Here is a 57,671-nt window from a genome sequence, read left to right as displayed (position 1 = left end):
GGGAACTTGCCCGGGTGTCCGAACAAACCAACGAGGCATTGCACAACGCGCAGATCGATCTGGATGCAAAAGAGGCGTTGCGCCTCGATACCGACACGCGCTTCGCGGCTGATCAGGAGCGATACGACGCGGCAAACGTACGAGTTTCCGAGGTTGCGCCGGCTGTGAATCGCATTGCGACGGCGAACTATCAGGGCGCGCGGACCAATCGCCTCTTTGCGTTGATGGTCAGTGATTCTCCGCAGCAGTTGCTTGATCAGATGTCGGCGCTCGACGTCATCTCCAATGATGCGGCCGTCCAGGTCCGTCAGTTCAACGAAGCTACTGGCGATGCTCGCCGGGCAGCGGAATCCTCGAAGCAGTCAGCGGATGAAGCGCGGACGGCGGCTGACCAGGCGAAGGCGCTCAGTGATGATCTGCAGCGGAAACAAAGCGAGCTTCAGGCGCAGGTTGCCGAGGTTACCAAGGCCTTCGACAATCTGACTGAGTCCGAACGTGTGCAGTTGAGCGGGACAACCTTCCCACCCGGAGTTGATTCCAGCAAAATTTTGGCTAACTTGACGCCCGGGTCGGGCACAGCAGCACTCCAGGCCGGACTGACCCGAATCGGTGATCCCTATGTCTGGGGAGCTACCGGACCCGACGAGTTCGACTGCTCCGGTCTTGTCGTGTGGTCCTACAAGCAGGTCGGGAAGACCCTGCCGCGGTCGAGTCAGGCGCAGGCAGCGGGTGGCACACCTATTTCGCGTGATCAGCTACAGCCCGGCGATATCGTGACGTTCTACAGCGACAATTCGCATGTCGGAATCTATGCGGGCGACGGGAACATTCTCCATGCCTCGACATTCGGTGTTCCGGTAAAGGTGCAGTCGATGGCAGGCATGCCGTTCTCCACCGCGCGTCGCTATTGAGCGGCATTTCACTACGTGTGACCTGGGCATTGGAATAGGAGACCGTTGCGTCTCCTACACTCGGCAGCGTGTCGACTGACCACATGACCGCTCCGGTAGCAGAGTCGAAAAAGCAGCGTCGTTGGGAGTATCCGGCTCTCATCGCGCTCGGTTGTGCTGTTGTGGTGGTTTTGGCGCTCACCGTTTTCTTGACGGATTCCACGAGTTCGTCCGAACGTGCGATCAAGGAACAGGATGCGGTTCGTGTCGTCGCAGTTCAGGGCCTCCTAGATTCATGGGCGAAGGCTCAGATGTCCGAGGATCCGACGACTCTTGCTCGGTTCGTCGACAAAGCTGCTGCGCCGGGGGTTCTCGAAGCCGAGATAAGGCGTGCAACTTCAGCGCGGGCTTTGCGATTCTCGGACTGGAATTACCAGATCTCGCCGGGAACTCTCACCGAAGCCACTCGAACCGGTGCGCCGAGCGGCGACGTCACGCTCTGGACCGCGCCGGTCGTTTTCGGTTATGCGCTCGGCGATGTGGATGTGCTGCCCACGAACAAATCGGTGATGATGACCTTTGCCGAGCGCGATGGAGACTGGTTCGTGTTCGCCGACGGATCGATCATCGATTCCGTTGCTGCTGCAGGATCTGACCTGGCGGTCGGCTCCTGGCATGGGCCGTGGGACTTCGGTCCGCTGGCGGTGGCGACCAACTCCGATGAGGATTCAGTAGTCGTCGGGCACCCGGGTCAACAAACATTTGTCGACGCCCTGGCTGCGGATCTGGATGAGGCAGTTGCGAATACGACGCAATTGTGGGGCGACGGATGGTCCGAGCGGGCCGTCGTGATGGTGGCCGGTTCGCCGGAGGAGTTCACGGCGTTGGTCGGCTCGCATCACGACGGGTCGTCGATTGCAGCGGTTTCGGTTGCGGATGCAGTCAACGACGGCACAAGCGAGGTCAGTGGCCAGCGCATCGTGTTCTCACCTGCTGCAGCGTCACGTCTGACGCCGACTACCAGACGCGCGGTTCTGCGTCATGAAATGATGCATATCGCGGCACGGTCGCGCACACGCGACGGGTCGCCCATGTGGGTTCTCGAAGGCTATGCGGAGTACGCGGGGAATCGAAATTCCGGCCGGGCATTGAGGGAAATTGCACCGACCCTGGCGGCGGCAGTGCGTGCCGGTGAAACGCCCACACAGTTTCCCGATGATTCGCAATTCGGTGGAGTGCCGGTCGTGAGTTCCCTTGCCTACGAGTCGGCGTGGTCGATCAATACCTATATCGCCGAACGATTCGGCGAACCGGACCTGACGGAGCTTTTTCGCGTATTGGCCGTTGGACCTTCGACTCCGACGGAGATCGATCGTCGTATCCATGACGTAGTGGGCATCGGGATGGATGAACTGCGCGAGGGCTGGGTGGATTGGCTGCATCGTCGGTTGGGCTGAGTCCGAGCAGGGTGCGTGGCACTACGGTGCGTGCTTTACGGTGGACGGATGCGCCGGACCCTATTGGTGACCAATGATTTTCCGCCCAGGCCGGGCGGGATCCAGTCGTACCTCCACACTTTTGCGAAGCATCTTCCGGCAGACAAGCTGATTGTCTATGCGCCGCGGTGGCGAGGAGATTCGCACAAGAAGTTCGATGCCGCTCAACCTTTCGAGGTTGTCAGGCATCCCACGACGTTGATGATCCCGACACCGTTTGTCGCCAGACGCGCTGCGAAGCTGGTCGAGAAACGTGACTGCGAGTCGGTGTGGTTCGGTGCCGCTGCTCCACTTGCCTTGTTGGCGCCCGTTGTTCGCCGTGCCGGTGCGTCTCGGGTGATTGCGAGTACTCACGGGCACGAGGTCGGCTGGTCGATGATTCCCGGGGCGAGGCAGTCGTTGCGCGCGATCGGTGATCACACGGACGCGGTGACGTTTGTCAGCAAGTACACGCGCGGAAGATTTGCTTCGGCGTTCGGTGCTCAGGCGGCGTTGGAGCACTTGCCTTCCGGCGTGGATACGACTGTGTTTCATCCGGATTCGGCCGCGCGGTCCGAGTTGCGTGATCGCTACGGGTTGGGGGATCGGCCGACGATCCTGTGTCTGTCGAGGTTGGTTCCCCGCAAGGGGCAGGACATGTTGATCAAGGCGCTTCCGGCTATTCGCAAGCGCATCGACGGTGCGGTTCTCGTGATCGTGGGCGGCGGCCCCTACGAGGATCGTCTTCGTGAACTTGCCCGCAAGACGGGGATGGACGACCACGTCGTCTTCACCGGCACTGTTCCGGCAGCTGAGCTGGCGGCGCACCACACGATTGCCGATGTCTTTGCGATGCCGTGTCGTACCCGCGGCGCGGGACTCGACGTCGAAGGTTTGGGGATCGTGTATCTGGAGGCGTCGGCGTCCGGCGTACCGGTTATCGCGGGTCGTAGCGGTGGTGCTCCGGAAACGGTGCAGCAGAACAAGACCGGCCTCGTCGTTGACGGAACATCGGTTGCCGATATCGCAGCTTCGGTGATCGAGGTACTCTCCGATCGGGATCGAGCAGCCGCTATGGGTGCTGCCGGCCGAGACTGGGTTGGCGCTGAATGGAAGTGGGACACACTCGCTTTGAAATTGCAGAAGCTACTGGGCTGAGAAGGCCGAACAAATAACTGTGGCCGCCGCACCTGCGAACAGGTGCGGCGGCCACAGTTGTCTCGGGCGGTGTTCTACTTCGCGTAGATCATGTCGATTTCAGTGGCGAACGAAGCATGCACGACGTTGCGCTTGAGCTTCATCGTGGGCGTGAGTTCGCCTGTGTCCTCGGAGAAGTCGATCGGGAGGATCTTGAACTTCTTGATCGCTTCGGCGTGTGAGACGAGTTTGTTGGTTTCGTCGATCGCGTCCTGGATTTCGCCGACGAGGTCGCCGTCCGTGACGAGGTCGGCTGCCGTGGTGCCGACGGCCTTGTTGTTGCGCTCGTTCCAGGCGGGAAGCGCTTCGGCGTCGATGGTGATGAGTGCACCGATGAACGGCTTCTGGTCGCCGACAACGATTGCCTGGCTGATGAGAGGGTGTGCGCGAAGAGAATCTTCGAGCTGCGCGGGGGAGACGTTCTTTCCGCCGGCGGTCACGATGATTTCCTTCTTGCGACCGGTGATCGTGATGAAGCCTTCGTTGTCGACGGTGCCGAGGTCGCCGGTGTGGAACCAACCGTTTTCGATGGACTCGGCGGTAGCCTTCTCGTTGCGCCAGTATTCGGCGAAGACCACGGGGCCGGAGAGCAGGATTTCACCGTCGGCAGCAATGCGAACGGAGTTGCCGGCCAACGGCTTTCCGACGGATCCGACCTTCTGCGCACCGATCGTGTTGACCGCAAAGGCTGCCGTGGTTTCGGTGAGGCCGTAGCCTTCGTAGATGGTGATGCCGATGCCGCGGAAGAAGTGGCCGAGGCGGGCGCCCAGCGGAGCTCCGCCAGAGATGGCCAACTGGCACTGTCCGCCGAGTGCGGCGCGCAGCTTCGAGTAGACGAGCTTGTCGAACAAGGCGTGCTTGAGCTTGAGGACAATGCCGGGGCCGCCGTGGTCCTGTGCCTCGCTCCAGGCGATTGCCGTATCAGCTGCCGCATCGAAGATTTTGCCCTTGCCGTCACCGTGGGCTTTTGCGCGGGCGCTGTTGTAGACCTTCTCGAACACGCGGGGTACCGAGAGGATGAAGTCCGGCTTGAATTCGCCGAAGGTAGGTACGAGGTTCGGGATGTCGCTGGTGTGTCCCAGTGCTGCACCGGAGTCGAACGACGCGATGCTGACGGCGCGAGCGAGGACGTGCGCCAAGGGCAGGAACATCAGCGATCGGACGCCCGGGGTCCGGAGGAGTTCGCCGAGGTTGGACGCTTGGATGCCCTTCGATTCGGCGATGAGGTTGGAGTGCGTCAGCTGACAGCCCTTGGGGCGACCGGTGGTGCCGGACGTGTAGATCAGAGTGGCGGGATCGGAGGCCTTCAAGGCGTCGACACGAGCCTGTACTTCCTCGTCGGAAATATCGGCGCCCAAGGCCGTCAGTTCGTCGATGGCGCTGCGTCCGCCTGCCGGAGCGTCGATCTGATAGACCGTGCGCAGCGCCGGCGCTGCAGCGGCCACGTCCTTGACTGTGGCGGCGTGGGTGTCGTTTTCGACGATGAGATCGATCGCTTCGGAATCCTCGAGGATCCAGCGGACCTGCTCGGCAGCGGAGGTTTCGTAGATCGGGACTGTGACGCCGCCGGCTGCCCAGATGGCGTAGTCGATCAGCGGCCATTCGTAGCGAGTTGCGGACATCAGTCCGACGCGATCGCCCGGCTTGACTCCGATGGCGATGAAGCCCTTGGCGACTGCGGTCACCTGCGCGGCGAACTCGCCTGCAGTGACGTCGACCCAAGCGGATCCGACCTTGCGCTTGTAGACGATTGCCGCTGGCTTTGTCTTCGCGAAGGCGAACACCGAGTCGACCGCGGAGGCATCCTCGGGAATCGTGAACGTCTGGGGTGCGCTGTATTCAGGCACGAAATACCTCCGACACTGCGAAATACTGACGAGTAGGGTTTGACGCTCATTACTGTAGTCGCACGTCCGGCCCAGTTGTGGTCGGGTTAACATCATGACCGGTTGGTAACGGTCTGGTGCCACTCGCCGACGCGTCGGTGCAATATGTGAAGCTAGCTCCGTGAGCAGCATTCAGGTCGCAGACCAGACTTTTATCGCGGCACCGCCCGAGCGCGTCGCCGAACTGTTGTCTTCGCGCGAGCAATGGCGTCGTTGGTGGCGAGATCTCGAGCTCGAGGTCCGCGAGGATCGCGGACCCGCAGGCTTCCGTTGGGGTGTGTCGGGCCAGCTCGTGGGCACAATGGAGGTGTGGCTCGAACCGGTAATGGACGGAGCTATTGTCCATTACTTCCTTCATGCCGAACCTGTCGGTGTGTCGCCATCCGGTCTGGCGGGACTCGATCTGGCCGGGATGAACCGCAAGCGTCGTGTCGACGGCAAGGTGATGGCGTTTGCTATCAAGCGTGAATTGGAAGCCGGACGTCCGGCTGGCGTGTCGCCGGCCTGACGTCGGCCGATGCAGTCGAATCTCGAGGAAGGAAGAGTAGTCGTATGGCCGAGAAAACCAAGGGGTTGATCAGCATCGATGCTCCGGCCGACGCCGTGATGGGTGTGATCGCCGATTTCGAGGCGTATCCCGCGTGGGTTGCGGCGGCCAAATCCGTCGAGGTTACGGCCGCCGGTGCTGGTGGGCGTGCAGATCGGGTGCGCTTCGTTCTGGATGCGGGCATGGTCAAGGACACGTACGAATTGCAGTACAGCTGGGCGCCCGACGGAATGTCGGTGAGTTGGGAACTGCTGTCCGGCGAGATTCAGAAATCTCAGTCCGGTTCGTACACTTTGTTTTCCGAACCCGACGGTACGACGTCCGTGACGTACGAGCTGACCGTCGACCTGACCATTCCCATGATCGGGCTGTTCAAACGTAAGGCCGAGAAGATCATCACCGATACCGCGTTGAAAGAACTGAAGAAGCGAGTCGAGGGCTGAACGGCGCGCGAACCCGTATCCAACTCTTCACCGGTAAGGGAGGCAGCGGGGCCACGACGCTGGCGGCTGCGGCCGCGCTTGCGGCTGCGTCGGCGGGATCGAAGGTCCTGCTGATGTCGATCGATCGGGCGCATTCCCTGGCGGATGTGCTGGCGATCCGGGTTCCGCGCGAGGTGACCCCACTCGTCGACGGGCTGGATGTCTGGCAACTCGACATGTTGACTCTCGTCGAGGACAAATTCCGTGGTCTGTCGGTGTTGCTGGACGCCGCGGGCGCCCACGAACATGGTTCGACGTTCGACACTCTGGAACCCGAGGAGTTGACGGGTTCGCTCGGTATTGCCGACATCTTGGCAATCGCCGAAGTCGTTCGGATGGCATCGAGTGGTGAGTACGACGTCGTGATCGTGGATTGTCCGGCGGCGACTGAGGCGTTGCGTGTCTTGGGGGCCCCGGCGATGGTGTCCGAGTATCTGGAGCGTGTGTGGCCGCGCCATCGACGATTGTCGGCCGTCGCGGCGACCGACGTGCGTCTGATCCTGCTGGTATCGGTGATCGAGCGCGTCGTATCGACGGTCGACCAGATTTCGGGATATCTCGCGGATCGTTCCGCTACTACCGTTCACCTGGTGACGTCAGCCGAATCGAGTGCCGTCCTTTCGACGCGTCGCACGCTGTCGGGTCTGGCGCTCTCGGGTGTGCAGGTTCAGCGAATTATCGTCAATGGAATTGTGCCGCAATTTGATTCGATGTCGGACCGTAGTTCGACGTCCGATGGCGCAACTCGGTGGCTGGCCAACCGCCGTGATGCGCAACGCTCGTGTGTCGACTCGCTGCGTCAGGCAGTGGGGGCCATCCCGGTCGAGGTTGTCGATCAGGCCGAAACCGAACCGGTAGGGTTGGCGGCTCTGGGCGACATTGCGGCCGCACTCGAGGGTGCGGTGCCGGCAATCGACGAGGAGTCCGCTCCGGAACCGCAAAGCCACACCGAACTCGTGACGGTGACGCTGGAGTCGGGTACGGGAGTGGATTCGGTCTACGCGATGCGGATGCACCTTCCGCTCGTCGATCCGTCGTCGTTGTCGTTGGGCCGGGTGGAGGACGATGTGCTGGTGGGAGCGGACGGGGTGCGGCGGAGAGTGAGATTGGCGTCGGTATTGCGTCGTTGCGTCGTCAGTGGGGCTGAGCTGGACGGAACCGACCTGATTATTCGATTTGTACCGGATCCTGCGGTGTGGCCCGCATGAACGAAGATCACACTCGGCTCCTCGCAGAATTTCGCGTGTTGGCCGATTCCGTATTGGCGCGCGTGGAACCGATGCTGACGCAACTGGCCGAAGGCCGAGCGTCCGGGCCCGAAGACGGACAGAACCCGGCGGAGTTGCCCGCGTTCGGCGGGTGCAGTTGGTGTCCGGTCTGCGCGCTCGCGGCGCTGGTACGGGGTGAGCACCATGAACTTCTCGCCATTCTCGCCGGGCAGGCGGCAGTCCTCTTGGCGCTGCTCCGCGAGCTTCTCGACGAATTTCTGGGCGGACACAACGGGCCCGACAGCGGTCCGGACGGTGGAGCCTCGGCGGCCGATGATTCTGCCAAGGCCGAACCTCGCGCGTCTGCTTTCGTGCCGATCACGGTGACCGTCAAACCCTGAGTCGGTGCTGGTTCCGTCGGATCGCTGGTACTGACGGCTTTCTGTGGGCACAATCGTCAGAATGTGTATGGAGTGCGGAGAGTGGCTGCGATGAACGGGCGTCGTGGCTCGACTGCCGATTTCTTGACTATCGGAATCGATGTGGGCGGCACCAGCATCCGTGCTTCGGTGGTGGATGTGGACGGCCAAGTGCTCGACACGGCGCAAGCTCCGACGCCGCAGTCGGCCAGGTCACTCGAGAATGCCTTGGACCGGGTGGTTCGTGAACTGGTGGGCAGACATGACGTTGCCGCGGTCGGTTTGGCTGTTGCCGGGTTCATCACTTTGGATCGCACTGCCGTGCGTTTTGCTCCGCACCTGCCCTGGGTCGATGCGCCGGTAGGTAGTGACTTGAGTGCACGACTGGGCCTTCCCGTGGTCCTGGAGCACGACGCCAATGCCGCGGCGTATGCGGAACATCGGTTCGGTGCGGCTTCCGGCCACCGCAATGTCGTGATGGTGGCAATCGGTACGGGCATCGGTGCCGCGTTGCTCGTCAACGGCGAGCTGTACCGGGGGAGTCATGGCGTTGCGCCCGAACTCGGTCACATTCAGGTGGTGCCGGACGGGCGCCCGTGTGCCTGTGGGAAACGTGGTTGTTGGGAGCGGTACTGCAGCGGTACGGCGTTGGTGGACACCGCAATTGAACTACTCGCCGCAGATCCCGCCGCGTCGACTGTTCTTGCTCGGGAAGTCGGAATCGATGCGGGCGGACTGACCGGACGCCGAATCGCCAACGCCGCGTACGACGGAGATCCGATTGCGTTGGCGACGATGGCGGAGTTCACGAGGTGGCTGGCGGTGGGTCTGGCCATGGTCGGAGATGTCTACGATCCGGATCTTGTCGTGATTGCCGGCGGCGTTGCGAGTTCTGCGCCGCTGTTTCTCGACGAAGCCCGTGAGCAATATGCGAGTTTGCTGACCGGTGCCAAACATCGGCCACTTGCACGTATTCGGAGCGCGCAGTTGGGTGAAGCGGCGGGCATGGTGGGGGCTGCGACGTTGGCACGATCTGCGGTTTCAGACCCCGTTTCGCCTGGCGGTCGCTGAGTCACACCGGTTCGCGTGCCGGTGCTCCCGGGGCATGTGTAGCGAGGCTTACAGGTGCGCAGTAAGGTCGTGCACAGGGCAATTCGGGTTGTGAATGGGAGGGACGCCGTGTGGTATTGGCTCGTCAAATATGTGTTCGTGGGGCCGATTCTGTGGGTCCTCGGACGTCCGACGATCAAAGGCCACGAGAACATTCCCACTGAGGGTGCGGCGATTTTGGCTAGCAACCATCAGGCTGTCCTCGACTCGTTTTACCTGCCGTTGCGGTCGAACCGACGGATCACCTTCCTGGCCAAGAGTGAGTACTTCACCGGCACCGGACTCAAGGGTGCGTTCCAGCGATGGTTCTTCACTGCCGTCGGCCAGGTTCCGATCGACCGTACCGGCGCCGACGCGGCCCAGGACGCACTCAATGCCGGACTAAAGGTTCTCAATTCAGGGAGTCTTCTCGGGATCTATCCGGAGGGCACACGCTCTCCCGACGGTCGCCTGTACAAGGGAAAGACCGGAATGGCGCGCCTCGCACTGGAATCCGGTGTCAAGGTAATTCCGGTCGCCATGGTCGGCACCGACAAGATGAATCCCATCGGCTCTAAGATCTGGCGTCCGGCCAAGGTCACCATCATTGTCGGCGAGCCCATCGACTTCTCGCGTTTCGAGGGGATGGGCGGTAACCGTTTCGTGGAGCGGGCCGTCACCGACGAGGTGATGTACAAGCTGATGAAGCTATCCGGTCAGGAGTACGTCGACATCTATGCGGCGAGCCTGAAAAACAAGCAGCCGAGCAAGCCGGCTGAAACCTCCTCGGCGACTGAACCCGTCGTCGAACTGGTCGCCCTCTCTGATGCAGATGGTGCGACTCCCGATCAGGCGCCGGTTCCGGATACGCGGGCCAGCTAGAGATTCGCCACAACTGCCGCACGCGCATTAGCCCTCGAGGTAGCGCGTGCGGCATAGTTTTCGGACGTGCGCTACTTCTACGACTGTGAATTCATCGAAGACGGTCGAACCATCGATCTCGTGTCCATCGGCGTCGTCTGTGAGGACGGTCGTGAGTACTACGCCGTCTCCACCGAGTTCGATCCGGCGCGTGCCGGGAGTTGGGTGCGCAAGAACGTCTTGCCGAAACTGCCGCAGCCTTCGTCGCCGCTGTGGAAGTCACGAGACAAGATCCGCGACGATCTCCTGAAGTTCTTTGTTCCCCGGCCGATGGTCGTTCCGGAGCTGTGGGCCTGGGTCGCGGCCTACGACCACGTCGCGTTGTGCCAACTGTGGGGTGACATGACCGAGCTGCCGCAGTCATTGCCGCGCTACACCCGTGAACTCCGCCAGTTCTGGGAGGACAACGGCAGTCCGGCGCTCCCGTCCGCACCGGCCGACGCCCATGACGCGCTCGCGGACGCACGACACAACCTCGTGAAGTTCGACGCGATTGCTCGGGCCCGGTCACTTCGCTGACCAGCTGTGATGGGTGACACGTGCAGTCAAGTTCTCAGCTATCGAGAGCCTGTGTGACGCACGGTCGGGTAAGCGAATATCCTGTAGTCGTGAACTGGACCGTCGACGTGCCCATCGACCGCTTGCCCGAACTCCCGCCGCTGCCTGCCGGACTGCGTCAGCAGCTCGACGAGGCACTCGCAAAACCTGCTGCGCAGCAGCCTTCGTGGCCCGCTGATCAGGCGGCCGCGATGCGCACTGTGCTCGAGAGCGTGCCGCCGATCACGGTGGCAAGCGAAGTGGAGGCGCTGTCCGAGCGCCTTGCTCAGGTAGCGCGCGGCGAGGCCTTCCTGCTCCAGGGCGGTGACTGCGCCGAGACGTTTGCCGACAACACCGAACCTCACATCAAGGGCAACATCCGCACTTTGCTGCAGATGGCTGTTGTGCTCACTTACGGCTCGTCGATGCCGGTGGTCAAGGTCGCTCGCATCGCCGGCCAGTACGCCAAGCCGCGTTCGGCCGACATCGACGCCTTGGGCCTCAAGTCCTACCGCGGCGACATGGTCAACTCGATCGTCGCCGACGAAGCAGTGCGTGCCCACGATCCGTCACGGCTCGTGCGGGCATACGCCAACGCCAGCGCTGCGATGAACTTGGTTCGTGCGCTCACCGGCGCGGGAATGGCAGATCTGCACAAGGTTCACGACTGGAATCGTGAGTTCGTCGCTGCATCCCCCGCGGGCGCGCGTTACGAGCAGTTGGCTTCGGAAATCGATCGTGGTCTGCAGTTCATGAATGCCTGCGGTGTCACGGATCCGAGCCTGCACCAGGCGCAGATCTTCGCCAGCCACGAGGCGTTGGTCCTCGACTACGAGCGTGCAATGCTGCGTCTCGACAACGACAGCGAACACCCCAAGTTGTACGACTTGTCCGCTCACTTCCTGTGGATCGGTGACCGCACCCGTCAGCTCGACGGCGCGCACATCGCTTTCGCGGAACTGGTGTCCAACCCGATCGGGTTGAAGATCGGTCCCACGACCACCCCGGAAATGGCCGTCGAATATGTCGAGCGCCTCGACCCGACCAACAAGCCCGGCCGCTTGACCCTGATCTCGCGGATGGGTAACGGCAAGGTCCGTGACCTGCTTCCCGCCATCATCGAGAAGGTCCAGGCCACTGGTCACCAGGTCATCTGGCAGTGCGATCCCATGCATGGCAACACGCATGAGGCATCCACCGGATACAAGACCCGTCACTTCGATCGCATCGTCGACGAGGTTCAGGGATTCTTCGAGGTGCACAACGGACTCGGAACTCATCCGGGCGGAATCCACGTCGAACTGACCGGTGAGAACGTCACCGAGTGCCTCGGTGGTGCGCAGGATATTTCCGACGGTGACTTGTCGGGTCGTTACGAGACGGCGTGCGATCCCCGACTCAACACTCAGCAGTCGTTGGAGCTTGCGTTCCTCGTCGCCGAAATGTTGCGTGGCTGAATTTGATTCGTTTCGAACGCCCTCACTCGTATCTGCGAGTGGGGGCGTTTTCGGTTGCCACGTGTGTGTCTTTACGGAATCGCGACGACGGTGACGTTGGAGCCTTTGGCAACCAGATCGTTCTTGTCGCTCTGACTGACAATGAGGGAACTGTCGTTCTGAGTCAGTTGGCGCACAGTGAGTTCGAGGCCGATTCGGGTGAGTTCTTCGCGGGCCGAGGAGACGGTACGCCCGAGAAGATTGGGTACTTTCACGGAATTCGAGACGAGCAGTACAACGGAGGTTCCGGCGCTGACCGATGAACCCACCGCTGGATCGGTTCCGATGATCTTGCCGCCTTCGATTTTTTTGTCGAAGACGGTTCGGGTTTCGCTGACGGTGATGCCCACCTTGTCGAGGGCGGCGCGGGCGGCATTCTCCGACATGCCTTTCACGTCGGGAACATCAACGGGTGGTGACCCTTTGGACGTGACGACCTTGACGGAGGAGCCCACCGCCACTGCCGTTCCCGGCGCTGGCTCGAGTGCGGCGACACCGCCGATGGGGACCTTGGAACTGAATGTTTCACCGCCGTCGACGGGTACCAGGGTGCGCGCGGTGAGCTGACTCTTGGTGTCATTGACGCTGCCGCCGGCCGGCGGCACAGTGGGACGTCCGAGCGAGGTCACGAGTGCAACGCTCGAGCCGCGAGTGACCCGAGAACCTGCGGCCGGGTCGGTGCCGACGACGATGTCGACGGCCTGGGAGTCGGAGTATTCACCACGAATCTCCGGAGACAAGTGGGCGTCGTGGAGCGCGGTCAGTGCGGCGTCCTTGTTCAGGCCGCCGATCTGGGGGACTGCCGTGAATCGGCCCGATCCCATCCACCAGCCGCCGACGCCCAGCGCGAGCGCGAGTAGTGCGACGACAAGCAGCCAGACCACAGTGGTGCGGCGGGAGCGTCGTCGAGCGTCGGCGAAATGGGCTTGGGGGTCGTCAACCTGATCCGCGGGGTCTTCGTCGGCGACGGACGGACGCACTGTTTGCGCCGTGACAGCTCTGGTGTGCTGAATTCCGTCGTTCGCCGGTGGCGCACTGTGAGGCGTAACGGTGGTGGCAGCTGCCGCAGCGCCCGGTGCAAACGCCGCGGTAGTTGCGCCGGGGCCCTGGGTGGGGTGGGGCGTCGGTGTGGGCTGCGGCGCTGGGTTTACGCTCTGATGCTGTGCGGAACGCCGCGGAGCGGGAACCCGGTACGAGGGGAGTTCGAGCTGTTCGCACACGATGCGTAGGGCAGCCGCCATCTCACCGGCGTCGGCAAAACGATGTGCCGGTTCACGGTGGGTGGCCTGGGCGACGAGGCGATCGAACTGCGCCGGCACTCCGGCGATGCGTGAACTGGGCGGCGGGACGTCGTCGTGAATTCTCTGGTACGCGATGGACAGCGATGTGTCGCCGGTGAAAGGTGTTGTACCGGTGAGAAGTTCGAACATCAAGACGCCGGTCGAGTACACGTCGCTGCGCGGATCAGCTACGCCCGACGTGACCTGCTCGGGAGACAAGTACGCGGCCGTGCCGAGGATGACGCTGTTCGACGTCGTCGTTGCGGCGGCAGCTGCTCGGACCAGACCGAAATCGGCGATCTTCACTTCACCTGAATCCGAGATCAGGATGTTTTCCGGTTTGACGTCCCGGTGCACCAAGCCGCCGCGATGTGCCACCGCCAATGCATCGAGGACTGGGCCGACAACGGCGGCAACAGCGTGCGGAGGCATGGGGCCACGCTCACGGAGCAACTCGCGGAGAGTGCCGCCGTCGACCAATTCCATGACGAGGAACGCATGACCGCGATCGCTGCCCTGGTCGTAGACCGCAACCAGCGCTGGATGTTTGAGGCGTGCAACTGCCCGCGCCTCGAACTCGAAACGCGTCAGAAAGGCAGGATCGGCGGCGAACTGTGGATCCATGACTTTGATCGCGACGGGTCGATCCAACCGGGTATCGAGACCTCGATACACAGTTGACATTCCGCCGCGCGCGATTGGTGCGTCCACTCGATAGCGGCGTTCGAGCATTTCGCCGATCAACCCTTGACCTCCGTAGTGAAAATCTGTGTTTGTGTCGAAACTTCCGGATCAATGTCGGTCGCTTCTGTGTCGGTCGCTTCTGCAGTGGCCGATGTGTGTCGGACTCAGCGAATACTCCGCATCGTGTCCATCGTAGCCAGCGCCACCGACGCAAAGTTGCCACCACGTGCTGGGCGGTACGTTGTACGCTCACCGGACCCGATAAACTTCCGCGTGTGAGCGCCTTTCCTTATTGTGACGATGTCCTGGATTCTTCGGTTTCCCTGTTTCAGCTGGCAGATGTAGCGAAGAATCTCGGGTTGCCGTTGAGTAAGGTGCACCAGTTGCTTCGCGATCGCAAGATCATCGCAATCAAGCGCCGCAGTGTCCTGAGCGTCCCCGAGGTGTTCTTCGACGAAGACGGTCAGATCGTGAAGTGGCTCCCGGGCCTTCTGGCTGTTCTGCACGACGGCGGTTACACCGACAAGGAAACCTTGCGTTGGCTGTTCAAGGCCGACGAATCGCTGCCGGGCCGGCCGGTCGACGCTCTGCATGGCGACCTGGCTCGCGAGGTCATTCGTCGCGCGCAGGCAATGGCCTTCTGACGGCTGACCGCAACAACGCCGGAACGGCGACCCGCAAGCGGGTGCTGGTGGGAACGGTCACTCGACGATCAAGGATCTGAAAGTCGGCCGCTTCTACCTGGTCGAGAATCGCGCCGTAGAGCTCGAACGCGGTGCGGATCGACGGCTGTACCCGCGGATCCAGCATCTGGATACCGCATTCTGCCTGGCGATACTGCGCACGGGTCAGGGCGATGACATGCGCCAGCGCGCGTGCGACGCGGGCGTCGGTAACACCGGTTCTGCGTCCGTGCTCGAGAAGTTCGACGTCGACGCCGAATGGTGCCCACTCGTCGAGGGGGAGATAGAGACGTCCGCGATCGAGGTCTTCGCCGACGTCGCGAATGAAGTTGGTCAGCTGAAACGCTTCACCGAGCTTCGATGCCGGCCCGGCGGCGTCCTCCACGGGGACGCTGACGCCGAGTATCGGGAGCAATTGTAGCCCGATCACGACAGCGGATCCGTACATGTATTCGTTCAGCTCGCTCATGGTCCGGTAGACCGGACGAAATTCCGGGGTGCCGGGCGCATCCATGCGCATCGACCGGAAGAACGCGTGGAAGTAGTCCACCGGAATGTCGAAGTGCTTGACCGTGTGGGCAAATGCGGGCAGCACCTTGCTCAACTCAGCGGGTCGGGTAGCGCCGACACAAGCGGATCCCGAGAGCTCGGCGAACGTGGCTCTTTCGACGTCGGCCAGCCTGATACTCAGATCAGCAGCGGCACCAGGCTCGACTACGTCCACCAGGTCGTCGACGCCCCGTGCAAAGGCGTAGAGGGCGTGCACGGCCCGTCGGCGCGCCGACGGGAGCAGGCGGGCCGCCAGGTAGTAGGTCCGACCGTGTTCGGCGGTCACACGCTCACAGAACCCAAATGATTCCGATAGTGCTTGTGGAGCAATTGAACTCATGGGGTGGTCGAAACCACTTCAGCAGGTTTTTCGTCCGGCCTGCGTCCGCGTAGACGTAGTGGATCTTCAGTTCGGAGCGACATGGCCGCGACTACCGATGCAAACGTCGCCAGGGCGACGTGAGGGAACGAGTACATGCCGATCGAACCGTCGGGCTGGAAAACAAGCATCAGCCAGCTCGAGAGCCCGACAAGGATGGCGAGGGTGGTCGGCGACAGCGCGAAACCCGCGGCGACGGCCAACGGCCACGAGTAGTACCAGGGGAGTGCTGCCGGCGAGAGAACCACAATCGCGATCAGGGCGATGACGATGCCCATCACGGCGTCGCGTTCGGTTTTCCGGTACCGCCACCAGATGAGAGCGACAATCACGACCAGGATGACCGCGGCCACCGTTCGGGCAACCGCGAGTATGTCGTTGAAGTGGTCTCCGGCGAACCACGAAGTCGCGAGGGTGGAGAGGTGGGCGAAGATCGTCGGCAACGACAGCCAGTTGATGATCTTGTTAGAACCCGACAGCGCTGTTGTCCAGCCGAGTCCGACGCCCGCGATCAGGGACGTGGAACCGAGGACGGCAACGAATATCGCGAATCCGATACCCGCCGTTTTCACGAAGGAACGGATCGGTGACATCGGTTCGCGACCTTCGGCGACAGCATTCTCGCGTTCGTGAATCATCCAGATCCAGACGACGAATGGAAGTGCGACACCGGCAGTTGCCTTGATTGCGACAGCGACGGCGATCAGCGCGATGCCGAACATGTGTTTGCGTTCGAGTGCAAGCGCGATACCGGCCACCATGAGACCGACCATCAGCATTTCGTTGTGTACGCCGCCGATGAGGTGGATCAGGACCAGCGGATTGAGTACGGCGAGCCACAGCGCGATCGCGGTGTTTCCGCCGAGTTTCTTGGCCAGATGGGGTACCGCCCACATCATCAGCGCAAGGCCCGGCAGCATCGTGATTCGGAGCAGCATCGTGCCCGCGATGACGTTTTCGCCGGTGAGCCGAACAATGGCGTCGGTCAGGAGAAGGTGAACCGGACCGTAGGGAGTGGTTGTGGTAGTCCAGACGTTGGAGACATTGTCGAGCAGAATCCCGGGATTGACCACCGGACCTACGGAGTACGGGTCGAAACCGTCGCGCAGCAATGCGCCCTGAGCGAGATACGAATATGCGTCGCGGCTGAACATCGGAACTGCGAAGAGCAGTGGAAACGTCCAGAGCGGCACGACATATCGAAGCCCGCGCAGCGTGACGTCGCCGCGCAGAGTGGAGCGGCCCAGTCGCGCCCAGGCACCGATCATGCACAGCACACCGATCCAGACGATCGCCGCGGACAGAATCGATCCGTGCCCGAAGCGGAGCCAGGACAGATGCAACGATTCCAACAGGGGGTCCTGTCGCCGAACACTACCTGCGCCGAATCCGCCGAACGTGATCATGGCGGCACCGACAAAACCGAGAAGTGCGCTGTGTCCTTCGGGAGTCCGAAGGAAGTCGGCGGCTCGTCGTTGCCACGATTGTGTGGTGGCTGTTACGTGCGGATCGGCTTCGCCGGACAGAGCGGCAGAGGACGTCATGGGTGCAGCTTCCTCCCCCGAGGTGTTCGGTTGCGGTTCGTGTGAATTTCTGGCGAATGGTCGGTTACGAGGGGCCAGTTTAGTTGCTCGCGGGACCAAGTACGGCCTCGCCTCGACTGCGCGCGCCCGTGATGCGTTCGGCGGCCAGTCGTCCGGAGAGGAGGACCGTCGGCACACCCACCCCCGGTACCGTTCCGGAACCGGCCAGAACGACGTTGTCGAAGCCTGGTTCGAGGTTCTTTCGACGAAACGGTCCGGTCTGACTGAACGTGTGTGCGGCCGCAAACGGACTGCCGGCGGTCATCCCTTTGTCCAGCCATGTTTGGGGTGTGTCGACGTGGTCGATGTCGAGTCCGTCAGCCAGGCCGTCGTATCCGCGTTGTTGCAGGGTACCGAGGATTTCGCGGACGTACGGAGCCTCCAGTTTCGACCAGTCGAGCGGTGCGCTGACGAGGTTGGGACACGGCGCGAGAATCGAGAGGGGCTCGCGTGTGCGGCCGTCTCTCCGGAACGTCAACCCGGCATCGGTGACGGCTGGTCTGGTGATCAACAGTGACGGATCGCTCATCAGAGTGCCGCGGCGAGGGCCGGCTGTGATCTCCGCGAAGGTGCGTTCCCACGCATCGCCGAAATCGATCGTGTGGTGTCGGTTCGCTGGCCATCGGTCTGCAATCGACGACAGGATTGTGCCGTGAATCACCACCGCCGACGGTGATGTTCGGACCCGGCGGGGCCGTCTACGAGTATGTGGGCGCAACAGTTGGTCGGTGACGAGGACGTCGGGTGTCAAGACAAGAGCGTCGCAGGACAGGCGTTCACCCGAGGTTGTGTATACGGCGCGGACACGTCGGCCGGCTGCCTCGAGTCGTTCGACGGGAGTGCCGAGTCGGAGTTCTCCGCCGCTTGTCGTGAAAGCGTCCGCCATCGATGCTGCGATGGTGTGCATGCCACCTTCGGGGAAATAGACGCCGAGAGATGTGTCCATGTGCGCGATGGCGCCGTAGACGGCCAGCGCGCGCGCCGGTGCGACTCCGGCATAGAGGGCTTGGAAGGTGAAGATCCTTCGGAGTCGCGGATCTCGGATGAACCGGTCCACTTGGTGTCCGAGGGATCCGAAACCGCGGAGTGCAAGAAGCTTGGACAGGTCTTTGAGTGCCGCCGCCGAGTTCACCAAATCGAGCGGTGAATCGAAGTTCGCATCCATGAAGCGGTCGAATTCGGCGTCGAAAATTTGCGCAAGCCAACGGCGCAGCGACCGGTATCGCCGAGCCTCGTCGGGACCGCACAGTCTGCTGACCTCGGCTGCCATGGTGTCGGGATCTGAGCTGACTTCCAAGGTTGTGCCGTCTGCAAATCGGGCGTGGTAGGCCGGATCAAGTTTGTGCACAACAAGTTTCGGAGTCGTCATGTCGGAACGTGCGCCGACGGCTGCCAGGGCGTCGTCGATCAACTCAGGCATCGTCAGAACGGTTGCGCCGTTGTCGACGGTGTAATCGGGGCCGCGGTACTGGCCGACGCGACCGCCGACGGTGGCGTCGGCTTCGAGGATCGTGACCGCACGGCCGGAGCCGAGAAGGTGCAGTCCGGCGGACAGTCCCGCGAGTCCGGCGCCGACAATAACCACGTGATCGGTTGGGGCACTGACGGTTCGGATATCGCCCACGATCAGTAGGTTCGCGAGGTGGCCGCAATGGCCATATCGGTGAGTCGGATCTTGGCTTCGGGCGTCGCGCTGCTCGATTCCAGTGCGGAGCCGGCAGATTCGACCAGCGCCGCGATTCGCGCTTCGGCGTCCGCCACAGCCCCGAGATCGGTGATCGCGATACGCAGGGTGTCGACTTCGGAGTCGGTCAGGTCGGTACCGATTCCGTCGCGGAGTAGTTGCGCTGCAGCGGGATCGGTGGCGTCGGCGCGATCGAGTGCCGCAGCGAACAGGGTTGTTCGCTTGCCGGTGCGCAAGTCGTCTCCCGACGGTTTGCCAGTGACCGACGGATCCCCGAACACACCCAGCAGATCGTCGCGAAGTTGGAACGCGATGCCGATGTCGGTGCCGAACTTCCGGTACGCGTCGATCAGTGCGGCGTCAGCGCCGTAGAGAGCAGCACCCAGATGCAACGGACGCTCGATCGTGTAGGCCGCAGTTTTGTACCGGTTCACACGCATGGCTGATTCGACGGTTTCGTCGCCGCGGGCTTCGTTGCTGATATCGAGGAATTGACCGCCGAGTACCTCGGTGCGCATTGCAGACCACACGGGGCTGACCCGCGCCGCGGCGTCGGAGTCGATGCCGGATTCACGCATCATGTCGTCGGCCCAGGCCAGGGCCAGGTCGCCGAGCAGGATGGCGACAGCTTCGCCGAAGTGTGCGCCGTCGCCGCTCCAGTTGTTGCCGCGGTGCTGATTCTCGAACTCGACATGCACGGTCGGGAATCCGCGTCGGGTGGTCGAGGCGTCGATGATGTCGTCGTGGACCAGTGCGCAGGCCTGGACGAGTTCGAGCGCCGTGCAGGCACGCAGAACGCTGTCGCCGTCTGTGCCCTGCGGATCGCCGCCGGCGCCGAGCCACCCGGTCCAGGCGAAGGCCGGTCGGACGCGTTTTCCGCCCCGCAGCACAAAACTTTCGAGCGTCGCCACGGCTGTCTCGTATCCGCCGCCGATGTTCTCGACCATGTCGCGGCGTGAGGCGAAGAAGTCGCGCAAGCTCTGCTCGAACAGTGCCGGCAACTCGAGGGAGGACGGTAATGCGGTTGCGTCGGCTGAATTCGCTCGGGTGGGGTCGGTTCCAGCAGACAGGATGGCCTCCAAGGTCGGTTACTTCTCACGCCTGTAGATCACGGCACGGGGTGAGCATCGAGTCCAGCTTAGTGGGGGATCCGCCGACGCTCGGTGTGGCCCGTGAACTGCATGATCCTGGCATTCGAGATGCCTGGCTGGGTGCGATGCGCCCTTCCTCGGCAACAAAACATATGCTTACCTCGTGACATTCGATGCAGTCAGGGGACGCTCCAGCGAGGGCTGGGCCAGCCGAACACCGTCGATCGTCGATCGGATCACGTCTCACACAGGCGGTCGGATTCCGTTCTCGGTCGAGTTCTCACCGCCGCGCGACGCAGAAGCCGAAGCGCGGTTGTGGCGTGCCGTGCGCACGTTCGAGAGGCTCGGTCCGGCGTTTGTCTCCATGACGTACGGGGCGGGCGGTTCGACGCGTGACCGCACTGTTCGGGTTACGGGTGAGCTGGCCGAAGAGACGACGCTGCTACCCGTTGCACATTTGACGGCTGTTTCCCACAGCATTGACGAACTTCGATCCATGGTCGGTGCGTATGCAGACCGTGGCATCAGCAACATCTTGGTTTTGCGCGGCGATCCGCCCGGGGACCCACTCGGGGAGTGGAAGAAGCATCCCGACGGTGTCGAGTACGCCGAAGAATTGGTGCGGATGGTCCGCGACCTCGGTGACTTCCACGTCGGAGTGGCGTCGTTCCCTGAAGGGCATTACCGGGCGCCGGATCTGGCACACGACACGAAGTACCTGGTCGCGAAGTTGCGCGCGGGTGCCGAGTACTCGATTACCCAGATGTTCTTCGACGTCGACGACTATCTGCGTCTGCGTGATCGCGTCAGCGCGTTCGATCCCGAGCAGGGTGCAAAGCCGATCATTCCCGAAATTATGCCGGTCACGTCGCTCGGATCGGTGCGACGCATGCTGGAGCTGTCCGGGTCTTCGTTGCCGCCGGCACTCGAGCGTAGGTTCGACGCCGCAGCCGGCAGCGGTGCCCAGGAGAATCGGGCGGCTGTCCGTGAGCTGGGCATCGATCTGGCCACTGAAATGGGCGAACGATTGATCGCTGAAGGCGCGCCGTGCTTGCACTTCATCACGCTCAATTTTGCGCGTGCAACCAGTGAGGTGCTCGAACGACTCGGGCTGACGTCCGAGGCTTCGACGGGTTCGGCTGCAGCCCGCTAGCGTCAGGGGATGGTTCGGCCTTTCCAGGTAGCGCGGCCGAGACGGTGCCTTCGGCTGGAGTCCACCGCGAGGCCGATTGCGGCTGCAATCGACAGTGGGTGGGCAGCTGCGTCGACGATATCGCGGATTCGAATTGCCTTGCGGGTCTCCATGTTTCGTGATGCAAGTCGTGAGAGAATGCCGGCCGCGTATCCGATTGCCGCGACCGAGCGTACCCGGCCGCTGCCGCAGACGACGGTGACGGCGGGCGCAATCCAGATTCCGGCGGCGGCAAACAGCACCACTGCCGTGGACGTCGGCGAACCGAAGGCGGTCCCCAGCCACTTCCCGTACCCCTCACGCAGTTCCGTTGCGCTGGAATACATCCGGCAGGACACGTGCTCGCCGGCGAGAGCAACGACGGTGCGTAGACCGGCCGCGCGCAGTGCCCGCGCAAGATCGAGATCCTCGGTCACGGATGCTGCGACGGCGTGGTGACCACCGATCTGCCGGTAGTTCGACGCGTCGAAAACGAGGAACTGACCACACGCAACTGCCATCGACGGCGCCGTGACGGCGTTGGAGATCAGCGTCGGCAGTGTTGCCGCCCACGACCAGCACAGCAACGGTTGAACGATGAGTTCGGCAGCAGTGACGGCAATCTGTGTGGGCCACGGACTCAGCAACGACGCTCCGCTACGACGAAGTTCGGTGACGGCCGCAGCCAGAGCATCGGGGCCGAGTCGGACGTCGGCGTCGAGGAAGATCAGAATGTCGGCATCGGTCGAATCACTATGACGCGCAGCCTGATTGCAGGCGGCGGACTTGCCCAGCCATCCGTCCGGCGGCTCGTGCTCTCCCCGGACAATGGTGAAGCGACTGTCGCCGCCGGCTGCGTCCTCGGCAAGTGACGCGGTGCGATCGGTGGAACGGTCGTCGTAGATCACGACCCGGAGGTGTTTGATCCCACTTTGCGCGCGGAGATCGTCGATCAAGTTCGGCAGCCGAGTTTCCTCGTTGCGTGCCGGAATAATTGCGGTGACACGTTCGAAGATCGGATCAGGTGGCCCTACGGCCAGAGTGGGGGTGGTGATTCGGTTGAGGACGCTCATGGCAGCGCTGCCGACTGCGAAGGCGGATGCGACTGTGAGGGCTCGGCGACCGATCTTCTTCACGTGTCAGATGGCGACGGGCTTTTCGGCGCGCGTGCGACGGGAGTGCGGTTGCGCATCATCCATGCCATTGCGCCGACGATGATTGCGACGCCGAGGGTGAGTCCGGCCATGATTCCGGCCCATCCTGCAAAACTTCGAGTGCTCGGATCGGCGTAGCTCACTTCGGCACGCACAGTGGATACTTCGCCGGCAGGCAGAGTCCACGAGACTCGTGAATCGCCGTCACGATTGCCGTTGGTTGTGGCGATTCGAGCCGGAAATGCGATGCTGAATTGGATATCGGAACCCTGGGCGGGGACGGTCTTCAGATCGGCTTTTCCGTCGAGGGTGACGGTGTCACCACTTCGCGTGAGTGTGAGCTGGAACGAACCGGCGCCCTCGTCCGTCATGGAACTCAGCTGTGCGACGTCCCCGAAGCTGAGGTCCGAGAAGAACGCCTGCGAACCGACATAACCGTCCTTCTTGTACTCCTGGACCCGAATTTGTTTCTCGAGCGACGAGGGCGGTGTCAACTGCGGTCCCTTGTCCGTCTCGTTCGCGGGGATGACAGCGGCAACGATCTGGCCGGACACACGGTCGTCGGCGGAGACGCCCATCGACACTTGAACGCGCAGGCAGCCGGCCAGCAAGGGGACCAACATCAGTGCGAGAGCGGCCGACGCAATGAATCGCTTTCGACTTCTCGGAGCGATTCGCTGACGAGTTCTCGGGCTGGTGGAGTCATCCGTGGACTGGTGCACAGTCGTTATCGTGCCAGTCGGGTCATCCGGAGTCAGCGACGAGGGGGTGTGTCGGCCAGTGAAGTTCGATCCCGGATGAAGGTGAGTAGCAGCCAGGATCCGAGAATCCCCATCACTGCGAATCCGTACATCGCCGAGTAACGCAACTCCGGGGCACTGAGGAAGACGGAGTGTGCGAGGGCCGAACCGAGCCAGGTCCACAGAAACAGCCCGATGGGGACGGCCTCGGAGCGGGAGTCCTTCTCGTATCGCGTCGAGATCAGCTCCATGATTGTCGCCATCACTACGCCGACCACAATCCAACCGGCGTAGTTGGTCAACGGGATGTGCGAGATCCCGGGCAGCCCGGCATTTTCGGCGCACCACGCCCACTGACGATCAGCCACCATCTGCGGATCCAGGTACAGGTCCCATCCGAGCAATCCCAGAACTGTCAGTGTTATGCGACCGATCCGGCGAGACACCGTCGAAAAGTTCCGAACCAGGCGGGTTGCGACGCACCAGATCGGATAGAAACCGGCTGTCCACGCAAAAGGAATTATCAAGGGGACACCGGACAGTGCCGGACCCAGTCGATCGACGCTGTAGCTGTAACAGCCGTACGGAATTCCGGTAGCTGTGCCGACTATTTCCGACGCCAGCCCGATTCCTGCGGTGACCGCGATCAATGCAATCGTCCACGCCGCGCCGCGGTTGATCACCGCATGACTGATCGACGCAGCGGCGAGCAATCCGACGACTGCGATCGTGACGAGATCGCGGGTAGACCCGTCGACCAGTGGGTACACGATCTGAGCTCCGACGGCGGCGAGCGCCAGAATTAGCGGAACCTTTTGCGGTGTCACTTCTTTCGAAGGATTCGGCGCAGTGTCGGGTGTCCACGGCGTTCGGAGAGTGCAATGCGCGCAGCGCTGCGACCGCTCGCTCCGGATACTCCGCCGCCGGGGTGTGTCGAGGCCCCGGTGAGGTACAGGCCGTCTGCGCCCGGTACCCGATGAGCCGACAGTTCCGGGAGCGGACGCCAGAGCATCATCTGGTCGAGTGACATCTCGACGTGCATGACGTTGCCGCCGATCAAGCCCATCTCGGACTCGAGATCTCGCGGAGTTTGAATGTGCCGCGCCAAAATGCTGTCGGTGAAGCCGGGGGCCGACGCCTCCATTTCTCCGATGATTCGATCAGCCTCGGCCTCTGCCAGCGACGCCCAGTCTCGATTCCCGCTCAGTCGGTACGGCTGCCACTGCGACCACAGTGTGACCTGGTGCTGGCCGGGGGGAGCGATGCTGGGATCGATCCCGCTGAAACTCATCCCGAGGACCGCGGGGCGCGGTGGCAGTTCACCGCCCGACGCAGCGCCTTGAGCAGTTCGGAGGTGGGCGCGATCGGAGACCAGTAGCTGTAGTCCCGACGTGCTCTCTTCGATCGAGGCCGACGGATACTGCGGTAGTTCGGACGTCGCCAACCGCAGGACCATACCGATTCCCGGGCCGACTCGAATCTTTCGGCGCCACCGTTCCAGGGTGGTTGCGTCGAAGCCGCCATTGCCGAGAAGATCGAGCGTCGTCAGGATGTGGCAGCCGGCGATGACGGAACGGGCCTGAACTTCCAGTCCGCTCGCCGTGGTGACAGTCCAGAGCTCGCCGCGACGGGCGACCGCGGTGACAGCGTCGCCGAGGCTGACCGTGGCACCGTCGGCGTGCATCCGCGACATAAGCGCTGCGCTCAGTGCGCCGCTTCCGCCGACTGCTCGGCCCGGGGGAAGTGTGTGCATGAGTGCTGCGAACCCCACCATGGGAGCGGTACCCGGCTCCGACATCGGTGGGCCCGACTGAGCTCCGAACCACGCGAGTGCAGCTTTGAGGGGTTCGCTGTCGAAGTACTCGTCGAGGAGCGAGTCGCCGGTGGCAAGGAATTGGCGCGAGATGTCGCTGCCGCCGCTACCGGTATCGAGTCCCCAGAATGACGACACCAGATTTGGGCCTGTCGGCGGGGCGGAGAATGCGCGCATGACGCGGGTGCTGCGCTCCGACCAGACGGAAACGAACCGGCGGTAGGCGTCGGCATCTCTTGTGCCACATGCTTGCTCAATAGATCTGCAGGTTTGGTCGAGGTCGCGGTGGAAGACGATTCCGGGACGGTCCGAACCAGGCGGAGGCGGTGCGAAGGCCCAGGGATCACAGTCGATGTATCGGAGTCCGTGTGCTGCGAGTCCGAGTTCGTCGATGATCCCGGTGTGCCGAATCATGATGTGGGCCGACGAACCGCGATCTACTTTGTGTCCGGGGAATCGCTCGACCGTCGACACCGCGCCGCCGGGGACGGTGTCCTTTTCGAACACTCGAACCGACCAACCCTCGCGGGCAAGGTAGGCGGCTGAGACCAACGCGTTGTGGCCGGAACCGATGACGGCCGCATCGAGAATGTGCGTCACAGGGGCAATCCTCGACCGAGGACGGCAAACGGCCGACTGTCTCCGGAGAAGCGGAAGCGTCGGAGTACGTCCTGAAATCCGAGCCGGCGGTACAGACGCCAAGCCCGATTGTCCTCGTCGAACACTTCGGGAGTGGAGAGCAGAACCGAGCGCTCGGGCCGATCATGGAGGAGATGCCGGATCAGGGATTCGCCCAGTCGGTGGCCCTGGCCGTTCGGATGAACATGCAACTCGGTCAGTTCGAAGTAGTCGTCGAGAATTGCGGAGATCTCCGACTGTGGACGGCCGGAACGGTGCAGTCCGTGCAGGACCTGCTGGTGCCACCACTGATCTGAGCTCCCGCGATAGCCGTACGAAATTCCGACCAGTGACTCCACTGTGGGTGAACCGGACCCGGGGCCGGCGAGCGCGCCCACAGCTTTCCATCCGGGGCGGGTCGAGTGTTCCGTCCACATGGGTGCTCGATGGAACTCGGTGCCGCGCGGATAGTCCATTGCGGTGACGTACACGGTCAACGCCTCGTGCAGTCGTTTCGCGAATTCCTCGCGGTTCAGTTCAACCGTGTGTGGTGTCCAGGCGATCTGGGGGTCGACCGGTCTCACCTCTTCTCTTGACGACTTGTCGGTGGGTGCAGTTATATTGAATAGGTCGAACGAATGTTCGATGCGAGTGATCTGGAGCTGGCGGGCTATCGTCGGTTTCGGTCCACTCGCGAGGTTCGCGATGATGTGGGGATGCCCGAAGGGAAGCGGGCATCACCACATCGTCGGATTCTGTTTTTCGTGGAGTGAATCCCTACGTCACGGGAGGTGCCCGGATGTCTGAACGAGTGAAGTCCGAACGAGCAAAGTCTGAACGAATCTTGCCCGCGGAATTGTCGAGTCCGTCGGTGTCAGCGGTGTCCAGACTCCCGGCAACTTCGGGAACCGCAAAACTGCCCGAACGCTCCGGGGGTTCCTCGTCAATGCGGGGCTCCGGAGATCGGCCCAGTGGCGGATTCGCTTGGAATCTGGTGGGGAAGGCCGACGCATTGCTTGCCGAGTCCGCCGGAGCCGGCGATGCTGCCGATCGTTTTCGATGCGGCTACCTGGCGGCGCTGCGAGGTGCCGGTGCGGTATTGGCTGTCGGCGTAGTCGGGGCGGGGTCGCGACGCAAACGAAGCGGCAATGCCTGGGCGCTCCTGGATTCGGCGGCACCGACATTCGGTGCTTGGTCACGGTATTTCGCGGGGTGGTCGGATACGCGGGCGGCAGTTGAGACGGGACTTCGAGTGGAGATCAGCGATGCCGATGCGGATGCATTTGTTGTCGAAGTCGGCCGATTTTTGACTGCAGTCGAGGAATTCATCGGGCAGGCGCTTCGAATCGATCTGAGAGCGTCCTGAGATTCCGCGCGTCTGAGAAGTCCGAATTTGCAGAAATCGCAGGTTGCACGGCCGGATCGGAGCCGATTTACCGCTCGTTCACACGAATACGTACGCTTGTGGCGGAACTCGTACGTGGAGTTGGTGGTCCGGGACCTAAACTACTCGTATTATAAAAACAGGTAGTCGTTCACGTTGATTACCCGCCGCCTCACACCGTGAGGTGGTTGCCAAACTTCCAGTGCCGGGGGAGGTACCGTGCCACTCTCCGAGCACGAGCAGCGCATGCTCGATCAGATCGAGAGCGCTCTCTATGCCGAAGACCCCAAGTTCGCCTCCAATGTGCGAGGCGGCCGTATGCGGGCGCCGTCTAGTCGGCGACGTTTCCAGGCGGCAGCTCTTTTAGTGCTGGGTCTGGTCCTGTTGATTGCGGGAGTCGCACTCCCGTTCAAACCGGGCGGTTTTCCGATAATCAGTTTGGTCGGGTTCCTGTTCATGTTCGGTTCCGGCATCCTGCTCCTGTGGGGTGGCGGTCGACGTACAACAGGAACGCCCACTGCGAATGGTGCTACTCACGGCAGCGAAACTCAGTCCGGACCTCCGGGTGCTGGTGGGCCGAGCGGCGGTCGAGGGCATTCACGCGGACGAAGGTCAGGCGGTGGATTCTCTTCTCGCATGGAAGATCGATTCCGTCGTAGGTTTGAGCAGGAGTAGCTCGTAAGCAGATCGATTTCCTGCTCTGGGGTTCGGCAGGGGAGCCTTTCAGTGGTCGCGTGATGCGAGCAGTTGATGGCTCTCGATGGCCCCATGTTCGAACGTATTTGGGACGGTCGGCAACCTTTGGTTGCCGACCGTCCTTGCATTTACAGGACGTTGGTCCTCCTCCACTTTCCTCCCCTGATAAGGGAGGAAATGGAAGCATGTTCGGACCATGGGAGCAATGGTTGATATTTCCGTATTCTGAGCTGGTCTTTTGTCCAATTTGAGAGTTTGCCGGGCCAGTCTTGGGTGAACAACGGATGTGTGGTTCGGGACACTTCTCGAAATATTCCCCAGCTTCCCCCACCTACTTTGAACTGCTATTACTCAGCAAATCGGACTCTGGGATGCCCGTTTGCTCCTTGTGTGTGGGGGAAAGTGGGGTACTGTGGGTGCGGGCGGAGAGCTTGGGACCACAATTCGCCCAATCGGGAGGGTTTCGGTCCAACGCTGAATTTCAGGGTTGGTTCAAAGTTGGTTCCAGGTTCCAGGTTGCAGCTTGAAGGACCAAAGCTCGCGGGAGGTGTCGAGTGTTTCTCGGTACCTTCACGCCGAAGCTCGATGACAAAGGCCGGCTCACCTTGCCGGCAAAGTTCCGCGAAGAATTGTCAGGAGGGTTGATGATCACCAAAAGTCAGGATCACAGCCTTGCTGTCTATCCTCGGGACGAGTTCGTCAAGCTTGCCCGCAAAGCAGCCGCAGCTCCACGCAATGATCCGGCAGCACGGGCGTATGTTCGCGCTCTCGCAGCTGGTACAGATGAACAGCACGCCGATGCCCAGGGGCGAATCACCCTCTCGGCTGATCATCGGCGTTACGCAAACCTCTCCAAGGAATGCGTAGTGACCGGCTCTGTCGACTACCTCGAAATCTGGGATCTTGCAGCCTGGGAGAGGTATCTCGGAGACAACGAAGAGGACTACTCGCAGGCAAACGGCGAATCTCTCAGTGAGATCGTCTAGCGGCGGATAGTTCACGGCGAATGCCGCGAGGCCTCTGCCCGGAAAGACCCTGACGCACTTCCCCAGCGCCAGGTTCTACTTCGGGCAGGGACCTCGAAGCATTCGCTGGTTCGAATAGTCATTCTTCATCGGAATCATGAAAGTAGGAGCCGGAGCAAACATGGTTGATCGCGAGGTGAACGAACCCTCGGACGCCGACGGCTTCGCGCACGTTCCTGTTCTGTTGCATCGCGCTGACGATCTTCTCGGCCCCGCCATCACCGCTGTCGGTGACGGCGGCGCTGGTGCGGTCATGATCGACGCGACACTCGGTCTCGGTGGACATTCCGAGTTTTTTCTCGGCAAGTACCCGGGACTACACCTGATCGGTCTCGATCGTGATACCAACGCGCTGCGGATCGCTGCCGAGCGACTTGCGCCCTTTGCGGATCGAACGACGTTCGTGCACACCACCTATGACGGGATCGAAGACGCACTCGAAGAGGCGGGCCTTCCCGCCACGGAGTCGGTTCACGCGATCCTCTTCGACCTCGGCGTGTCTTCCATGCAGTTGGACGAGGCTGATCGAGGGTTCGCCTACTCTATCGATGCGCCGTTGGACATGCGGATGGATCAGACAGTCGGGCTCACCGCGGCCGAGGTTCTCAACACCTACAGTCATGGTGATCTTGCTCGAATCCTGAGTACATACGGCGAAGAACGCTTCGCGGGAAAGATTGCCTCCGAGGTACTTCGGCAGCGCGAGAAGGAGCCGTTCACAACCAGTGCGGCTCTGGTCGAGTTGTTGTATCGAGCAATCCCCGCAGCCACCCGTCGTACGGGTGGGCACCCCGCCAAGCGCACGTTCCAAGCTCTGCGGATCGAGGTCAACGCCGAGTTGGATTCTTTGCGCGCAGCAGTTCCCGCGGGCTTGGAAGCTCTGGCCGTCGGCGGCCGCGTGGTCTTCATGTCGTATCAGTCGCTCGAGGATCGAGTTGTCAAGGCGGAGTTGGTTCCTCGCTCCAAGTCGACCAGCCCCGAGGGGCTTCCGGTCGAGCTTCCCGGAATGGGGCCGGAGTTCAAGATTCTGACCCGCGGTGCTGAGCGAGCGTCGGAGCAGGAAATCGAAGAGAACCCACGATCGGCGCCCGTGCGATTGCGAGCAGCCGAACGTATTGCCAGGAGGCGGGCATGACGACTCAGGGAATCAGTGGGGACGATTCTTCGCAGAAGCGTCGTTCCGGTGCAGCGCAGCGTGCCTACGACAAGCGAATGGCCCGAACGGTCGGACGCACGTCGACGGCCAGCGAATCCGGCTTTTCGAGCTCTCGCGGAGGAGAGTTCAAAGCGCGAATTCCGTTTGTTGCCTCCATCATCGGATTGTTCTCGATCGGTCTTGCAGTGACGCTGCTCCTGACAACCAGGTCCGCCGAAGACTCCTATCAGCTGAGCGATGCCCGCGCATTCAATCAGTCTTTGGTGGAGCAGAAGGCTGCACTCGAGCGGGACTACCAATCGCGTAATTCGGCACCGGAGCTTGCCAACGCGGCAAGTGCTCTCGGAATGGTCCCGGCAAAGGATCCGGCTCGGCTTGTTGTGCATCCGGACGGAACCGTCGAAGTTGTCGGCACACCCGCGCCGGCAAGCGCAGCGCCCATGCCGCCACTCGACGCTCCCGTAGTGGCGCCGGTACCCACACCGACGGCGCCGAGGACGGCTCCGACAACGACACCGAAAACAACGGTTCCGGTTCCACCGACCGCAACGCCAGGAGTACCCAACAACCCGCAAAACCTTGCTCACGGTGAACAATTGGTTGCGGTGACCTCTGCGCCGGCGCCGTCGACATCGGCGGCGGTGCCGACACCGACCGAGGATCGTCGGTGAATCGCAACTCCGAGTACGACGACCCTCGGCGGGATTCGGGTAGGCGTCCTTCCGCGCCGATGAACCGGAAGCGTGCACGCTCGTCCAAAACTGCCGGCTTCCCGTTTCGTCAGCGAGTCGGGCGCATCACCATGTGTGGTGCGCTTGCGGTTGCGGCGTTGCAGCTCTTGTGGATTCAGGGCGTCGACGCGCCGAGCCTGGCTGCCGAGTCAGCCAACCAGCGAACGACAACACAGATCGATCCGGCGGTGCGGGGATCGATAACAGACCGCAACGGTAATCCTCTCGCCTTCACGATGGAGGCGAAAGCTCTTACCTTCCAACCGAAAGCCGTGCGCGCCGAGTTGGAAGAAGCCCGGGCCAAGAGCATCGAGGAGGGCGTCGCTGTCGACAAACAGCCGCCCGAGGTCGCGGATCGGCTTGCTGAGATCGCCGCCGGCGTTCACGCGAAGCTGGGCGATGAGGCTCCCGAAAAAGACGTTCTCGCGAAGATGAAAAGCGAGGAGACGTTTGTGTACTTGGCGCGAAGCGTCGATCCTGCTGTCGCTGCGGAGATTTCGGACAGTTTCCGTGAGGTCGGCGTCGAACGTCAAGATATTCGCGAGTACCCGGGTGGGTCCCTGGCAGCCAACATGGTCGGTGCAACCGGGTGGGACGGGCACGGACTTCTGGGTCTGGAGTCTTCGATGGATTCGACTCTGGCCGGTATCGACGGTTCCCAAACGTATGACCGCGGCAGCGACGGAGCCGTGATTCCGGGCAGTTGGCGCGACAAGCAGCCCGCCGTCAACGGTTCGGGAGTTCAACTCACGATCGATTCCGATTTGCAGTTCTTCGTGCAACAGCAGGTACAGATCGCCAAGGACAAGTCCGGCGCGAAGAACGTTTCGGTTGTAGTCCAGGACGTCCCCACCGGGCAGGTTCTCGCGATGGCCAACGACAACACGTTCAACCCCGGGATCGGTCTCGAAAACAATCTGAAGTCGGTCGAGACCGGCAATCTGTCGGTCACGAGCCCCTTCGAACCCGGCTCTGTGAACAAGATCATCACGGCGGCAGCGGCCATCGAGGACGGACTGACCACACCGGACGAGGTTTTGCAGGTTCCGGGCAGCATCACGATGTCCGGCGCTACCGTGAAGGACGCGTGGGACCATGGGGTTGCTCCCTATACGTCCACCGGTGTGTTCGGAAAGTCCTCCAACGTCGGAACGCTGATGTTGGCGCAGCGCGTCGGCGAGGATCGTTTTGCCGACATGCTCGACAAGTTCGGTCTGGGGCAGCGCAGCGAGGTCGGGCTTCCCGATGAGAGTGCCGGCCTTGTGCCCGATCGTGACCAGTGGTCCGGCGGTACCTTTGCCAACCTCCCGATCGGCCAGGGACTGTCGATGACGTTGTTGCAGATGACCGGCATGTACCAGGCGATTGCTAACGACGGCGTGCGAATCCCACCGCGGATCGTCAAGTCCACCGAGAACTCGTCGGGAGAGCGGACCGAGGTGCCGCAACCTGAGGGTATCGAGGTGGTTAGTCCGGAAACTGCGGCAACGGTTCGTGACATGTTCCGCTCGGTTACCCAGGACGACACCGGAGATCAGCGCGGAACGGGTGTGGCCGCCGGAGTCGAGGGTTACCAGGTCAGCGGCAAGACCGGCACCGCGCAGCAGATTGATCCGGCGTGCAAGTGCTACTCCAACTCCAACTACTGGATCACGTTTGCCGGAATTGCTCCGGCAGACAATCCGCGTTTCGTGATCGGAATCATGCTCGACGCTCCCGTGCGGGGCGTCGACGGTGGAGGCGGACAGTCCGCAGCACCGCTGTTCCACAACATTGCCTCGTGGATGCTGCAGCGTGACAGCGTTCCGATGTCTCCGGATCCGGGTCGTAAGTTGGTGCTGCAGGCAGACTGATGGTGTGGGAATCATGATCGACGCGGTCTTGGTCGGTTCCCGCGCACGGTAATCTCAGACGTCGCAGTTTTCTTGTTTCAGGATCCTGCGGCTGCCTTTCGACCAACGACAATTGCCAGGAGCCGAGTGACAGTGCCGAACAGTTCGCAATCGTCGTCGGAACCTTCGTCGCCGTCGTCGGATTCTTCCGCATCATCACAGCCTGGTGTTGCGCAGAGTGCACGACCGGCTCACCCGATCAACACGGACATTGCAGTTCTGGCGGAGTTGTCCGGGGCCCGCCTCGACTGGCTTCATGTCGAGTGGATGGGCGCCGCGACGGCAGTCGACGTCGTCTCCGGCGTTGATCTGCGGGCTCAGGGAATTGTGCCGGGAGATCTGTTTGCGGCGTTGCCGGGTGCTCGCTCGCACGGCGCCGAGTTCGCCGGAGATGCACTTGCTCGCGGAGCTGCCGCGATCTTGACGGACGAAGCCGGGCTGGGTGTGCTTCGCGCATCTGCCCCGAAGATCGACCGGCCCGTGAGAATTTTGGTGCATCCGAAGCCGCGTGACGTGCTCGGCGAGATTTCGGCCGAAATTTACGGCCGACCGTCGGAGAAAATGCAGGTCATCGGCATTACCGGGACGTCGGGTAAGACCACGACGTCATATTTGCTCGAAGCTGCGCTGGCCGGCGCCGGGCGTAAGCCGGGCTTGGTGGGAACTATCGAGACCCGGATCGACGGACGCCACGTGCCGAGCGCCCTCACCACGCCGGAAGCGCCGCAGCTGCATGCGTTGTTCGCCGTCATGGCGGAGCAGGGTATCGACACCGTCGTGATGGAAGTGTCGAGTCACGCTCTTTCGCTCGGGCGCGTCGACGGTATCCGCTTCGACATCGGCGCATTCACCAATCTTTCACAGGACCACCTGGACTTTCACCGAGATTTCGAAGAGTACTTCGAGGCAAAAGCTCGACTGTTCGATCCGCAGTCGACTGTTCGGGCCGACCGTTCCGTCATCTGCGTCGATGATGTCTGGGGTCGCCGGATGGCGGAACTCGTATCCGCCGATGCTCTGACTACAGTGTCGACTTCCGAGTCCGACGCCGATTGGAATGTCGGATCGGTCGAGGTTGCCGTCGACGGTTCGCAGACTTTCGATCTGATGGGACCGGATGGGCAGTCCTCGCCGGTGTCGTTGCGGCTGCCCGGGCGATACAACGTTGCGAATGCTGCCCTCGCGCTGACCATTTGCGTTGCCGCCGATATCGATCTGTCTGCGGCAGTAGCGGCAGTGGGAGTAGTGGATGTTCCCGGCCGCGTCCAGCGCATCGATCGTGGCCAAGGATTCCTCGCCGTCGTCGACTACGCGCACAAGCCCGCTGCGCTGGAAGCGGTCATTGCGACGCTGCGAAATCAGGTCTCCGGTCGAGTCGGGGTCGTTGTCGGTGCCGGTGGCGACCGAGATTCCGGCAAGCGTGCGCTCATGGGTGAAGCGAGCGCGCGCGGCAGCGATCTACTGATCGTCACGGACGACAATCCGAGGACTGAAGTGCCCGCTACAATTCGCGCCGCAGTGATGGCGGGTGCGCTGGCGGTTCCGGAATCCGAGCGAGGGGTGGTGCTCGAGGTGGGGGATCGCGCCGAGGCGATCGAACAAGCTGTTCGTTGGGCACAGCCCGGCGACGTAGTACTGGTGGCCGGTAAAGGTCACGAAACTGGTCAGGAAATCGACGGGGTCAAGCATCCTTTCGATGACCGCGAGGTGCTGGGCGAGATGATCGACCGGATCGTCGTCAACACAGCACATGGAGGCAAGAAATGATCCCGATGACGCTCTCTCGGATTGCCGAGATCGTCGGAGGAACCCTGCACGACGTCGACGATCCGTCGGCGACTGTGACGGGGACCGTCGAATTCGATTCTCGCAGAATAGGTCCGGGCGGACTCTTTCTGGCGCTGCCCGGAGCCCGCGTCGACGGTCACGAGCACGCCGGTGCGGCAGTCGCGGCCGGCGCAGTGGCGGTGTTGGCAGCCCGGCCGGTGGGAGTGCCGGCAATCGTGGTGGCACGACAAGCGTCCACCGGTCCGAGTGCGGTGATGGCTCTCGAACATGACGCGGACGGCAGTGGTGCGGCGGTGCTGCGCGCGCTGGGCTTGCTGGCGCGAGCAGTCGTCGACACGTTGTCGGCCGAGAACGGTCTGACCGTCGTCGGAATCACCGGTTCCGCCGGGAAGACGTCCACCAAGGATCTTGTTGCCGCAGTATTGCGCGGGTCCGGTGAGGTTGTCGCCCCGCCGGGTTCGTTCAACAACGAATTGGGACACCCGTGGACCGCGTTGCGCGCCGACGAGCAAACAGACTTTCTGGTGCTGGAAATGTCGGCCCGGGGTCTCGGACACATCGCGGAATTGGCACAGATCGCACCGCCCAAGATCGGTGTCGTCTTGAATGTGGGTACCGCGCACCTCGGTGAGTTCGGCTCCCGAGAAGCCATCGCGACCACAAAAGGTGAACTGGTAGAAGCTCTTCCGTCCGCATCCGACGGTGGTGTCGCGATTCTCAACGCCGATGATCGTATGGTCGCGGCCATGGCGTCCCGTACCGATGCGCGTGTGGTGCTGGTCGGCCAATCCGAAGGTGCCCACGTGCGGGCAACGGACGTGACGGTCGACGATCAAGCCCGAGCGAGCTTCACGCTGAATTCGGACCAGGGTACGGCGCGAATCCGTCTGGCCGTCCACGGCGAACATCAGGTCGGAAATGCGCTCGCTGCTGCAGCGGTAGCCCTGGAAAACGGCGTCTCGGTCGCGGATATCGCTCGCATCCTCGAAGACACCAAGGCAGCGTCGGCCCGGCGCATGGAGGTCACCGACCGCAGTGACGGCGTCACCGTCATCAACGACAGCTACAACGCCAACCCGGAGTCGATGCGCGCTGCGCTCAAGGCTCTGGTGTCGATGGCGCGCTCGGATCGACACTTCGGCCGTCGAAGCTGGGCAGTGCTCGGCGAGATGGCAGAACTCGGCCCCGAATCCGTGATCGAACACGATGCGATCGGCAGGCTCGCCGTGCGTCTCGATGTCAGCAAGCTGATCGTGGTCGGCACCGGTCGTACGGCTCGCGCGATGAATCAGGGCGCCGTGATGGAGGGTTCCTGGGGCGACGAGTCCGTAGTGGTCCCCGACGCCGCGGCTGCCGTGGCGATCCTCGAATCGGAACTTGCGCCCGGTGACCTGGTGTTGGTCAAGGCATCTCAGTCGATCGGTCTCTGGACAGTGGCCGAGGCGGTTCTGGCGCAGAAGCAGGTGTCGGAGTGATTCAAATTCTGCTGGCCGCCGGCATATCGCTCGCGGTCTCGATCATGCTCACCCCGATTCTGATCAAAGCGTTCGCCAAACAGGGATTCGGTCAGGAGATCCGGACCGAAGGCCCGGCCAGTCACCAGGCGAAGCGTGGAACCCCGACGATGGGCGGTGTCGCGATCCTCGCCGGAATCTGGGCGGGCTACTTCGGCACTCACCTCATCGGAATGGGTATCGACGGGGCGAGTGGACCGTCGGCGTCGGGGCTACTTGTTCTCGGCCTGACCACGGCGCTCGGTGGTGTCGGGTTCCTCGACGATTTCATCAAGATTCGCAAGCAACGCAACCTCGGGCTGAACAAGACGGCCAAGCTCGTCGGACAGTTTGTCGCCGCAGTGATCTTCGGCATCCTCGCGTTGCAGTTCCGCGGTGCCGACGGCTTGACTCCGGGCAGCGTTCATCTGTCTTACGTTCGTGACATTGCGACGGTATCTCTCGGTTCCGTCGTGTTCATCGCGTTCTGTTACCTGCTGGTCAGTGCCTGGTCCAACGCGGTCAACCTCACCGACGGTCTGGACGGACTGGCCGCGGGAGCAATGAGTTTCGTTCTCGGCGCGTACGTCATCATCACCTTCTGGCAGTTCCGAAATTCGTGCGAGACCAGTCCGGTCAAGGGCTGCTACGACGTTCGTGACCCGCTCGACCTTGCGTTGATCTGTGCTGCCGGCGCGGGTGCGTGCATCGGGTTCCTGTGGTGGAACGCGGCCCCGGCCAAGATCTTCATGGGGGACACCGGTTCGCTGGCACTCGGCGGCATGCTTGCCGGACTGTCGATCACCACGAACACCGAATTGTTGATGGTTGTCATCGGCGCACTGTTCGTCGCTGAGGCCGCATCGGTGGTGATCCAGGTAGCGGTATTCAAGTCCAGTCGCCGAAGGGTCTTCCGAATGGCTCCGTTCCACCATCACTTCGAGCTTGCCGGGTGGGCGGAAACCACGGTCATCATCAGATTCTGGTTGCTGGCCGCAATCGCGTCGGCAATCGGGTTGGCGCTCTTCTACAGCGAGTTCCTCGCAGCCATCGGAGGCTGACCGTGACCAACTCTGTGGACTCGACCAACTCTGGGGAGTCAATGAACGATCTGAGTTGGCTTCGCGGACAAAGAGTATTGGTTGCCGGTGGCCGAGTCTCCGGCCAGGCGACCATCGAACCGCTGGTAGCCCTCGGCGCCGTGGTGACGGTCGCCGATTCCACGCTGGATTTTGCAGATCGTTGTGCCGAACTCGGTGCCGATACGGTCACCACCGCCTCGATCGAGGCAGATCAGAATTTGATCAAGCAGTATGCGCTCGTCGTGACGAGTCCAGGTTTCCGGCCGGACGCGCCGATTCTTGCGGCAGCCGCCGGTCACGGAATTCCGATCTGGGGCGACGTCGATTTGTCGTGGCGGGTCGATCACTGCGGTCTGTACGGACCGCCGCGAAAGTGGCTCGTCGTCACGGGAACCAACGGCAAGACGACAACAACGTCGATGCTCGCCTCGATTCTGGACGCTGCAGGTCTCGAAGGGCGCGCATGCGGCAATATCGGTCTGCCGGTGTTGGAAGCGTTGAAGGATACGTCGCCTCGCGTCGACTACCTGGCCGTTGAGCTGTCGTCGTTCCAATTGCACTGGGCCCCTTCGGTGCGCCCTGATGCCGGCGTAGTTCTCAATGTCGCTGAAGACCACCTGGATTGGCACGGCGGCATGGCCGCGTATGCCGAGGCGAAGGCACGGGCGCTCAGTGGCAAGGTCGCGGTCGTCGGGCTTGACGACGCCATTGCCGCGAAATTGGGCCGTGCTGCTTCGGCCGACGTCGTCGTGGGATTCCGATTGGGTGCTCCGGCAGACGGAGAGTTGGGTGTTGCAGACGGGTTTCTCGTCGACAACGCATTCGGGGCCGGCGTGCAACTGGCCGAGGCTGTGGATATCGATCCGCCCGGTCCGGCCGGGATCATGGACGCACTGGCCGCTGCCGCGCTTGCCCGGGCTGTCGGGATCGGTGCCGGCGCCGTTCGAGCTGGGTTGGCAGCTCATCAGGTAGGACCGCATCGTGGCGCAGTTGTCGGCACGGTCGGTTCTGTGGTCTTCGTCGACGATTCCAAGGCGACCAATCCGCATGCCGCCCGGCCGTCGATCCTGGCGCACGAACGTGTGGTGTGGATTGCCGGTGGACTGCTCAAGGGTGCCAGTGTCGACGAGTTGGTGGCTGAGGTCGGCAGCAGGCTAGCCGGCGCAGTGCTGCTGGGAAGTGATGCCGGTGAGATCGAGCAGGCGTTGTCGCGACACGCGCCCGAGGTCCCCGTCGTCCGTGTGGGGACGGAGGACGATGCAGAGGTGAACAAAATTCACTGCTCGTCGACGAAGTTCGTGACATTGCCTTCGGGATCCGACGCGGATGCGGTGATGGCGGCCGTGGTCGGCGAGGCCGCGGCGTTGGCAGTGGTATCGGTACAGCCCGGCAGTGCGGTGGTCTTGGCACCCGCAGCTGCGTCGTTGGACATGTTCGACAGCTACGGCCATCGAGGCAACAGTTTTGCGGCAGCCGTCGCGGAGCTGGCCGATCAGCCACCCGGATCAGTGAGCGACGCCGGAAACACGCAATGACTCAGGGTCCCAAGACCCGAATCGGTGCCTGGTTGGCGCGGCCGTTGGCGTCGTTCCATCTGGTGATCACGATTGCCGTGATGCTGACGGTCTTGGGCCTGGTGATGGTGCTGTCCGCGTCGGGTGTCGAGCAATTTACAAGCGGTGGCTCAGCCTATTCGTTGTTCATTCAGCAGTTGATCTTCGCGGTGCTGGGTTCGGTACTTTTTTATGTGGCCTTGAGGATTCCGGCCCGCACGCTTCGACGATTCTCGTTTCCGGTTTTTGCCGTCGTTTTGGTAATGCTTGTGCTGGTACTTATTCCGGGAATCGGCACCGCCGCTCAGGGTGCGCGTCGATGGTTCACAGTGGGCGGGTTCTCGCTTCAACCGTCAGAGCTCATGAAAGTTGTGCTCGCAATTTGGGGCGCGCACTTGCTTGCGTCGAGGAGACCTGGCGACAATTCGGTTCGCTCGATCCTGATCCCGCTGGTGCCGGCCGCGCTCCTGGTGTTCGCCTTGGTTGTCGCGCAACCGAACCTGAGTACGACGATCGCTTTGGGCATTATCGTCGGTGCACTCTTGTGGTTCGGCGGTCTTCCGTTGAAATTGTTCGGAACTATTGCCGTGACCGGTGTCGTACTCGCCGGAACCCTGGCATTGACCGCTGGATACCGATCGGACCGGGTCAAGTCGTTCTTCAATCCCAGTGACGACCTTCAAGGTGGCAATTACCAAGCGAAGCAAGCTCTGTATTCGCTCGCTGACGGCAGGATCTTCGGTGTGGGGTTGGGGCAGAGTGCCGCTAAATGGAATTATCTGCCCAACGCGCACAACGACTTCATCTTTGCGATCATCGGCGAGGAACTAGGGTATGTCGGTTGTCTCGTCGTGCTCGGACTCTTCGCGGGGTTTGTCTACACCGGCTTGCGTATCGCGGCTCGAAGTATCGATCCGTTCTGGCGACTGCTTTCCGCCACGGCAACCACGTGGATCGTCGGTCAAGCGATGATCAATATCGGATATGTGATCGGATTGCTCCCCGTGACGGGCCTTCAGTTGCCTCTGGTCTCCGCGGGCGGTTCGTCGCTGGCGATCACGTTATTCATGTTCGGCATCATTGCGAACGCGGCGCGTCACGAACCCGAAGCCATCGCAGCCCTGCAATCCGGTCAGGACGGTAAGATTTCCAGGCTCCTGCGGTTGCCCATGCCGGTTCCGTACCGGGCTTCCGGCGGCGTTCGTCGTGCTGCCCCGCAGCGTCGAAACGAGCCGGCACGCCAGGCAGGGCAGAATGGACGACGTCGGCAGGCGCCGACTCGGAACACACAGGACCCACAAGATATTCGAGAGCGAGGAATTCGTAGGTGAGCGGCAAAAATTCGGCCCTGTCGGTAGTAGTGGCCGGAGGAGGAACAGCCGGTCATATCGAGCCAGCTCTGGCAGTAGCGGACGCAGTGAAAGCTCTGGCTCCCGACACCGTGATCACAGCGCTCGGGACGGCCCGAGGTCTGGAAACGACGTTGGTACCGGCCCGCGGATACACCCTCGAACTGATCCCGCCGGTCCCACTGCCCCGTAAGCCGACGATGGATCTGGTGAAACTCCCGATGCGGCTTCGGGCCTCGGTCCGTAAGACGCGCGAGGTCCTCGACGCCGTCGATGCGGACGTCATCGTGGGTTTCGGTGGATATGTGGCGTTGCCCGCGTACCTCGCTGCGCGCGGTGGGTTGCTTCGACGCCGCCGCAATATCCCGATTGTCATTCACGAAGCCAATGCCAGTGCCGGGATTGCGAACAAGATCGGCGCGCGACTTGCAACGCGGGTTCTGGCTGCGGTGCCGGGATCAGGTGTGAAGAATCGCGGCGCCGAGGATGCCGACATCGTGGGGATTCCGGTTCGGGCGTCCATCGCGAATTTCGACCGCGCGGGCTTGCGTTCGCAGGCTCGGGAGTACTTCGGGCTTCCGCAGGACGGGCCGGTTCTGCTGGTGTTCGGAGGTTCGCAGGGCGCCGCATCACTGAACGATGCAGTCAGCGGAGCGGCTCAGGCTCTGGCAGATGCCGGAATCTCCGTGTTGCATGCGCACGGACCCAAGAACTCGCTTGTCGTCACGCAGCATTCGGCGTCGGCGCCGTATGTTGCTGTTCCGTACCTGTCTCGGATGGACCTCGCGTATGCGGCCGCCGACGCAACGATTTGCCGTTCCGGTGCCATGACGGTTGCCGAGGTGTCGGCCGTTGGACTACCGGCCGTGTACGTCCCGTTGCCACACGGAAACGGGGAGCAGGAACTCAATGCAAAACCTGTGGTCGCCGCGGGCGGCGCGATGATCGTCAGTGACGCTGAACTGACCCCGGCATTTGTAGCAGCCACGGTCGTGCCATTGCTTGTCGACGCGCCGCGTCTGCAGGAGATGAGTGACGGTGCCAGCGGCCTCGGGCACAGAACAGCCGCCACGGAAATTGCGCGAATCGTGCTGGAAACAGCGGAACGCCACAACACAGCAGTAAGCAACAACACTAGGGGAAACCGATGACCGCGCTGCCCGCCCACCTCGAGCGAGTACACATGGTGGGAATAGGTGGTGCCGGCATGTCCGGCATCGCACGAATTTTGTTGTCCCGCGGCGGACTCGTGTCAGGGTCGGACGCGAAGGAAAGCCGTGGCGTGTTGGCGTTGCGGGCGCGCGGAGCGCAAGTCCGTATCGGTCACGACGCCGACGCACTCGACTTGTTGCCCGGTGGGCCCACCGTAGTTGTCACTACGCATGCAGCCATTCCCAAGGACAACCCCGAACTCGTCGAGGCAGCACGTCGTGGGATTCCGGTGATTCTCCGGCCGGCGGTTCTCGCGTCGTTGATGGAGGGAAACCGCACGTTCCTGGTTTCGGGTACTCACGGTAAGACGTCGACGACGTCGATGCTGGTGGTTGCGTTGCAGCACTGCGGTTTCGACCCGTCGTTCGCAGTGGGTGGCGAACTCAACGAAGCCGGCACCAATGCGCACCACGGCAGTGGGGATGTTTTCGTGGCCGAGGCCGACGAGAGCGACGGGTCGCTACTGCAGTACGACCCCGACGCGATAGTCGTGACAAATATCGAAGCTGATCACCTGGATTACTTCGGAAGTGTCGAGAATTACGTTCAGGTATTCGACGATTTTGTCGACAAGCTTGCTCCTGGCGGACTGCTGATCGCGTGCCTCGACGACGAGGGTTCTGCGGATCTTGCGAAGCGCATAGTTGCATCCGGCCGCAAAGACATTCGGGTTATCGGCTACGGCAGTGCGGATGTCGATGCCGCTGACGCCTTCGAGCCTGTCGACGGAGTTGAGGTGGGCGTGCGCCTACTCGATTTCCGTGCCCACGACGTAGGTGGTGTACTTCAATTCCAGTTGGCCGGAGAAGCGGCTGCGCGGACGGTGCGCATGGCGGTTCCGGGACGGCATATGGCGTTGAATGCGCTTGCCGCACTCTTGGCTGCCCAAGACGCAGGCGCAGAAATCGACGAAATCGTCGAAGGTCTCGCCGGATTCGGGGGAGTGCACCGACGTTTCCAGTTCACCGGTCGTGAGCGCGGAGTGCGAGTATTCGACGACTATGCGCACCATCCCACCGAGGTGCGTGCCGTGCTGAGTGCGGCGGCGGATCTCGTTCGCCCGCAGGATGATTCGTCGGTATCGAATTCTGCGGCCGGTCGGGTAATCGTGGTATTCCAGCCGCACCTGTATTCGCGGACGGCTACCTTCGCTACGGAGTTCGCGGCTGCGTTGGACCTGGCCGACGAGGTGGTCGTGCTCGACGTCTACGGCGCCCGTGAAGAGCCGATGCCCGGTGTCAGTGGGGCTTTGGTGGCCCAGTCGGTCACCAAGCCTGTTCACTATCAGCCTGATCTGTCGCTGGCGCCGCGCCAGGTTGCCGGGCTCGCGCACCCGGGCGACATCGTCATCACGATGGGTGCGGGTGATGTCACGATGTTGGGCAAGCAGATTCTCGATGCGCTGCGCACGGCTCCTCATCAGGCTCAGCGCACCCAGTCGCAATGAGTCCTGACGCACGCAGCCACCGTGGTCGTCGTGATCCGGGTGCGCGGCGGGCCACGAGCACACGTCGGCGAAGCACTCGAACCGAATCCCGCTATTCGACGCGAGTAGCTGCGCCGGCCGCGGCACCGGAGCCCACGCCGAAGGGTCCGTGGTTCAAGCGACCCGTGATCATGCTGCCGTTCGCGACAGTGGTCGTCGTCGGGCTTTTACTGACAGCGTGGCTGTCTCCGGTGCTTTCGGTACGCGGCACCGAGGTCTGGGGAGCGACGACGGTCGATGAGGCGCAGATTCTCGACTTGCTGGCGATACCTGCCGGCCAGCCGCTGATGCGGGTGGACACAGGCTCGGCTGCGGCTCGGGTTGCGGCCATACCCAAGGTGGCGTCGGCGCGGGTGCAGCGAATGTATCCGTCGACCATTCGCGTGACGGTGACCGAACGCGTGCCGGTCGTGTTCATCGATTCTCCGGAAGGCGCGCATTTTCTGGACGAAACGGGCGTCGATTTCGAGATCGGTGTTCCGCCGCCAGGTGTGCCGCGATTGGTGACGGCAACACCGGGGTGGAACGATCCGTCGACGTTGGCTGCGTTGAATGTCCTTGCTGCCTTGCCGCCGGAGCTACGTTTCCAAGTGGGAGAGGTTGCGGCGCGGTCGATTTCGGATGTGTCGTTGACTCTGGTGGACGGACGAGTGGTCAACTGGGGAGGCGTCGAGAAGTCTGATCGTAAGGCCGCGGTGACGCTTCCGCTGCTGACTCAGCCGGGTCAGACCTACGACGTGTCGAGTCCTGATCTTCCGACGGTGCGCTAGCTTGCGTCGAACTAGAGTGTATTTACGTCAAATACTTCCGTCTGTCTCGGCGCGCCTAATGGCGGATCGTGACGTCGATGCATAGCGTTTGGTTTCAGATCGAGTACTTGACATAACTCTAACCCTGTGGTTGAGGTTGAGAGTTGAGATTTCAGCGTTACCCAGCTTCATCCAGCAATAGACAAACAATGCGTAATACGACACGGAAGGCGAGAGCCGATGACGCCCCCGCATAACTACCTCGCCGTAATCAAGGTCGTCGGCATCGGCGGCGGCGGCGTGAACGCAGTCAACCGCATGATCGAACAGGGACTCAAGGGAGTCGAGTTCATCGCGGTCAACACGGACGCGCAAGCCCTCCTGATGAGTGACGCCGACGTCAAACTCGACGTCGGTCGCGAACTGACCCGCGGTCTCGGTGCCGGTGCCGATCCTGAGGTCGGCCGCAAGGCTGCCGAGGATCACAAGGACGAGATCGAAGAAGTCATCAAGGGCGCCGATATGGTGTTCGTGACCGCTGGTGAAGGCGGTGGAACCGGAACCGGTGGCGCCCCTGTCGTCGCGGCTATCGCCCGGAAGTTGGGCGCACTGACGGTCGGCGTCGTGACGCGGCCGTTTTCCTTCGAAGGCAAGCGCCGTGGTGGCCAGGCCGACGCGGGAATTCAGCAATTGCGAGAGTCGTGCGACACGCTCATCGTCATCCCCAACGATCGCCTGCTCCAGCTCGGTGACGCGGCTGTCAGTCTGATGGATGCGTTCCGTAGCGCCGACGAGGTTCTCCTCAACGGCGTTCAGGGCATCACCGACCTGATCACCACTCCCGGACTGATCAACGTGGACTTCGCGGACGTGAAGGGCGTTATGTCCGGTGCCGGTAGCGCACTCATGGGTATCGGCTCGTCCCGCGGCGAAGGCCGAGCGATCAAAGCCGCTGAGTCCGCGATCAACTCGCCGCTTCTCGAAGCATCGATGGAAGGCGCCCGCGGCGTTCTGTTGTCGATCGCCGGTGGCAGCGATCTCGGCCTGTTCGAGATCAACGAAGCGGCTACGCTCGTGCAGGAAGCTGCACACATCGACGCCAACATCATCTTCGGAACAGTCATCGACGATTCACTCGGCGACGAAGTTCGTGTGACAGTCATCGCTGCCGGTTTCGACGGCGGTGCGCCTGCGCGTCGTCCGGTCGAGTCGGGTGCGCCTGGCCGTGGATCCATCGGCGCCGGCCGTGCGGGCGAGGTCGGACGTTCGCCCGTAGCGGCGGAATCCCCTGTGGAGCAGCAGGTTCCGGTTGCGCGTGAGCCCATCGGCGGGGGCTCGCTGCCGCCGCTCGACGGCCCGCGTCACGCACCACAGCCGGAAGATGACGGCGACGACGACGTCGACGTTCCCGTCTTCATGCGTCGCTGACAACAGCGCCGCGCACAGTCTCGAGGTCAGGGTATCCAGTTTTCTGGGTACCCTGTTCTTGACTGATCCTTTCTTCATCCAGGAACTGCACCCGGATCATGTCCCATGTAGCAGTGAACATTCGACGTTTGTGAGCACAAAATCTTGAGTACCGAGAAGTCGACCGCTAATTTTCGAGTCCGCCGCGTCGTGACGAGTCGAGCAGGCGGTGTTTCACAGGCGCCGTACGACTCGTTCAACCTCGGTGACCATGTTGGAGACAACGCCGACGCCGTCGAGTCCAATCGTCGGCGCCTCGCGCAGGAAATCGGCGTCGAGCCGAATCACCTTGTCTGGATGGAACAAATCCATTCGCGCAACGTCACTGTCGTGACGGAGCCGACGAATGAGGTCATTGCGGTGACCGATGCTCTGGTCACCACCGTCCCCGGGTTGGCTCTCGCGACGCTCAGCGCCGACTGTGTTCCGGTCTTGCTGTCCGACGAACAAGCCGGAGTGATCGCCGCGATTCATGCCGGCCGGATCGGCGCTCGTATCGGAATCGTGCCGCGTGTGCTGGCTGAGATGGTGCGCCAGGGTGCCGACGTTTCCCGGATTGGGGCCTTCCTCGGACCGGCCGCCAGCGGTCGCCAGTACGAGGTCCCCGCTTCGATGCGCGCGGATGTGGAAAAGCACTTGCCGGGCAGTGCAACTCGCACGGCAAAGGGAACTCCCGGACTCGACCTCCGGGCCGGAATCCGCAAGCAACTCCTCGATGCCGGTGTCAAGGGCGTCGCCGAGGATCCTCGTTGCACCATCGAGGACAAAGCACTGTTCAGTCATCGTCGCGAGTCACTGACCGGACGTCAGGCCGCAGTGATCTGGATGGATCCGATCGCACCGGCCGAATCTCCGGTCGCGTCCGCACCAGCCGAATCCGCAGCTGCGGAAACCGACTAGGTCATTCGTATGAACGACGACGCCGATTCTTCGCGAGTAGCCGACATCGCGTCGGCGCTCGACTCGGTCCGGGCCAGGCTGGCGGCGGCGTGTGTCGCTGCCGGTCGGCCCACCGCCGACGTGAAACTCCTGCCGGTGACAAAGTATTTTCCGGCATCGGATGCGCGAATTCTCTACGACTTGGGTTGCCGTGAGTTCGGGGAGTCCCGAGAGCAGGAAGCGATCACGAAGGTCGCGGAATTCGACGCTGTGACGCGTACTGATTCCGCCGAGCTTGTTCGCTGGCACATGATCGGCCAGTTGCAGCGGAACAAGGCGCGATCCGTCGCCAAGTGGGCCTACGCAATTCATTCCGTTGACAGCCCCCGGCTGGCCGCTGCCCTCGATCGTGGGGCACTCGGCGCGCTTGACGACAATGATCGCACCTCGCCACTGCGAGTGCTGATCCAAGTCAGTCTCGACGGAGACCCCTCGCGTGGCGGTGTCACTCTCGAAGAATTGGCACCTCTCGCAGACAAGATCGAGACAGCAGAAGGTCTGGATTTCGCCGGCCTGATGGCCGTTCCGCCGCTGGGTACAGATCCCGACGAGCAGTTCTCGATCCTGCACGACGCGCATCGAGCGCTCCTCGAGTCACACCCGAAGGCAATCGAATTGTCGGCCGGTATGACCGGTGATCTGGAGGCCGCAGTTCGCCACGGATCGACATGCGTGCGTGTCGGAACCGCACTGCTCGGCTCACGACCAGTAACCTCGAAATGATCGCTCAGGTGATCGCCCAACCCGTCCACACCGCTGCGACCGGTCGCAGTCGGATTGATTCCGCCGCGCCAAGGAAGGTCGATCAATGAGCAACCTGCACAAGTTCAAGGCTTACTTCGGCATGGTTCCCCTCGATGACTACGAGGACGAGTACGTGGAGGAGCCCGACCAGGCTCGTCGCGCACCTCGTCGTAGTCACGATGGTTACGCCGAACGCGATGACCGAGAGTTCGCCGAGCCGGCGTTCTCGAAGGCCGGTTACGCACCCAGTCGTCGTGAAGAGGAAGAAGCCGATTTCGATCGTTACGATTCGCGTCCGCGCATCGATGCAGTCGGAAGCCGCGCGCCGCGCCCCTCGATGGCACCGCGCCCGGCGAGTCGCGGAAACCTTGCAGTCGACGCTCGTGCCGAGCGCCCCGAGGTTCGCCGCGCTCCTGTAGTCGACGACGGCGGCCCGCTGGCGAAGATCACGACGCTGCGCCCGCAGAGTTACGCCGAAGCCCGGACCATCGGTGAGCGATTCCGCGACGGAACACCCGTCATCATGGATTTGGTCGACATGAGCAATGCCGACGCAAAGCGACTGGTCGATTTTGCCGCCGGTCTTGCATTTGCCCTGCGCGGTTCGTTCGACAAGGTCGCCACCAAGGTGTTTCTTCTCTCACCGGCTGACATCGATGTGTCGGCCGAGGAGCGTCGTCGCATCGCGGAGACAGGCTTCTACAGCCAAAAATGATTCTCTCGATTACGGATAGCTCCCTGAACAGCGGAAACGCTGCGAATGTTGGTTGGCTGAAGCCCGTGCAGATGACCTCGATCGACGGCGTGCCCGCTCGTGATTCAGTGAGTTTGCGGAGCTCCGGTTTTGCTGCCGATGCAGGATGTCTGTTTTGGACGCCACGCAGAAGTCAGGCAGAGTGAGGGTGTGAGCGCGCTTTTTGATGTGATCTATCTCGTGCTGGTGCTGTTCTGGCTTTTGCTGATCGGCAGAGTAATAGTCGAGTTCGTTCGTTCGTTCGCCAGAGACTGGCGACCGTCGGGAGTGGTCGCAGTCATTCTCGAAGCAGTTTTCACTATCACCGATCCGCCGGTGAAACTTCTTCGCAAGTTGATCCCTCCGATCAACTTGGGTGGAGTTCGCCTGGATCTATCCATCATGGTCTTGCTTTTCATCGTCATCATCCTGATGTCGGTTGTCGGCTCGGCGCGGTAGTAGAGCGGGTGTGCCAGAATGGAACCCATAGCTCGTGTGGCGGTTCGCCGCTACGTACACCGTGCTGTAGCTGAATGCTTGCTAGACCGCCTAATGACGCGTGAAGGGATCCTTCCATGCCGCAACTGACTCCAGCTGACGTGCACAACGTTGCGTTCAGCAAGCCGCCTATCGGCAAGCGTGGCTACAACGAAGACGAGGTCGACGCTTTTCTTGATCTCGTCGAGCAGGCACTGTCGCAGCTCATCGAAGAAAATGCAGATTTGCATCAGCGCGTAGGTGAGCTGGATCAGGAACTTGCCGCCGCGAAGAAGGCGCCCGCTGGTGCGCAGGCTGCTCCGGTTGCTCCGCAGCCCAAGCCTGAACCGGCTCGCGTGGTCGAGGCTCCCAAGCCCGCTCCCGTCGTGGCACCGGTCCCCGTGGCCGCAGCAGCTCCGGTACCGCAGAGCGCTGACACACACATGCAGGCAGCCAAGGTCCTCGGCCTGGCGCAGGAGATGGCTGATCGCCTCACCGGTGATGCCAAGGCGGAGTCCGAGCAGTTGCTCGGAAGCGCTCGTACCAACTCCGAGCAGCTGATGAGCGAAGCTCGCAGCAAGGCCGACGGCATGATCTCTGACGCGCGCAACAAGTCGGAAGCAATGCTCACCGACGCGCAGACTCGCTCCGAGACCCAGCTTCGTCAGGCTCAGGAGAAGGCCGATGCTCTCAAGGCAGACGCCGAGAAGAAGCACACCGAGATCATGGCGACGATCAACCAGCAGCGTTCGGTCCTCGAAGGCCGTATCGAGCAGCTCAAGACGTTCGAACGTGAGTACCGGGTGCGTCTCAAGTCCTACCTGGAATCGCAGCTCGAAGAGCTCGAACAGCGCGGTTCCGCAGTGCCGGTCGACGGTGGCCAGGAATCTTTCAGCCCGTCGTTCGCAAAGGGAAACAGCTGACCGAGAGATTCTCGACGGTCAGCGGCGACACCGGTAGAGGGTGACACGTGCTGGTCTCGACGATAGTTCTCGCTGCGGCAGGATTCGCGTTCCTGGTCATTGCTCTGGCAACCGGTTCGATTGTCTGGGCGTGGGCTTGTATCGCAATTTGCATCGCAGGTGCCGTTCTCTTGCTGGTCAGTGCGCTGACCAGCAAGAGGGCGGTTCTGCCGTTGGATGAGCCGGATCGGTCCGCTGTCTCCGGGGCCGGGCCGATCCCGGATTCCGGGGACGCGCCCGATTCTGCGCACACCGATGGCGGATCAGCGAATGAAAACGACGAGCATTAGACTGGTCGACACGAACACAGGCTAATTAGGATTTATCTGGCGATGAACCGGCTATCACCGGGGAGCCTTCGGAAGAACGGTGATTCAGTAGGCAATCGAGCCTGCCGGGCACTCAGTAGAACCGAACGGGTGAGCCCGTCACAGCTCGATCAGAGAGGTAACCGGAAGTCCGGAAGGTGAACGTCGCCGGATTCACGTGTTGCAAGCGGGGTGGTACCGCGGTACGTACGCAGATGCGCACTTATCGTCCCCGTGCCGAGTCGGACAGGCACGAGGAGATCGCAGTGGCGAGTAACGGGTACCCCAAAGTCGATTACGGCGTCCCCGCCGATACCGGGGTCAAGTTTCCGGTTCTGGAAGAAAAGGTCCTGAAAGAGTGGGCTGACGACGACACCTTCCGGGCGTCTGTTGCCAATCGCGACGGCAACGAGGAGTTCGTCTTCTACGACGGCCCGCCGTTCGCCAATGGTTTGCCCCACTACGGTCACTTGCTGACGGGCTACGTCAAGGACCTCGTGCCGCGTTTCCAGACCATGCGGGGCCGCAAGGTCGAACGCCGATTCGGTTGGGACTGCCACGGACTGCCGGCTGAGCTCGAGGCCGAGAAGCAGCTCGGCATCAAGGACAAGTCCGAGATCGACGTCATGGGTCTCGCCAAGTTCAACGACTACTGCAGGTCGTCGGTACTCAAGTACACCGATGACTGGCGTGAGTACGTCACCCGTCAGGCTCGCTGGGTCGATTTCGACAACGACTACAAGACCCTCGATATCGACTTCATGGAGTCGGTCATGTGGGCGTTCAAGGAACTTTTCGACAAGGGCCTGATCTACCAGGGATTCCGCGTCCTGCCGTACAGCTGGTACGAGCAGACGCCGCTGTCCAACCAGGAAACCAAGCTGGATGACGCGTACAAGATGCGTCAGGATCCGGCTGTCACGGTCGACATGCCGTTGGTGGCGCCGGGTTCGCCTCTCGACGGCGCCAACGCGATCATCTGGACCACGACGCCGTGGACGCTTCCTTCCAACTTGGCGACAGCGGTGCACCCCGAGATCGACTATGTCCAGGTACTCGGCTTGGACGGCAAGCGGTATGTGTTGGCGGAAGCTCGCGTCGGTCATTACGCGCGTGAGCTGGGGGAGGAGCCCGAGGTGGTTTCGCGCCACAAGGGCAGCGAACTCGTCGGATTGTCTTACACCCCGCCGTTCGATTTCTTTGTGGGACATCCGAATTCGCATGTCGTTTTGTCCGCCGACTATGTCACCGTGGATTCGGGAACCGGAATCGTCCACCTCGCACCAGCTTTCGGTGAAGAGGATATGGATGTCGCTACTGCCAACGGTATCGAGGTCGTTCAGCCTCTCGACGCTGGCGGAAAGTTCACGTCGATGGTGCCGACGTACGAGGGCTTGATGGTCTTCGATGCGAACCCGGTCATCATCAAGGATCTCAAGGCTGCCGGAAAGTTGTTGCGGCACGAGACGATTGAGCACTCGTACCCGCACAGTTGGCGCAGTGGTCAGCCGCTTATCTACATGGCAGTTCCGTCGTGGTTCGTTTCCGTCACCAAGTTCCGCGACCGCATGGTCGAGCTCAACCAGGGCATCACGTGGGTGCCCGACCATATCCGCGACGGCCAGTTCGGTAAGTGGCTCGAAGGTGCTCGCGACTGGAACATCAGCCGAAACCGCTACTGGGGCAGTCCGATCCCGGTGTGGATGTCCGACGATCCGCAGTACCCGCGCATGGATGTATACGGTTCGCTCGATCAGCTGGAGGCAGACTTCGGCGTGCGCCCGGCCGATCTGCACCGTCCGGTGATCGACGATTTGGTCCGTCCCAACCCGGACGACCCGACCGGCAAGTCGATGATGCGTCGGGTGCCCGAGGTTCTGGACTGCTGGTTCGAATCAGGTTCCATGCCGTTCGCTCAGGTTCACTACCCCTTCGAGAACCAGGATTGGTTCGAGACTCACTACCCCGGCGATTTCATCGTCGAGTACAACGGTCAGACGCGCGGCTGGTTCTACAACCTGCACGTGCTCGCTACCGCATTGTTTGATCGTCCCGCGTTCAAAACTGTTGTGGCACACGGCATCGTCCTCGGTGACGACGGATTGAAGATGAGCAAGTCCAAGGGCAACTACCCGGATGTCAAGGAGGTGTTCAACCGCGACGGCAGTGATGCCATGCGCTGGTTCCTGATGTCCTCGCCGATCCTGCGTGGTGGAAACCTTGTTGTCACCGAGCAGGGCATTCGCGAAGGTGTTCGCCAAGCGCTGCTGCCGCTGTGGAATGCCTGGAGCTTCCTACAGTTGTATGCACCGGAATCCGGTGTGTGGCGTACGGATTCGGAGAACATCCTCGACCAGTACATCTTGGCGAAGCTCGCGAGTACTCGCGATGTCATCACCGACGCTCTCGAGGCTAACGACATCTCCGGTGCCTGCGACGAATTGCGCTTGTTCTGTGATGCACTCACCAATTGGTATGTGCGACGCTCACGTTCACGTTTCTGGGATGAGGATCGCGACGCGATCGACACGCTCCACACTGTTCTCGAAGTAGTCACGCGTTTGGCTGCGCCGCTGCTGCCGTTGGTGTCCGAAGTGATCTGGCGCGGATTGACCGGTGAACGTTCGGTGCACCTGGCTGATTGGCCGGAGGCGTCGGAATTGCCGGCCAACCCTGAACTGGTTTCCGCGATGGATGACGTGCGTGTGGTCTGCTCCACCGTGCTGAGCCTGCGTAAGGCACAGAACCTGCGGGTTCGGTTGCCGCTGCCCGAGGTCACTGTCGCTGCGCCCGATTCTGAGCGTCTGCGTCCGTTCCTCGGCTTGATCGCCGACGAGGTCAACGTCAAGAAGGTCGATCTCACGGACGACGTCGACGCTCACGGTCGCTTCGAGATTGTGGTCAACGCGCGCGCTGCCGGCCCGCGTCTGGGCAAGTCCGTGCAGACCGTCATCAAGGCAGTGAAGGCCGGCGACTGGACCGAGAACGCCGACGGCGTTGTCGTCGCCGCCGGAATTGAACTCCTTCCGGAGGAGTACACGCAGAAACTGGTTGCAGCAGAACCTGATTCAACGGCTGCTCTTCCCGATGGCATCGGCCTGGTTGTTCTCGACTCGGCCGTGACCGAAGAGCTCGAGGCTGAGGGTTGGGCCAAGGACCGTGTCCGTGAATTGCAGGATGCACGCCGCAATGCCGGTCTCGCCGTGTCGGACCGCATCAAGGTCATCCTCGAGGTACCTGAGGATCGCAAGGACTGGGCACAGCGCCACGGTGACATGATCGCCGGTGAGGTTCTGGCGGTCGAATTCTCCGTCGGTGAGGCCGGTAGCGACGCTGTGGACCTCGCTGAGGGAATCCGCGCCGCGATCACGAAGGCCTGAGTACAAGTAGGCCTAATGCACGCTGACTCCGGTGCCCCGAAATGTGTCGGGGCGCCGGAGTAGCGTGCTGGCATGAGCTCGAGCAAAGACACGGTCGCGTGGATCCTGGAACAGTTGGAGCCGCTCGACGTCCGTGCCCGGGCTATGTTCGGTGAGTACGGGTTGTATTGCGACGAGAAGATCGTTGGCCTGATCTGCGGCGATCTGCTGTTCGTCAAACCCACAAAGGTCAGTGGGGAGTTTGTATCGATGGCGGAGTTGGCACCGCCGTATCCGGGAGCCAAAGACTACTACCGGGTGCCTCGAGAGGGTCTGGACGACGTCGAGGAACTTCAGGCATTTATCCAGCGAACTGCTGACGCGTTGCCGCTGCCCAAGAAGAAATCGCCGAAGAAGAAATTGCCCATTATCGCCGATGAATCACGCTGACCCGACGCGAAGTCGAAGGTGGGTACTTCATCTCGACATGGATGCGTTTTTCGCTTCCGCCGAGCAGTTGACTCGTCCGACTTTGCGGGGCCGCCCGGTGATGGTGGGCGGTCTGGGTGGCCGGGGTGTGGTTGCCGGTTGTAGTTACGAGGCCCGTGCTTTCGGGGCTCGCTCCGCTATGCCGATGCATCAGGCACGTCGATTGGTGGGCGGTGGGGGAGTAGTTCTTCCGCCGCGGATGTCGCTCTATTCGGTGCTGAGCAAGCAGGCATTTGACGCGTTGAGGCTGCGAATGCCGGTGCTGGAACAGTTGTCAGTGGACGAGGCATTCGGTGAGCCGACGGAACTGGCGGGCGCCGGTGCCGATGAGGTTCGCGCGTTCTGTGAGGACATTCGTGCTCTCGTCCTGGCCGAGACGGGATTGGTTGCGTCCATCGGTGCGGGGGCCGGCAAGCAGGTGGCCAAAATTGCGTCGGGCCTGGCCAAACCGAATGGCGTTGCGGTGGTTCCGCCTGGTCAGCAGCGGGATCTGCTCGATCCGTTGCCGGTACGCAAGCTGTGGGGAATCGGTCCGGTGGCGGAGGAGAAACTTAAACGGCTCGGGATCGTGACCATCGGCGGGTTTGTGCGGACACCTCCTGCGGAGGTTGCATCGATCCTGGGCACAACGGTGGGGCCGGGCCTGCACCGGCTGGCTCAGGGCATCGACGATCGTCCGGTCGCGGAGCGTGCGGAGTCCAAGCAGATCAGTGCAGAATCGACGTACGCCACCGACATCGTGACGTTGGCGCAGTTGCGTGCTGCGGTCGAAAACAGTGGTGGCTCTGCCTATTCCAGACTGGAGAAGGACGGCCGCGCTGCTCGGACTGTGGTACTCAAGCTCCGGAAATCCGATATGAGTGTCCTGACCCGATCAGTGACCCTGCCGTATGCAACCCTCGACCGCGCGATCCTGATCGCGACTGCGCAGAAACAGGTGATCGATCCGTTGGAGTTGGGTCCGATCCGGCTTGTCGGGGTGGGTTTTGCCGGGCTGTCGACCGTCCGTCAAGGGTCGTTGTTTCCGGAACTCGACCAGGATGTGCCGGGGTATCTGGTTGAAACGGTGTCGGACGAACCCGACGCACCGGTGCCGGCTCGGGTTCCGGAGAGATACTGGCACCCCGGTCTGGACGTGAGCCATCCAGAATTCGGACACGGTTGGGTGCAGGGTGCTGGACACGGTGTGGTCACGGTCCGGTTCGAAACCCGTTCCACGGGAACAGGAATCGCCAAAACATTTCCCGACGACGACGCGTATCTCCAAGTGGCGGATGCGCTCGGCAGCCTACTCTGAGGAGATCCTTAGACTTTCCACACTTACCGTTGGGTAATGTGATGAAGGACCGCGAGTGCCCACGTTTATGGTGCGCTCGTATGTGAACACCGGAATGGATAGGACTGAGAAGTTGAAGCTTCGTAACATGACCGTCGCAGCCGTCGCGATTGCAGCGGCCCTGACGATGACTGCCTGCAGTTCCAGCGAGACCGAGACCCCGAAGACGACTACCAAGACCACGACGGCCGCTCCTGAAACAACCTCGGTAGCGCTGCCGTCGGCTGCCGACCTCAATGCACTTCTGGTCAAGGGCCTCGACGAGAGTGTTCCCGTCGCGGAGCGTGCCAACCTCGTCGAGGGTGCCGAGGCTGATCCCGAGCTGATGAACCAGGTTGCCGCAGCTGCCAAGGCTGCCAACGCTACGGTCGAGATTCTCGACCCGGTCATCGACACGGGTAGCGATACTGCTTCGGCTTCCTTGAACATCATCGTCAACGGACAGCCGCTCGGTCAGGGCGCTCAGGCGTCCTTCGTGTACTCCGATGGCGTGTGGAAGCTTTCGAAGACCACCGCTTGCGCGATTCTTCCGGTTGCGAACCTGACGTCGCCTGCGTGTGCTTGATTTTCAACTCTGAATAGAAACTGCCGTCGGTCCCTGAAAGGGGGAGCCGACGGCAGTTTTTTCTGTTCAGCAGGTCAGTGATGGAAGCCTTCGGTGACGCGTGGCCGGGGCATCGGAGTGGCGAGTTCGTCGAGGAATGCGGTTTCTTCCTCGATGACGCGCAACAGGCTTGCCGCCAAGTCCATACTCAAGCCGTTCCGCACGACGATGCGTTGAACGGTGAGGTCGGTCAGGTTGTCGGGCATCGGGTACGCGGGAACCAGCCAGCCCTTGGAGCGAAGGCGATCCGACAGGTCGTAGAGGGTCCAATTTTCTGTGTGCCCGGGCTTGAGACGCCACGCGAAGACCGGAATGTCGGTGCCGTCGTTCCAGAGCTCGAAGGCGTCGAGTTTTCCGATGCCCTCCGCCAGGAACTTCGCGACGTCCTGCGAGGACTGTTGGATGCTGCGATATCCGTCGCGTCCCAGTCGAAGGAACAAGTAGAACTGCAGGATCACCTGCGCGCCGGGACGGGAAAAATTAAGCGCGAAGGTCGGCATGCTGCCGCCGAGATAGCTGACCTTGAATACGAGATCATCCGGGAGTAGATCTTCCGACCGCCACACCACCCAGCCCAGTCCCGGATAGACCAGTCCATATTTGTGAGCCGATGTATTTATCGAGTGCACCCGTGGAAGACGGAAGTCCCACTCGATTTCCGGTTGAAGGAACGGCGCGATCATTGCGCCCGAAGCTCCGTCGACGTGAATGGGGACGTCCAGACCGGTCTTTGCCTGGATTGCGTCGAGTGCGTTGGAAATTTCGAGCACGGGCTCGTACATGCCCGTGTATGTAACTCCCATGATCGCGACAACCCCGATGGTGTTCTCGTCGACGTACTTGTCAAGGTCATGCCCGTCGAGGGTGCGATGCTCCTCGCTGATCGGTACGTATCGCGCTTCGACGTCCCAGTAGTTGCAGAATTTCTCCCAGCACACCTGCACTGCCGAACTCATGACCATGTTCGGTCGATCCGTCGGCTTGCCGGCAGCTCGGCGTGCGTGCTGCCAGCGTCGTTTGAGAGCGAGCCCACCCAGCATGCAGGCCTCGGAGGAACCGATGGTCGACGTTCCGATCGCGTCCTTCGGTGACGGTGCGTGCCACAAATCAGCGAGAATTCGCCAGCAATACGTCTCGATTGCAGCGGTCTGCGGATACTCGTCCTTGTCGATCATGTTCTTGTCGAACGATTCGGTGTAAAGGCGAGTGGCGTGATCGTCCATCCACGTGCCCACAAATGTGGCGAGATTAAGGCGGGCATTGCCGTCGAGCATCGTTTCGTCGTGGACGATCTGATACGCGGTTTCGGGGAGCATCCCGTCAGGTTCGAGGGTGTACTTCGAGGCAACCGAATCTTCGCCAGGTCTGGAAAAGATCGGATTTACGGAAACGTAGTCGGAGTGGTCGGCTCTTCTCGGTTCTGGCATTAACTCTGCTCCTCACATCGGTGTGGCGCTTTCGTCTTTTTCCCAGCTCTACTTACCGAACATGGTGGCGGGGGAGTTGTCAAAGGGCAACGCGGTCAAAGTGCCTCTGGTTCCGGTTTTCTCGCATAGTAGAACGACATGGAACGAACAGCGAGACACGCCTTTCAAGGCAAGGCCAAATTCTGTGCCCTGGAAGATACTCAAATTGCTCTACATGCTCGCTCTATTAGTTAGCGGCGCGGCAATCGTCATTCTCGAGAGTGGAGTATTCGCGCGCATCGGGGGCTCACTCTTGGTGCTTGCCGCGCTTGCCTTGTCGCTCTGGACGGTCAGTCCGATCGAGATCGACCACGAGGTCAGGTCCTTCGCCGCGAACGTGTTGGAGATGTTGAAGTTGTTGTCACCGCCGCGCAACTCCACCTTCGCTCCGAGTTCCTGCCACTGCTTCATTGCGTATTCGGCTGCGGCAGAGGTGCTATCGAGGACGTTGGCGAAGATGACTGTCAGGTGCAGAGCGTGACCGCCCTTGGTCAGAACACCGTCGGATCCGGGCTTCCAGCCGGCGTCGCCGAGAGTCTTCTTCGCTGCGCGCACATTCTTTCGCGCACAGGTCCGTATTCGTCATTGCTTCGATTCGGTCCGGTGGAGGAGTGTGAGAGATGGGGGATTGACCCGTCGGCGCCGTCGGGGCGCTGCCAGAGGAGAAGGGTGTCGATCGTGTATGCACGCTCTACCACCATTGATGCGCAGCCGTCGTTCATCGACGTCGGGATCAAACACATGCGCGATACCGTGATGCCCGCGCTTGCCGGCATCGACGGCTGCGCCGGACTGTCCCTGCTGGTCGACCGCAGTTCCGGCCGGTGCATCGTGACCAGTTCCTGGATGGATGAGGATTCCCTTCGTGCGAGTGAAGGACCAGTACTGCAGCTCCGCGCCGGCGCGGCTGAGGTCTTCCACGGCACCGCCACCGTCGCGCGGTGGGACATCGCCGCCCTGCACCGCGACCACCGCTCACGCCGTGGTGCCTGCGTGCGGGTCTCGTGGGTTCACGTCGAGCCGGGCCACCTGGAGCGCGCCGTCGACGTGTACAAGATGGTCTCCCTGCCCGCGATGGAAGAGCTCGAGGGGTTCTGCAGTGCCAGCTTGCTGGTTGATCCTGCCGCCGGTCGCGCTGTGTCGTCGGTGACCTTCGACAGCGCCGCGGCGATGAATGGAAGCAGGAAGGAGTCCGAGACCATCAGAACTTCGGGAATCCGTGAGTCTGGTGCGCGGCTGCTCGAGGTAGGTGAGTTCGAGCTGGCGATCGCTCATCTGCACGTACCCGAGATGGCCTGACAACGATTGTCGCCGAGTGCACCGTCGGTCGGCTTCGGTGAGGTTGTCGGAGCGTCGCGGTGGGTGGACTACTGGTGGCCGCGGGCTGGCCGGGTCTGCAGTTCCGGCGCGGCGGCGTGCAGCAGGGCGGCCCGATCGCGGGTCAACGGCGGATAGATGCGCGCGGTGTTGATGGTGTTCTTGGTGGCCTTGGCCTCGGCGCCCGTCGCCACAACCTGCCGATCCCAGCCCTCGGTGTAGACCGCGCCCGCCGGCCCTAAGTCCAAAACCGTGACATACCAAGGGATGCGGAGGGTCAGCATCGGATTGTCGAGCA

The 57,671-nt window shown here is 62.0% G+C and carries 53 protein-coding genes (2 of these 53 cut by a window edge); 39 read left to right on the top strand and 14 right to left on the bottom strand.

What is annotated here, in order from left to right; translation table 11 throughout:
• The 3 genes from MTX36_RS10215 to MTX36_RS10205 all read left to right on the top strand — a co-directional run.
• Nucleotides 1-911 carry the 3' portion of a C40 family peptidase gene (locus MTX36_RS10215; RefSeq protein WP_243619635.1) on the top strand. The gene continues 142 nt to the left of window position 1, outside the view, so the window shows 911 of its 1,053 coding nt (coding positions 143-1,053); the start codon falls outside the window, past its left edge; the stop codon is at nucleotides 909-911.
• A gap of 68 nt (nucleotides 912-979) precedes the next feature.
• Nucleotides 980-2,347, top strand: coding sequence for a hypothetical protein (locus MTX36_RS10210; protein WP_243619634.1), 1,368 nt, complete (start codon nucleotides 980-982; stop codon nucleotides 2,345-2,347).
• Between the two features lie 48 nt (nucleotides 2,348-2,395).
• A complete protein-coding gene (locus MTX36_RS10205) occupies nucleotides 2,396-3,523 on the top strand; it encodes a glycosyltransferase family 4 protein (RefSeq protein WP_243619633.1) in 1,128 nt (375 codons plus the stop codon).
• Nucleotides 3,524-3,597: 74 nt separating this feature from the next.
• Here MTX36_RS10205 and MTX36_RS10200 read toward each other — a convergent pair whose 3' ends face one another.
• A complete protein-coding gene (locus MTX36_RS10200; RefSeq protein WP_243619632.1) occupies nucleotides 3,598-5,409 on the bottom strand; it encodes a long-chain fatty acid--CoA ligase in 1,812 nt (603 codons plus the stop codon).
• Nucleotides 5,410-5,569: 160 nt separating this feature from the next.
• Here MTX36_RS10200 and MTX36_RS10195 point away from each other — a divergent pair, with 160 nt between their 5' ends.
• From MTX36_RS10195 to MTX36_RS10160, 8 genes are all read left to right on the top strand, one after another.
• Complete coding sequence (locus MTX36_RS10195; RefSeq protein ID WP_243619629.1) at nucleotides 5,570-5,956, top strand: polyketide cyclase / dehydrase and lipid transport; 387 nt, start codon at nucleotides 5,570-5,572, stop codon at nucleotides 5,954-5,956.
• 44 nt (nucleotides 5,957-6,000) lie between these two features.
• Nucleotides 6,001-6,438 (top strand): SRPBCC family protein, encoded by a 438-nt coding sequence (locus MTX36_RS10190; protein ID WP_243619627.1) that lies wholly within the window; start codon nucleotides 6,001-6,003, stop codon nucleotides 6,436-6,438.
• A complete protein-coding gene (locus MTX36_RS10185; protein WP_243619691.1) occupies nucleotides 6,435-7,685 on the top strand; it encodes an ArsA family ATPase in 1,251 nt (416 codons plus the stop codon). The genes MTX36_RS10190 and MTX36_RS10185 overlap by 4 nt, the downstream gene beginning before the upstream one ends.
• On the top strand, nucleotides 7,682-8,086 hold the full coding sequence (locus MTX36_RS10180) for a hypothetical protein (protein ID WP_243619626.1): 405 nt from the start codon (nucleotides 7,682-7,684) through the stop codon (nucleotides 8,084-8,086). Before MTX36_RS10185 ends, MTX36_RS10180 begins: the two co-directional genes overlap by 4 nt.
• A 90-nt stretch (nucleotides 8,087-8,176) precedes the next feature.
• The gene (locus MTX36_RS10175) at nucleotides 8,177-9,175 is read left to right on the top strand and encodes an ROK family protein (RefSeq protein WP_243619690.1); all 999 of its coding nucleotides are present in this window, start codon (nucleotides 8,177-8,179) and stop codon (nucleotides 9,173-9,175) included.
• Nucleotides 9,176-9,283: 108 nt separating this feature from the next.
• The gene (locus tag MTX36_RS10170; RefSeq protein ID WP_243619624.1) at nucleotides 9,284-10,075 is read left to right on the top strand and encodes a 1-acyl-sn-glycerol-3-phosphate acyltransferase; all 792 of its coding nucleotides are present in this window, start codon (nucleotides 9,284-9,286) and stop codon (nucleotides 10,073-10,075) included.
• A gap of 66 nt (nucleotides 10,076-10,141) precedes the next feature.
• A complete protein-coding gene (locus tag MTX36_RS10165; RefSeq protein WP_094273708.1) occupies nucleotides 10,142-10,633 on the top strand; it encodes a polyadenylate-specific 3'-exoribonuclease AS in 492 nt (163 codons plus the stop codon).
• An 89-nt stretch (nucleotides 10,634-10,722) separates the two neighbouring features.
• Nucleotides 10,723-12,108, top strand: coding sequence for a class II 3-deoxy-7-phosphoheptulonate synthase (locus MTX36_RS10160; RefSeq protein ID WP_243619622.1), 1,386 nt, complete (start codon nucleotides 10,723-10,725; stop codon nucleotides 12,106-12,108).
• Nucleotides 12,109-12,179: 71 nt separating this feature from the next.
• On the opposite strand, the gene pknB is transcribed toward MTX36_RS10160, so the two are convergent.
• Nucleotides 12,180-14,171, bottom strand: a complete 1,992-nt coding sequence (gene pknB / locus MTX36_RS10155; RefSeq protein ID WP_243619621.1) for a Stk1 family PASTA domain-containing Ser/Thr kinase — start codon at nucleotides 14,169-14,171, stop codon at nucleotides 12,180-12,182.
• A 215-nt stretch (nucleotides 14,172-14,386) separates the two neighbouring features.
• Here pknB and MTX36_RS10150 point away from each other — a divergent pair, with 215 nt between their 5' ends.
• The gene (locus MTX36_RS10150) at nucleotides 14,387-14,755 is read left to right on the top strand and encodes an Rv2175c family DNA-binding protein (protein ID WP_094275107.1); all 369 of its coding nucleotides are present in this window, start codon (nucleotides 14,387-14,389) and stop codon (nucleotides 14,753-14,755) included.
• Here MTX36_RS10150 and MTX36_RS10145 read toward each other — a convergent pair.
• From MTX36_RS10145 to MTX36_RS10130, 4 genes are all read right to left on the bottom strand, one after another.
• On the bottom strand, nucleotides 14,724-15,683 hold the full coding sequence (locus MTX36_RS10145; protein WP_243619619.1) for a phytoene/squalene synthase family protein: 960 nt from the start codon (nucleotides 15,681-15,683) through the stop codon (nucleotides 14,724-14,726). The genes MTX36_RS10150 and MTX36_RS10145 overlap by 32 nt on opposite strands.
• On the bottom strand, nucleotides 15,680-17,266 hold the full coding sequence (locus tag MTX36_RS10140; RefSeq protein ID WP_243619618.1) for an alpha-(1->6)-mannopyranosyltransferase A: 1,587 nt from the start codon (nucleotides 17,264-17,266) through the stop codon (nucleotides 15,680-15,682). Before MTX36_RS10140 ends, MTX36_RS10145 begins: the two co-directional genes overlap by 4 nt.
• 79 nt (nucleotides 17,267-17,345) lie before the next feature.
• Nucleotides 17,346-18,932 carry a phytoene desaturase family protein gene (crtI, locus tag MTX36_RS10135; protein WP_243619689.1) on the bottom strand — a complete coding sequence of 529 codons (1,587 nt, stop codon included), beginning with the start codon at nucleotides 18,930-18,932 and terminating at the stop codon, nucleotides 17,346-17,348.
• Entirely contained in the window at nucleotides 18,932-20,071 is a 1,140-nt protein-coding gene (locus MTX36_RS10130) for a polyprenyl synthetase family protein (RefSeq protein WP_243619617.1), read from the bottom strand. Before MTX36_RS10130 ends, crtI begins: the two co-directional genes overlap by 1 nt.
• A 172-nt stretch (nucleotides 20,072-20,243) precedes the next feature.
• On the opposite strand from MTX36_RS10130, the gene MTX36_RS10125 reads away from it, so the two are divergent.
• Nucleotides 20,244-21,233: a methylenetetrahydrofolate reductase gene (locus MTX36_RS10125; RefSeq protein WP_094273703.1), complete on the top strand. Its 990-nt coding sequence runs from the start codon at nucleotides 20,244-20,246 to the stop codon at nucleotides 21,231-21,233.
• A gap of 2 nt (nucleotides 21,234-21,235) precedes the next feature.
• Here MTX36_RS10125 and MTX36_RS10120 read toward each other — a convergent pair whose 3' ends face one another.
• The 5 genes from MTX36_RS10120 to MTX36_RS10100 all read right to left on the bottom strand — a co-directional run bounded on the left by MTX36_RS10120 (nucleotide 21,236) and on the right by MTX36_RS10100 (nucleotide 26,160).
• Complete coding sequence (locus MTX36_RS10120; RefSeq protein ID WP_243619615.1) at nucleotides 21,236-22,387, bottom strand: glycosyltransferase family 2 protein; 1,152 nt, start codon at nucleotides 22,385-22,387, stop codon at nucleotides 21,236-21,238.
• Nucleotides 22,384-23,028, bottom strand: coding sequence for a DUF3153 domain-containing protein (locus MTX36_RS10115; protein WP_243619688.1), 645 nt, complete (start codon nucleotides 23,026-23,028; stop codon nucleotides 22,384-22,386). Before MTX36_RS10115 ends, MTX36_RS10120 begins: the two co-directional genes overlap by 4 nt.
• A 131-nt stretch (nucleotides 23,029-23,159) precedes the next feature.
• On the bottom strand, nucleotides 23,160-23,972 hold the full coding sequence (locus tag MTX36_RS10110; protein ID WP_243619613.1) for a carotenoid biosynthesis protein: 813 nt from the start codon (nucleotides 23,970-23,972) through the stop codon (nucleotides 23,160-23,162).
• Nucleotides 23,969-25,549 carry an NAD(P)/FAD-dependent oxidoreductase gene (locus tag MTX36_RS10105; RefSeq protein ID WP_243619687.1) on the bottom strand — a complete coding sequence of 527 codons (1,581 nt, stop codon included), beginning with the start codon at nucleotides 25,547-25,549 and terminating at the stop codon, nucleotides 23,969-23,971. The genes MTX36_RS10110 and MTX36_RS10105 overlap by 4 nt, the downstream gene beginning before the upstream one ends.
• Before the next feature lie 5 nt (nucleotides 25,550-25,554).
• Nucleotides 25,555-26,160 (bottom strand): N-acetyltransferase, encoded by a 606-nt coding sequence (locus MTX36_RS10100; protein WP_243619612.1) that lies wholly within the window; start codon nucleotides 26,158-26,160, stop codon nucleotides 25,555-25,557.
• Nucleotides 26,161-26,375: 215 nt separating this feature from the next.
• Here MTX36_RS10100 and MTX36_RS10095 point away from each other — a divergent pair, with 215 nt between their 5' ends.
• From MTX36_RS10095 to MTX36_RS09975, 25 genes are all read left to right on the top strand, one after another.
• A complete protein-coding gene (locus tag MTX36_RS10095) occupies nucleotides 26,376-26,942 on the top strand; it encodes an SAV_6107 family HEPN domain-containing protein (protein WP_243619611.1) in 567 nt (188 codons plus the stop codon).
• Between the two features lie 237 nt (nucleotides 26,943-27,179).
• Nucleotides 27,180-27,635, top strand: a complete 456-nt coding sequence (locus tag MTX36_RS10090) for a DUF3040 domain-containing protein (RefSeq protein ID WP_243619610.1) — start codon at nucleotides 27,180-27,182, stop codon at nucleotides 27,633-27,635.
• A gap of 575 nt (nucleotides 27,636-28,210) precedes the next feature.
• Complete coding sequence (gene mraZ, locus MTX36_RS10085) at nucleotides 28,211-28,642, top strand: division/cell wall cluster transcriptional repressor MraZ (protein WP_094273699.1); 432 nt, start codon at nucleotides 28,211-28,213, stop codon at nucleotides 28,640-28,642.
• A 160-nt stretch (nucleotides 28,643-28,802) separates the two neighbouring features.
• Nucleotides 28,803-29,816: a 16S rRNA (cytosine(1402)-N(4))-methyltransferase RsmH gene (gene rsmH, locus MTX36_RS10080; protein ID WP_243619609.1), complete on the top strand. Its 1,014-nt coding sequence runs from the start codon at nucleotides 28,803-28,805 to the stop codon at nucleotides 29,814-29,816.
• Complete coding sequence (locus tag MTX36_RS10075; protein ID WP_243619608.1) at nucleotides 29,813-30,508, top strand: hypothetical protein; 696 nt, start codon at nucleotides 29,813-29,815, stop codon at nucleotides 30,506-30,508. The genes rsmH and MTX36_RS10075 overlap by 4 nt, the downstream gene beginning before the upstream one ends.
• Nucleotides 30,509-30,567: 59 nt before the next feature.
• The gene (locus tag MTX36_RS10070; RefSeq protein ID WP_243619686.1) at nucleotides 30,568-32,421 is read left to right on the top strand and encodes a penicillin-binding protein 2; all 1,854 of its coding nucleotides are present in this window, start codon (nucleotides 30,568-30,570) and stop codon (nucleotides 32,419-32,421) included.
• 132 nt (nucleotides 32,422-32,553) lie between these two features.
• Nucleotides 32,554-34,227, top strand: a complete 1,674-nt coding sequence (locus MTX36_RS10065) for a UDP-N-acetylmuramoyl-L-alanyl-D-glutamate--2,6-diaminopimelate ligase (protein ID WP_374230462.1) — start codon at nucleotides 32,554-32,556, stop codon at nucleotides 34,225-34,227.
• Nucleotides 34,224-35,723: a UDP-N-acetylmuramoyl-tripeptide--D-alanyl-D-alanine ligase gene (gene murF, locus MTX36_RS10060; protein WP_243619606.1), complete on the top strand. Its 1,500-nt coding sequence runs from the start codon at nucleotides 34,224-34,226 to the stop codon at nucleotides 35,721-35,723. Before MTX36_RS10065 ends, murF begins: the two co-directional genes overlap by 4 nt.
• Entirely contained in the window at nucleotides 35,720-36,802 is a 1,083-nt protein-coding gene (gene mraY / locus MTX36_RS10055) for a phospho-N-acetylmuramoyl-pentapeptide-transferase (protein WP_094273696.1), read from the top strand. Before murF ends, mraY begins: the two co-directional genes overlap by 4 nt.
• Before the next feature lie 41 nt (nucleotides 36,803-36,843).
• Nucleotides 36,844-38,358: a UDP-N-acetylmuramoyl-L-alanine--D-glutamate ligase gene (gene murD / locus MTX36_RS10050; RefSeq protein WP_243619604.1), complete on the top strand. Its 1,515-nt coding sequence runs from the start codon at nucleotides 36,844-36,846 to the stop codon at nucleotides 38,356-38,358.
• Nucleotides 38,355-39,707 carry a putative lipid II flippase FtsW gene (ftsW, locus tag MTX36_RS10045; RefSeq protein ID WP_243619603.1) on the top strand — a complete coding sequence of 451 codons (1,353 nt, stop codon included), beginning with the start codon at nucleotides 38,355-38,357 and terminating at the stop codon, nucleotides 39,705-39,707. Before murD ends, ftsW begins: the two co-directional genes overlap by 4 nt.
• Nucleotides 39,704-40,876 carry an undecaprenyldiphospho-muramoylpentapeptide beta-N-acetylglucosaminyltransferase gene (murG, locus tag MTX36_RS10040; RefSeq protein WP_243619601.1) on the top strand — a complete coding sequence of 391 codons (1,173 nt, stop codon included), beginning with the start codon at nucleotides 39,704-39,706 and terminating at the stop codon, nucleotides 40,874-40,876. Before ftsW ends, murG begins: the two co-directional genes overlap by 4 nt.
• The gene (murC, locus tag MTX36_RS10035) at nucleotides 40,873-42,384 is read left to right on the top strand and encodes a UDP-N-acetylmuramate--L-alanine ligase (protein WP_243619600.1); all 1,512 of its coding nucleotides are present in this window, start codon (nucleotides 40,873-40,875) and stop codon (nucleotides 42,382-42,384) included. Before murG ends, murC begins: the two co-directional genes overlap by 4 nt.
• Before the next feature lie 170 nt (nucleotides 42,385-42,554).
• Nucleotides 42,555-43,193 carry a cell division protein FtsQ/DivIB gene (locus MTX36_RS10030; RefSeq protein ID WP_374230461.1) on the top strand — a complete coding sequence of 213 codons (639 nt, stop codon included), beginning with the start codon at nucleotides 42,555-42,557 and terminating at the stop codon, nucleotides 43,191-43,193.
• Between the two features lie 219 nt (nucleotides 43,194-43,412).
• Nucleotides 43,413-44,600 carry a cell division protein FtsZ gene (gene ftsZ / locus MTX36_RS10025; protein ID WP_243619596.1) on the top strand — a complete coding sequence of 396 codons (1,188 nt, stop codon included), beginning with the start codon at nucleotides 43,413-43,415 and terminating at the stop codon, nucleotides 44,598-44,600.
• 141 nt (nucleotides 44,601-44,741) lie between these two features.
• Complete coding sequence (gene pgeF / locus MTX36_RS10020; protein ID WP_243619684.1) at nucleotides 44,742-45,539, top strand: peptidoglycan editing factor PgeF; 798 nt, start codon at nucleotides 44,742-44,744, stop codon at nucleotides 45,537-45,539.
• 9 nt (nucleotides 45,540-45,548) lie between these two features.
• Nucleotides 45,549-46,301, top strand: a complete 753-nt coding sequence (locus MTX36_RS10015) for a YggS family pyridoxal phosphate-dependent enzyme (RefSeq protein ID WP_243619594.1) — start codon at nucleotides 45,549-45,551, stop codon at nucleotides 46,299-46,301.
• A gap of 85 nt (nucleotides 46,302-46,386) precedes the next feature.
• A complete protein-coding gene (locus tag MTX36_RS10010) occupies nucleotides 46,387-47,037 on the top strand; it encodes a cell division protein SepF (RefSeq protein WP_094273689.1) in 651 nt (216 codons plus the stop codon).
• 189 nt (nucleotides 47,038-47,226) lie between these two features.
• On the top strand, nucleotides 47,227-47,514 hold the full coding sequence (locus MTX36_RS10005) for a YggT family protein (protein WP_243619592.1): 288 nt from the start codon (nucleotides 47,227-47,229) through the stop codon (nucleotides 47,512-47,514).
• Nucleotides 47,515-47,630: 116 nt separating this feature from the next.
• Complete coding sequence (locus MTX36_RS10000) at nucleotides 47,631-48,455, top strand: DivIVA domain-containing protein (protein ID WP_243619591.1); 825 nt, start codon at nucleotides 47,631-47,633, stop codon at nucleotides 48,453-48,455.
• Nucleotides 48,456-48,502: 47 nt separating this feature from the next.
• Nucleotides 48,503-48,784, top strand: a complete 282-nt coding sequence (locus tag MTX36_RS09995) for a hypothetical protein (RefSeq protein ID WP_243619589.1) — start codon at nucleotides 48,503-48,505, stop codon at nucleotides 48,782-48,784.
• Nucleotides 48,785-49,017: 233 nt separating this feature from the next.
• On the top strand, nucleotides 49,018-52,182 hold the full coding sequence (gene ileS, locus MTX36_RS09990) for an isoleucine--tRNA ligase (protein WP_243619588.1): 3,165 nt from the start codon (nucleotides 49,018-49,020) through the stop codon (nucleotides 52,180-52,182).
• Nucleotides 52,183-52,254: 72 nt separating this feature from the next.
• Nucleotides 52,255-52,611, top strand: a complete 357-nt coding sequence (locus tag MTX36_RS09985) for a TfoX/Sxy family protein (RefSeq protein WP_243619587.1) — start codon at nucleotides 52,255-52,257, stop codon at nucleotides 52,609-52,611.
• Entirely contained in the window at nucleotides 52,598-53,947 is a 1,350-nt protein-coding gene (locus tag MTX36_RS09980) for a DNA polymerase IV (RefSeq protein ID WP_243619586.1), read from the top strand. The genes MTX36_RS09985 and MTX36_RS09980 overlap by 14 nt, the downstream gene beginning before the upstream one ends.
• Before the next feature lie 112 nt (nucleotides 53,948-54,059).
• A complete protein-coding gene (locus MTX36_RS09975) occupies nucleotides 54,060-54,551 on the top strand; it encodes a hypothetical protein (protein ID WP_243619585.1) in 492 nt (163 codons plus the stop codon).
• 74 nt (nucleotides 54,552-54,625) lie between these two features.
• Here MTX36_RS09975 and MTX36_RS09970 read toward each other — a convergent pair whose 3' ends face one another.
• On the bottom strand, nucleotides 54,626-56,017 hold the full coding sequence (locus MTX36_RS09970) for a glutamate decarboxylase (RefSeq protein WP_243619584.1): 1,392 nt from the start codon (nucleotides 56,015-56,017) through the stop codon (nucleotides 54,626-54,628).
• A 210-nt stretch (nucleotides 56,018-56,227) separates the two neighbouring features.
• A complete protein-coding gene (locus MTX36_RS09965) occupies nucleotides 56,228-56,611 on the bottom strand; it encodes an ABC transporter substrate-binding protein (RefSeq protein WP_243619577.1) in 384 nt (127 codons plus the stop codon).
• Between the two features lie 114 nt (nucleotides 56,612-56,725).
• On the opposite strand from MTX36_RS09965, the gene MTX36_RS09960 reads away from it, so the two are divergent.
• Nucleotides 56,726-57,355, top strand: a complete 630-nt coding sequence (locus tag MTX36_RS09960; protein WP_243619576.1) for a hypothetical protein — start codon at nucleotides 56,726-56,728, stop codon at nucleotides 57,353-57,355.
• A gap of 68 nt (nucleotides 57,356-57,423) precedes the next feature.
• Here MTX36_RS09960 and MTX36_RS09955 read toward each other — a convergent pair whose 3' ends face one another.
• Nucleotides 57,424-57,671: the 3' end of an NAD(P)/FAD-dependent oxidoreductase gene (locus MTX36_RS09955; RefSeq protein WP_243619575.1), read on the bottom strand. 973 nt of this gene lie beyond the right edge of the window; only the last 248 of its 1,221 coding nucleotides appear in the window; the start codon falls outside the window, past its right edge; it ends in the stop codon at nucleotides 57,424-57,426.

It is taken from the genome of Rhodococcus sp. ARC_M6 (assembly GCF_022810305.1).
Lineage (GTDB): Bacteria > Actinomycetota > Actinomycetes > Mycobacteriales > Mycobacteriaceae > Rhodococcus_F.
Note: the sequence above shows the minus strand (reverse complement) of the source record. Positions and strands in the feature narration are given on the sequence as shown.

Bases quoted from the DNA above. Each gene is read 5' to 3' on its own strand.
- murC (WP_243619600.1), top strand. From the start codon at position 40,873: ATGACCGCGCTGCCCGCCCACCTCGAGCGAGTACACATGGTGGGAATA.
- MTX36_RS10075 (WP_243619608.1), top strand. From the start codon at position 29,813: ATGACGACTCAGGGAATCAGTGGGGACGATTCTTCGCAGAAGCGTCGT.
- ftsW (WP_243619603.1), top strand. From the start codon at position 38,355: ATGACTCAGGGTCCCAAGACCCGAATCGGTGCCTGGTTGGCGCGGCCG.
- MTX36_RS09985 (WP_243619587.1), top strand. From the start codon at position 52,255: ATGAGCTCGAGCAAAGACACGGTCGCGTGGATCCTGGAACAGTTGGAG.
- MTX36_RS10180 (WP_243619626.1), top strand. From the start codon at position 7,682: ATGAACGAAGATCACACTCGGCTCCTCGCAGAATTTCGCGTGTTGGCC.
- MTX36_RS10000 (WP_243619591.1), top strand. From the start codon at position 47,631: ATGCCGCAACTGACTCCAGCTGACGTGCACAACGTTGCGTTCAGCAAG.
- ileS (WP_243619588.1), top strand. From the start codon at position 49,018: ATGCGCACTTATCGTCCCCGTGCCGAGTCGGACAGGCACGAGGAGATC.
- murD (WP_243619604.1), top strand. From the start codon at position 36,844: ATGAACGATCTGAGTTGGCTTCGCGGACAAAGAGTATTGGTTGCCGGT.
- MTX36_RS10095 (WP_243619611.1), top strand. From the start codon at position 26,376: ATGTCTGAACGAGTGAAGTCCGAACGAGCAAAGTCTGAACGAATCTTG.
- MTX36_RS10115 (WP_243619688.1), bottom strand. From the start codon at position 23,028: ATGTTGGTCCCCTTGCTGGCCGGCTGCCTGCGCGTTCAAGTGTCGATG.
- rsmH (WP_243619609.1), top strand. From the start codon at position 28,803: ATGGTTGATCGCGAGGTGAACGAACCCTCGGACGCCGACGGCTTCGCG.
- MTX36_RS10015 (WP_243619594.1), top strand. From the start codon at position 45,549: ATGAACGACGACGCCGATTCTTCGCGAGTAGCCGACATCGCGTCGGCG.
- MTX36_RS10175 (WP_243619690.1), top strand. From the start codon at position 8,177: ATGAACGGGCGTCGTGGCTCGACTGCCGATTTCTTGACTATCGGAATC.
- MTX36_RS09970 (WP_243619584.1), bottom strand. From the start codon at position 56,017: ATGCCAGAACCGAGAAGAGCCGACCACTCCGACTACGTTTCCGTAAAT.
- MTX36_RS10145 (WP_243619619.1), bottom strand. From the start codon at position 15,683: ATGAGTTCAATTGCTCCACAAGCACTATCGGAATCATTTGGGTTCTGT.
- MTX36_RS10010 (WP_094273689.1), top strand. From the start codon at position 46,387: ATGAGCAACCTGCACAAGTTCAAGGCTTACTTCGGCATGGTTCCCCTC.
- MTX36_RS09980 (WP_243619586.1), top strand. From the start codon at position 52,598: ATGAATCACGCTGACCCGACGCGAAGTCGAAGGTGGGTACTTCATCTC.
- MTX36_RS10140 (WP_243619618.1), bottom strand. From the start codon at position 17,266: ATGACGTCCTCTGCCGCTCTGTCCGGCGAAGCCGATCCGCACGTAACA.
- MTX36_RS10205 (WP_243619633.1), top strand. From the start codon at position 2,396: ATGCGCCGGACCCTATTGGTGACCAATGATTTTCCGCCCAGGCCGGGC.
- MTX36_RS10030 (WP_374230461.1), top strand. From the start codon at position 42,555: ATGCTGCCGTTCGCGACAGTGGTCGTCGTCGGGCTTTTACTGACAGCG.
- MTX36_RS10190 (WP_243619627.1), top strand. From the start codon at position 6,001: ATGGCCGAGAAAACCAAGGGGTTGATCAGCATCGATGCTCCGGCCGAC.
- ftsZ (WP_243619596.1), top strand. From the start codon at position 43,413: ATGACGCCCCCGCATAACTACCTCGCCGTAATCAAGGTCGTCGGCATC.
- MTX36_RS10070 (WP_243619686.1), top strand. From the start codon at position 30,568: ATGAACCGGAAGCGTGCACGCTCGTCCAAAACTGCCGGCTTCCCGTTT.
- murF (WP_243619606.1), top strand. From the start codon at position 34,224: ATGATCCCGATGACGCTCTCTCGGATTGCCGAGATCGTCGGAGGAACC.